Consider the following 55367-nt stretch of genomic DNA (forward strand, 5'->3'; position numbering starts at 1 on the left):
GGCCCCAGTGCTTTCCGCCATTTCACCGAGACCTAGCAATGCCGCTGTCGAACATCCAGATCCTTCACGAAGACGCCGCCGTCCTGGTGATCAACAAGCCGACCCTGCTGCTGTCGGTGCCGGGCCGCGCCGAGGACAACAAGGACTGCCTGATCACCCGCCTGCAGGAAAACGGCTACCCGGAAGCCCTGATCGTCCACCGCCTGGACTGGGAAACCTCGGGGATCATCCTGCTCGCCCGCGACGCCGACAGCCATCGTGAACTGTCACGCCAATTCCACGACCGCGAGACCGAAAAGGCCTATACCGCGCTGTGCTGGGGCCAGCCCGCGCTCGACAGCGGCAGCATCGACCTGCCCCTGCGTTACGACCCACCGACCAAGCCGCGCCACGTGGTCGACCATGAGCAGGGCAAGCATGCCCTGACCTTCTGGCGCATCGTCGAGCGCTGCGGCGATCACTGCCGGGTCGAACTGACGCCGATCACCGGGCGCTCGCACCAGCTGCGCGTGCACATGCTGTCGATCGGCCACCCGCTGCTCGGCGACCGGCTGTACGCCAACCCCGAGGCGCTGGCGGCCCATGAGCGGCTGTGCCTGCATGCCTCGATGCTGAGCTTTACCCATCCGGTGTCTGGCGAACGCCTGAAATTCGAGTGTCCGGCACCGTTCTGAGATACAGACCCGATCGCGGGGCAAGCCCGCTCCCACGCCTCGCGATAGGGCTGACACAATTTTTCGAGCATTTACGCTAAACTCGCGCCACTGCTGTCTGGAGTGACTTATGCGCGATGCCCTGAACGCCGGCCTGATCGAATTCCTCAAGGCCTCCCCGACGCCCTTCCACGCCACCGCCAGCCTCGCGCAGCGCCTCGAAGCTGCCGGCTACCATCGCCTGGACGAGCGCGACAGCTGGGCCCCCACGCCTGGCGGTCGCTACTACGTGACCCGTAACGATTCCTCGATCATCGCCATCAAGCTCGGCAAGCATTCGCCGCTGATCGGCGGTATCCGCATGGTCGGCGCCCACACCGACAGCCCATGCCTGCGGGTCAAGCCGCAGCCCGAACTGCAACGCCAGGGCTTCCTGCAACTGGGCGTCGAAGTCTATGGCGGCGCCCTGCTCGCCCCTTGGTTCGACCGCGACCTGTCGCTGGCCGGCCGGGTCACCTTCCGCCGTGACGGCAAGGTGGAAAGCCAGCTGATTGATTTCAAGCTGCCGATCGCGGTGATCCCCAACCTGGCGATCCATCTCAACCGCACCGCCAACGAAGGCTGGCAGATCAACCCGCAGACCGAGCTGCCACCGATCCTGGCACAGGTCGCCGGCGACGAGCGCATCGACTTCCGCGCCCTGCTCACCGAGCAGCTGGCCCGCGAGCATGACCTCAACGCCGACGTGGTGCTGGATTACGAGCTGAGCTTCTACGACACCCAGGACGCCGCGTTGATCGGCCTGAACGGCGACTTCATCGCCGCCGCCCGCCTGGACAACCTGCTGTCGTGCTACGCCGGCCTGCAGGCGCTGCTGAACGCCGAAGGCGACGAGACCTGCGTACTGGTGTGCAACGACCACGAGGAAGTCGGCTCCTGCTCGGCCTGCGGCGCCGACGGCCCGATGCTCGAACAGACCCTGCAACGCCTGCTGCCCGATGGCGACGACTATGTGCGCACCATCCAGCGCTCGCTGATGGTCTCGGCCGACAATGCCCACGGCGTGCACCCCAACTACGCCGACAAGCACGACGGCAACCACGGCCCCAAGCTCAACGCAGGCCCGGTGATCAAGGTCAACAACAACCAGCGCTACGCCACCAACAGCGAAACCGCCGGGTTCTTCCGCCACCTGTGCATGGCCGAGGAAGTACCGGTGCAGAGCTTTGTGGTGCGCAGCGACATGGGCTGCGGCTCGACCATCGGCCCGATCACCGCCAGCCACCTGGGCGTGCGCACGGTCGATATCGGCCTGCCGACCTTTGCCATGCACTCGATTCGCGAGCTGTGCGGCAGCCATGACCTGGCCCACCTGGTGAAGGTGCTCGGCGCCTTCTACCGCAGCCGCGAACTGCCCTGACGGCCAACCCGCTCCCACGCGACCCCGTGGGAGCGGCGGTGCGCCGATGCGACTTGCCGCGCGATCGGGTCACCGCCTGCCCCCGATCAATCCGCCTCGCTTGCAAAGCGCTATGCTTGATACATGGCCCCCAAAACAGAAGGATGCTGTCCATGTCATCGCCGTTCCTGTCCCTGTTCGTGCCGGTGTTCCTGTTCCTGATGCTGCTGACCATCGGTTTCAGCCTGCGCGAGCGCAATGTCGGCGTGCTGATGATGTGGATCGGCACCCTCGGCATTTTCGGCCTCACCTGCTGGAAGATCCTCGAGAAACTGCCGTCGTAAACCTCTACACTCGGGCAAACGTTTGACCTGAGGTAGATTTCCCGGTGCCAGCCCTCCTGCGTTGCATCACGCTGCTGTTCCTGTTGTTCGTCACGCCAGCGCACGCCGCTGGCCTGCCAGGCCTGCTCGGCTCCAGCACGCCCGCCCAGCCCGAAGCCAGCGAGCCCTTGGGCAAGTCCCTGGACGAGGTGATCAAGAACCTGGAAAACGACCAGCAACGCGCCAAGCTGCTGGCCGACCTGAAAAAGCTGCGCGATGCCACCCGGAAATCGCAACCCACTGTCGAACAGGGCGTGCTCGGCCTGATCGGCGGTGCCCTGCATGATTTCGAGAAACAGTTCAGCGGCGATGCCAGCCCGTTCAAGCGCTGGTCGCTGGAAATCGACCAGGCCCAGGACGAATTGGCCGCACTGGTGGTGCCGGTGCATCAATGGCCGGCGATCCTGTTCGGCTTCGCCGGGGTCATCCTGGTCTGGGGCCTGCTGGCCTATGCCTTCAACTGGATCGGCCACCGTGTGCGCCTGCGTTTCGGCCTGACCGAAGACCTGCCGCAGCACCCGCGGACCTGGGACCTGGTGCGCTTTGCCCTGCGCAAGCTGGGCCCATGGCTGGTGGCGCTGGTGTTCACCGTGTACCTGAGCTTCGCCCTGCCCTCCTCGCTGGGCAAGTCGATGGCCATGGTGCTGGCTTACGCGCTGGTGGTCGGCACCCTGTTCTCGGCGATCTGCGTGATTGCCTTCTCGCTGCTCGATGGCCCGCATCGCCACCGCGCCCTTCACATTCTGCGGCACCAGGCGTTCCGTCCGCTGTGGCTGATCGGCAGCTTCGCCGCGTTCGGCGAGGCGATGAGCGACCCACGCCTGACCACCGCGCTGGGCAGCCACCTGGCCCACGCCCTGGCCACCCTTGCCAATGTGATCGCCGCGCTATGCACCGGGCTGTTCATCCTGCGCTTCCGCCGCCCGATCGCCCACCTGATCCGCAACCAGCCCCTGTCCCGGCGCCTGACCCGGCGCACCCTGAGCGACACCATCGAACTGCTCGGCAGCTTCTGGTACATCCCGGCGCTGATCCTGGTGGCAATTTCGCTGTTCGCCACCTTCGTCTCCGCCGGCGACACCAGCACCGCCCTGCGCCAGTCGCTGATGTGCACGGTGCTGGTGGTGGTGTGCATGGTGCTCAATGGCCTGGTCCGTCGCCATGCCGCCAAGCCCAGGCGCGCCAACAAGCGCCAGGCGGTCTATACCGAACGCCTGCGCAACTTCGGCTATGTCCTGGTGCACCTGTTCATCTGGCTGCTGTTCATCGAACTGGGCCTGCGCGTCTGGGGCCACTCGATGATCAGCTTCGCCGAGGGTGACGGCCATGAAGTCAGCCTGCGCCTGCTGGGCCTGGCCGGCACGCTGATCGTCGCCTGGCTGGTGTGGATCCTCGCCGACACCGCCGTGCATCATGCCCTGGTGCATTCGCGGCGCGGGCTGGCCAACGCCCGTGCGCAGACCATGATGCCGCTGATCCGCAACGTGATGTTCGTGGTGATCGTCATCATTGCGGTGATCGTCGCCCTGGCCAACATGGGCATGAACGTCACCCCGCTGCTGGCCGGTGCCGGTGTCATCGGCCTGGCCATTGGTTTCGGCGCCCAGTCGCTGGTAGCCGACCTGATCACCGGCCTGTTCATCATCATCGAGGACTCGCTGGCCATCGACGACTACGTGGATGTCGGCGGCCACCTGGGCACGGTCGAGGGCCTGACCATCCGCACCGTGCGCCTGCGCGACATCGACGGCATCGTGCACACCATCCCGTTCAGCGAAATCAAGAGCATCAAGAACTACTCGCGCGAATTCGGCTACGCGATCTTCCGCGTGGCCATCCCGCACAGCATGAACATCGACCAGGCCATCACCCTGATTCGCGAGGTCGGGCAGAAACTGCGCAATGACCCGCTGATGCGCCGCAACATCTGGTCGCCGCTGGAGTTGCAGGGGGTGGAAAGCTTCGAGTCGGGATCGGCGATCCTGCGGGCGCGGTTCAAGACTGCGCCGATCAAGCAGTGGGAGGTGTCGCGGGCGTTCAACCTGGCGTTGAAGCGCCAGCTCGATGAAGCGGGGTTGGATCTGGCGACGCCACGGCTGTCGGTGCAGGTGGTGACGGCTGGGGGTGGTGCCATCCCTGAAGCCGGCGGAGCCGCCAGCTAGGGCCGCTTCGCGCCCCATCGCCGGCAAGCCGGCTCCCACAAGGATCACATGACCTTCAAGACTAACGCCAAACCTGTGGGAGCCGGCTTGCCGGCGATGGGCTGCACAGCAGCCCCCTTACCCCGCCTGAGCGCGGATGCGAATCGCATCATGGCGCCAGTACTCCAGGTCACAGTCGATCAGGTGCCCATGCTGGTCGCTGTTGACCCGGGTGATATGCAGCCCGGGGCTGCCAGCCGACACCTTCAAGGCAGCCGCCGCCTCCACCGGCAACGCCGTCGGCAGGATCTCGAAGCACACCTGCCCATAGTGAATCGCGTACTCCCGCGCATAGATCTCGGTCAGTGACCGGGCCAGGTCCAGCTCAAGGATTCCTGGGAAGTAGCGCGGGTTGAGATAGTGCTCGGCATACAGCACCGCCCGCCCGTCGATACGCCGCAACCGGCAGATCCGCACCACGCTGGACAGCGCCGGCAGCCGCAGGCGCGCGCAGATCGCCGCCGAAGCCGGCTGCAGGCGCGCCGACAGCAGCTGCGTACGCGGCTCGCGCCCCTGGTCTCGCACCATCGCATGGAAGTGGCTGCGCTCGATCAGGTCGTAGGTCAGACGCTCGGGCGCGACGAACCAGCCGCGCCGCTCTTCGCGGTAGATCAGGCCCATGGCCTCAAGCTGCACCAGGGCCTCGCGCAGCGTGATACGCGTGGTGTCGAACACCTCGCTGAGCCTGCGCTCGGCCGGCAGCTTGCCGCCGGGCGCCAGCAAGCCGTGTTCGATCTGCTCCTGCAGCGCGTGGCAGATGGCTGTTACCGCGCGCGGTGGCGTCGCTTGCATCAAAGGTTACCTATCTGGACTAGTCCAGCCCCGAAACGGGGCAGTTGGGGCGTAGTGCAAGCCTAGGCACGGCTGATGAACATCCTGTGACACAGGCGCCGCAGGGCACTTGCCAGATATGCCAGATCCGCGCCAGCCCACGCGAATCAAGGCTTTCGATCTGGTCTACGCTGTAGTTCCAGGGCCTTGGGCCTGCCACCCGCCCCCGCCCCTTACATCAAACTGTCACGCAACAGGCCTACCTTGGCGCAAGGTTTGCTGACCTAGACCAAGGGGTCGCAAGCACCGCTTCCGTTCATAACAACGAATGCAAGGCACCCACCAAAGGAGCTTCGGATGAAAAAGTTGTTCATGGCGTCACTGCTCGGTTCGGCCATCGCTTTTTGCACCTCGGCCATGGCCCAGGACCTCAAGGCCCTTGAAGACGCCGCCCGCAAGGAAGGCACGGTCAACAGCGTGGGCATGCCCGATGCCTGGGCCAACTGGAAAGGCACCTGGGAAGACCTGGCGAAAAAGTACGGCCTCAAGCACAGCGACACCGACATGAGCTCGGCCCAGGAAGTCGCCAAGTTCGATGCCGAGAAGGACAACGCCAGCGCCGATATCGGCGACGTCGGCGCGGCCTTCGGCCCGATCGCGGTCACCAAGGGCGTGACCCAGCCCTACAAGCCAAGCACCTGGGACCAGGTCCCGGCGTGGGCCAAGGACCAGGACGGCCACTGGGCGCTGGCCTACACCGGCACCATCGCCTTCATCATCAACAAGGACCTGGTGAAGAAAGAGGACCGCCCAAGCACCTGGCACGACCTGGAAAAGGGCAAGTACAAGGTCGCCATCGGTGACGTCGGCACCGCCGCCCAGGCCGCCAACGGCGTGCTTGCTGCCGCCATCGCCTACAAGGGCAGCGAAAGCAACATCGAGCCGGGCCTGCAGCTGTTCACCAAGCTGGCCCAGCAGAAGCGCCTGTCGCTGGCCAACCCGACCATCCAGACCCTGGAGAAAGGCGAAGTGGAAGTGGGCGTGGTGTGGGACTTCAACGGCCTGAGCTACCGCGAACAGATCGACCCGAAACGCTTCGAGGTGCTGATCCCCTCCGATGGCTCGGTCATCTCCGGCTACACCACCATCATCAACAAGTACGCCAAGCACCCGAACGCGGCCAAGTTGACCCGTGAATACATCTTCAGCGATGCCGGCCAGACCAACCTGGCCATCGGCCACGCCCGGCCGATCCGTGCCGAACACCTGAAGCTGCCGGCGGACGTACAGGCCAAGCTGCTGCCCAACGAGCAGTACAAGGCCGCCCAGCCAATCAAAGATGCTGCGGCCTGGGAAGCGACCTCCAAGGCCCTGCCACAGAAGTGGCAGGAGCAGGTGATCATCGAGATGGAATAAGGGGCAGATTCCCTTCTGCCTGAATCGGCCCTGTCGCCGGCAAGCCAGCTACCACAGGGTCAGCGCAAGACCTGTGGGAGCTGGCTTGCCAGCGATGAGGGCGACGCGCTACCGACTGATACCCCTGCGGAGCCACCATGCAACACAACGTCATCCTGGTCCTGCTCGACGGCCTCAACCACCAGGTCGCCCACCACGCCATGGGCCACCTGCACGCCTATGTCGAGGCCGACCGCGCCGCGCTGTACCGCGTGGAGTGCGAGCTGCCGTCGCTGTCGCGACCACTGTACGAATGCATTCTCACCGGTGTGCCGCCGATCGACAGCGGCATCGTGCATAACAACATCAACCGTCTGTCCAACCAGCGCAGCGTGTTCCACTACGCCCGCGAGGCCGGCCTGGGCACCGCGGCGGCGGCCTACCACTGGATGAGCGAGCTGTACAACCGCTCGCCGTTCGACCCGCTGCGCGACCGCCACACCCATGCCCCCAAGCTGCCGATCCAGCACGGCCTGTTCTACTACGCCGACCACTACCCCGATTCGCACCTGCTGGCCGACGCCGAATACCTGCGCCGCCGCCATGCGCCGAATTTCCTCCTGGTACACCCGATGAACATCGACGACGCCGGCCACCGCCACGGCCTGGACAGCAGCCAGTACCGCAACGCCGCGCGCAGCGCCGACATCCTGCTGGCCGACTACCTGCCGCGCTGGCTCGAGGAGGGCCACCAGGTGCTGGTCACCGCCGACCACGGCATGAACAACGACCGCTCGCACAACGGCCTGCTCGCCGAGGAGCGTGAAGTGCCGCTGTTCGTGTTCGGCGAAGCCTTCAGCCTCGACCCTGCGGCCAAGCCGCTGCAGACCGAGCTCTGCGGCACGATCTGCGAACTGCTCGGCGCCGCCCACGACAAACCGGTCTGCCGGGAGCTGCTCAAGTGAATGCAAGCCATCGCGGCCGCTACCTGGCCCTGCTCTGCCTGCTGCCGTTCGCCGTGTTCTTCATCATTTTCCAGATCGCACCGCTGGCCTGGGTCGCCATCAACAGCCTGCAAAGCGAGAGTGGCTGGGGCCTGGCCAACTTCAGCAAGATCTTCGCCTCGAAGTTCTACCTGCAGGCGTTGCAACGCAGCCTGGAGATCAGCTTCTGGTCGAGCCTGTTCGGCATCGTCATCGCCACGTTGGGCGCCTATTCGCTGCGCCAGGTCGACTCGAAACTGCGCGACTTCGTCAGCGCCTTTGCCAACATGACCAGCAACTTCGCCGGCGTGCCCCTGGCGTTCGCCTTCATCATCCTGCTCGGTTTCAATGGCGCGCTCACCCTGCTGCTCAAGCAGGTGGGGCTGCTCGGCGACTTCAGCATCTACTCCAAGACCGGCCTGATCCTGGTCTACACCTACTTCCAGATCCCCTTGGGCGTGTTGCTGCTCTACCCCGCCTTCGACGCCCTGCGCGAAGACTGGCGTGAGTCCGCCGCGCTGCTGGGCGCCAGCCACTGGCAGTTCTGGCGGCACATCGGCCTGCCCGTGCTTACCCCGGCGCTGCTCGGCACCTTCGTCATCCTGCTGGCCAACGCCCTGGGCGCCTACGCCACCGTCTACGCCCTGACCACCGGCAACTTCAACGTGCTGCCGATCCGTATCGCCGGCCTTGTGGCCGGCGACATCAGCCTCGACCCGAACCTGGCCAGCGCCCTGGCGATGGTGCTGGTGGGGCTGATGACCGTGGTCACGGTGGCCCATCAATGGCTGCTCAAGAGGAGCTACCATGCGCGCTGAAAACAAAGCCGGCGGGCTCTACCACCGCGTGGTGGTCTACCTGCTGTTCCTCATCCTGCTGCTGCCACTGGCCGGCACCCTGCTTTATTCGCTGGCCACCAGTTGGTCGGCCACCCTGCTGCCCAGCGGGCTGACCTTCAAGTGGTATGTGGCGCTGTGGAGCGAACCGCGCTTTCTCGCAGCCTTCGGCCAGTCGCTGCTGGTGTGCGTGGGCGCGCTGGTGCTGTCGGTAGTGCTGATCCTGCCGCTATTGTTCGTGGTGCACTACCACTTCCCCAAGCTCGACGCCTTGATGAACGTGCTGATCCTGCTGCCGTTCGCGGTGCCGCCCGTGGTGTCTGCGGTGGGCTTGCTGCAACTCTACGGCAGCGGACCGATGGCCATGGTCGGCACGCCGTGGATCCTGATCGGCTGCTACTTCACCATCGCCCTGCCGTTCATGTATCGAGCCATCACCAACAACCTGCAGGCCATCAACCTGCGCGACCTGATGGACGCCGCCCAACTGCTCGGCGCCAGCACCTGGCAGGCGGCGTTCCTGGTGGTACTGCCGAACCTGCGCAAAGGCCTGATGGTGGCGCTGCTGCTGTCGTTCTCGTTCCTGTTCGGCGAGTTCGTGTTCGCCAACCTGCTGGTAGGCACCCGCTACGAGACCCTGCAGGTATACCTGAACAACATGCGCAACAGCAGCGGCCACTTCAACAGCGCCCTGGTAATCTCCTACTTCGCCTTCGTGCTGGTGCTGACCTGGGTCGCCAACCGCCTGAACAAGGACAAGACCTGACATGAGCTTCGTCAGCGTACAGAAACTGCAAAAGAGCTACGCCGGCAGCCCGGTGTTCGAAAACATCGACTGCCAGATCGAACGCGGCGAGTTCGTCACCCTGCTCGGCCCCTCCGGCTGCGGCAAGTCCACCCTGCTGCGCTGCATCGCCGGGCTGACCCCGGTGGATAGCGGGCGGATCCTGCTCGACGGCCAGGACATCGTGCCGTTGAGCCCGCAGAAGCGCGGCATCGGCATGGTGTTCCAGAGCTACGCGCTGTTTCCCAACATGACCGTGGAACAGAACATCGCCTTTGGCTTGCGCATGCAGAAGGTCAAGGCCGACGAAAGCCAGGCACGGGTACGCGAGGTACTCGACCTGGTCGAGCTCGGCAGCTTCGCCACGCGCTACCCGCACCAGCTGTCCGGCGGCCAGTGCCAGCGCGTGGCCCTGGCCCGCTCGCTGGTCACCCGCCCGCGCCTGCTGCTGCTCGACGAGCCACTGTCGGCGCTGGACGCGCGTATCCGCAAGCACTTGCGCGAACAGATCCGCGCCATCCAGCGCGAGCTGGGGCTTACCACCATCTTCGTCACCCACGACCAGGAAGAAGCCCTGACCATGTCGGACCGCATCGTCCTGATGAACCAGGGACGCATCGTCCAGAGCGGCGATGCCGAAACTCTCTACACCGCGCCCGTGGACCTGTTCGCCGCCGGCTTTATCGGCAACTACAACCTGCTCGACGCCGACAGCGCCAGCCGCCTGCTGCAACGCCCGGTGGCCGCGCGCCTGGCGATCCGCCCAGAGTCGATCACCCTGAGCCTGAACGGCGAGCTGGATGGCGAGATCCGCAGCCACAGCCTGCTGGGCAACGTGATCCGCTACCGCGTCCAGGTGCGCGGCGTTGAACTGGTGGTGGACGTACTCAATCGTTGCGCCAGCGATCTGCACGCGGACGGACAACGGGTATCCTTGTCGATCGACCCCACGGCGCTACGGGAAGTGGCCTAAGGAGATTCAACGCATGGCACTGGCAATTTTCGATCTGGACGAAACCCTCATCCACGGCGACTGCGCGTCGTTGTGGAGCGAGCAGATGGCCCGGCTGGGCTGGGTCGATGGCAAGAGTTTCCTCAAGCGCGACCATGAACTGATGGAAGCCTACGGCAAAGGCCACCTGCAGATGGAGGACTACATGGCCTTCAGCCTGGAGCCGATCGCCGGGCGCACCCTGGAAGAAGTGGAGCACCTGGTCGAGCCTTGGGTAGAGGATGTGATCGAGCCGATCATCTACGGCGACGCCTGCCGCTGCATCGCCGAGCACCGCCAGCGTGGCGACCGGATTCTGATCATTTCGGCCAGCGGCACCCACCTCGTCGGCCCGATCGCGGCGCGCCTGGGGGTGGACGAATACCTCGCCATCGAGCTGGAAGCGGTCAACGGCGTATTCACCGGCAAGACCCACGGCGTGCTCACCTACCGCGAGGGCAAGATCGTCCGCCTGCTGGAGTGGCTCGACCAGGAACAGGAAAACCTCGAAGGCGCGAGCTTCTATTCCGACTCGCGCAACGACCTGCCGCTGCTGCTGAAGGTGGATCACCCCTACGTGGTGAACCCGGACCCGGTGCTGCGCGAGCACGCGCAAACCAACGGCTGGCCCATTCTGAGCTGGTCTTGAGTATGATCGGGGGCACCTGAACAGAACAACAAGGATTGCCCCATGCGTGCCCTCGCCGCCCTCAGCCGCTTCGTCGGCAACACCTTCGCCCTGTGGGTGCTGGTGTTCGCCTGCCTGGCCTTCCTTCAGCCGCAGTGGTTCATCGCTCTCAAGGTCGCCATCGTGCCGCTGCTGGGCCTGGTGATGTTCGGCATGGGCCTGACCCTCAAGCTCGACGACTTCGCCGCCGTTGCCCGCCAGCCATGGCGGGTGGCGTTGGGGGTAGTGGCGCATTTCGTGATCATGCCCGGGGTGGCCTGGCTGCTGTGCCAGCTGTTCCAGCTGCCGCCGGAAATCGCCGTGGGCGTGATCCTGGTAGGCTGCTGCCCGAGCGGCACGGCGTCGAACGTCATGGTGTGGCTGTCCAGGGGCGATCTGGCACTGGCAGTGGCGATCGCCGCGGTGACCACCCTGCTCGCCCCGCTGCTTACCCCGGCGCTGATCTGGTTCCTCGCCTCGGCGTGGCTGCCGGTCTCGTTCATGGACATGTTCTGGTCGATCCTGCAGTTGGTGATGCTGCCGATCGTGCTCGGCGTGCTCGCCCAGCGCCTGCTCGGCGCCCGCGTGCAGCTGGCGGTGCAGGTGCTGCCGCTGGTGTCGGTGGTAAGCATCGTGATGATCGTCTGCGCGGTGGTGGCGGTCAGCCAGGCGAAGATCGCCGAATCGGGGCTGCTGATCATGGCGGTGGTAGTGCTGCACAACAGCTTCGGCTTCCTGCTGGGCTACCTGACCGGCAAGCTGTGCAAGCTGCCGCTGGCCCAGCGCAAGGCGCTGGCGCTGGAGGTGGGCATGCAGAATTCCGGGTTGGGCGCGGCCCTGGCGTCGGCGCACTTTTCGCCCCTGGCCGCGGTGCCCAGTGCGCTGTTCAGCGTGTGGCACAACATCTCCGGGGCTTTGCTGTCGACGTGGTTCAGGCGAATGGAGGAGCCTGAGCCCGAGGTAGAGAACATCGTATCTGCCAGAAATTGATGTTGCCTGCCCCGGACTCATCGCCGGCAAGCCGGCTCCCACACCGACCGCATGAAGCCAGCCATGCGCTAACCCTGTGGGAGCCGGCTTGCCGGCGATGAGGCAACCACCGATCCTTGAAACTTGCCCCAGCTTCGGCAAATGGGCACTATAGTGCGCACTGTGAGGACGGCCTCACGACGCTGTGCGTGAACATACCGGGGACGGCCCCATCTTTGATAACGATGGAGAATCACCATGTCCTGGATCATCCTGTTCTTCGCCGGCCTGTTCGAAGTTGGCTGGGCTGTCGGCCTCAAGTACACCGACGGCTTCACCCGCCCCCTGCCCACCGTTCTGACGGTCGGCGCCATGGTCATCAGCCTCGGCCTGCTGGGCCTTGCCATGAAGGAGCTGCCGCTGGGCACCGCCTATGCCATCTGGACCGGCGTCGGCGCGGTCGGCACGGTGATCGCCGGGATCATCCTGTTCGGTGAATCCATGGCGCTGATCCGCCTGGCCAGTGTCGCCCTGATCATCACCGGCCTGGTCGGCCTGAAGGTCAGCGCCAGCTGACCTCCCTCCTTTTCCCTTAGCGCATGTCGCCGCGCAGCAGGCTCACCTGCTCGCGCAGCACTTCAGGCTGCGCCGCCTCCACCGGGATGGCGGCGCCGGCCACCAGGGTCACCCGCGACCACAGGCGCTTGAAGAAGCCCTTGTTCGGGTCACGGCTGAAGAAGCTACCCCACAACCCCTGCAACGCCAACGGGATCACCGGCACTGGCGTCTCCTGCAGGATGCGGTTCACTCCACCCTTGAACACATCGATCTCACCGTCCGAACTCAGCTTGCCTTCGGGGAAGATGCACACCAGCTCGCCGTCGGCCAGGTACTGGGCGATACGGGCAAAGGCACGCTCGTAGGTGGCCTCGTCCTCGCCACGCCCGGCGATGGGGATGGCACCGGCGGTGCGGAACACGAAGTTGAGCACCGGCAGGTTGTAGATCTTGTAGTACATGACAAACCGGATCGGCCGGCGGATGGCGCCGCCGATCAGCAGTGCATCGACGAACGACACGTGGTTGCACACCAGCAGCGCCGCGCCTTCGTCGGGAATGCGCTGCAGCTCGCGGTGCTCGACCCGGTACATCGAGTGGCTGAGCAGCCAGATCAGGAAGCGCATGGTGAATTCGGGCACGATGCGGAAGATGTAGGCATTGACCGCGATGTTGAGCAGCGACACCACCAGGAACAGCTGCGGGATGCTCAGCTTGGCCAGGCTCAGCAGGACGATGGTGATGATCGCCGACACCACCATGAACAATGCGTTGAGGATGTTGTTGGCGGCAATCACCCGGGCCCGCTCGCCTTCCGGGGTGCGCGCCTGGATCAGCGCATACAGCGGCACGATGTAGAAGCCGCCGAAGATGCCCAGGCCGACGATCGACAGCATGATCCACCAGGCCTGGCTCATGCCCAGCAAGGTCAGCCAGTCATGGGGCGCGGCACCGACCGGGACATCCCCCGAATGCCACCACCAGAGCAGGCCGAACAGGGTCAGGCCGAACGAGCCAAACGGCACCAGGCCGATTTCCACCTTGCGCCCGCTGAGGCGCTCGCACAGCAGCGAACCGACGGCGATGCCTACCGAAAACAGGGTCAGCACCAGGGTGACCACGGTCTCGTCGCCGTGCAGCCAGTCCTTGGCGTAGGCCGGGATCTGCGTGAGATAGATCGCGCCGACGAACCAGAACCACGAGTTGCCGACGATCGAGCGCGATACCGCCGGGGTCTGGCCCAGGCCCAGGCGCAGAGTCAGCCATGACTGCTTGAAGATGTTCCAGTCCAGCTTCATCTGCGGCGCGGCGGCCGCCGCCCGCGGGATCCAGCGGCTGGCCAGGTAGCCCAGCACCGCGGTGCCCACCACGCCCGCAGCGGCCAACGTTGCGTACTGGCTGGAAGACATCAGCACGCCGGCACCGATGGTACCCGCCAGGATCGCCAGGAAGGTGCCCATCTCCACCAGGCCGTTGCCACCCACCAGTTCCTCTTCGCGCAGGGCCTGGGGCAGGATCGAGTACTTCACCGGGCCGAACAGCGCCGAGTGGGTGCCCATGGCGAACAGCGCCACCAGCATCAGCTCGAGGTGGTGCGTGACGAAACCAGTCGCGCCAATGGCCATGATGACGATCTCGGCCAGCTTGATCGCGCGGATCAGGCGGTCCTTGGCAAACTTCTCGCCGAACTGCCCGGCCAGTGCCGAGAACAGGAAGAACGGAAGGATGAACAGCAAGGCGCAGAGGTTGACCCAGATCGAGCGGTCGCCCTCCAGGCTCAGCTTGTAGAGGATCGCCAGGATCAATGACTGCTTGAACAGATTGTCGTTGAAGGCACCCAGCGACTGGGTGATGAAGAACGGCAGGAAGCGCCGCTTGCCGAGCAGGGTGAATTGCGAGGGGTGACTCATCGTCCGTGTACCTGGTTGGGCTTTGTCATTGGAGGCACGTTCAGCGCATAAAGCCACAAATCTGCACGGGAATGGACGATGAAGGCAAGCCCGTTGCTCCTTCCATAGGTTTCGGCTGCGCCACGCCTGTGGCAGAAGCAGCGGCTGTCAGTTCAGCGCCTGTCGCTCGACACGATGGAACGGCAACCGCGAAGCTGGCAGACTGCCGCCCCTCACCAACGCGCAAAGGTGCGCCACTTGGGGTCGAACTGGACAGGGATGAAGGCCAGCCATTGATTCAATTGAATACCCACAACGCCCGGCTCAAACGCACAGTGCGGGCGGCCAGCCACACCGCACGCACGGCGACGACCAAGCAGGAACTGCTGGCCGCCGTGGACGCCATGGCCGCCTTTTACGGCAACATGCAGTTCGACAACCGGGTGCCCTGGCTGATGGCCCTGCTCTGTGGACCACTGGCCATTGCCAGCATCGCAGGCTACTTGCAGGCGTACGAGCCGCTGCTGGCGCCGCTGGCCAAGCTGCTGGGCCAGAGCGTGCCGCAGCTTGCGTCCAACCTCACGCTCGGCCTGCTCGGTGGCGCTGCGTTCAGCCTGATCGTCCTTTATCAGCGCAGGAAGCTCATCCCCAAGCTTGCCTACGACCTGGCCGAGCGCTCCAGCCTGATCACCGCCGGCCTGCAGGAAATCCCGGTGACCGACAGCCAGTTGCTCAAGGGCCTGCAAATCGAGTTTCGCGACTATGTGCGCGGCAACCACAAGCGTTTCCTGCGCCGCGCCGTGCAGGGCCACTATCAGGGTCGGCTGCACAGCTTCAACTACCGCTGGTACCACCTGCATTACGTGGACAAACAGACCCACCAGGAAACCGAGTCCGATGGCAAGGGCGGCACGACCTCGAAAACCGTGACCTCCTACCAGGAATACGATCGCTACAGCCTGGTGATCGACTTCCCTTGGGTGCAGGGAATCGCCCTGGGTGGCGGCAGCGGCGGCCGCTCATCCATGGTCGACATGGAGCACCACTTCAAGACCGCCTCAAGCGACTTCGACCGCGCCTTCAGCCTCACTGGCAGCTCGGCCATGGCCTGCGCCCGCTTCGCCAAGCCAGTGACGGTGCTGCACCTGATCGACCTGCATCGCCAGCTTGATACGCCCAACCTGGAGTTCTCGCAGCACGGGCAACTGTGCCTGAGCAGCAACGACAACCCGCTCGCTTTCAAGCTGACTTGCGAGCTGACCCGCGCGAGCGATTTCCGCTTGCTGATCGACCACGGCGTGCACCTGCCACAGCTCAGCGCTCTGCTCGACGCCGTGCACATCCTGGCCGAGCAGCACGACGACAATTTCACCGTGCCTACCCCGGCACAGCTACAGACGGAACACTGACATGGACCTTTTCGCCCTTATCCTGCTCGCCGTGCTGATCGGCGTACCGCTGATCGTCATCAGCCTGCACAACGGCATCGTCGGCAACCATAACCGGGTCAAACGCGCCTGGGCCGATGTGCTGACCTATGAGCGGCAGAAGACCAAGGTGCTCGATGCGCTGCAAGAGCAGGCCGGCCTGTACCGCGACCATGAACAAGGCGTGCTGGCCGGAATCACCCGCCTGCGCAGCGCCATTGCCGAGCTGCCTGTCGAGGCGGACGGCAAGACCCTGGCCAAGGCCGAGGACGCAACCCGTTCGCTGCTCGGCGGGCTGCGCGTGGCCTTCGAGGCCTACCCCGATCTCAAGGCCTCGGAACTGATGAACAACCTCATGCGCGAAATCGCCGAGCAGCAACAGAACGTCGGCGCGGCCATCGTGATTTTCAACGGCGAAGTGGAACGCTTCAACAACGGCATCCAGATGTTCCCAGGCTCTCTGGTCAACGGCGTGATGAACAAGCATGCGGCCGTCACCCCGTTCACCGATATCCAAGCCGCCAGCGCCTTCGACTACACACCCAACCTGTAAGGCCGATCAGCGCTGGGCAATGCACGGTGACACGAACAGCTCGCCGCGCCACGCCCCGCGCAGGGTCCGGCTGGCCACCAGCAGCCAGAGCAGCGCCAGCGCCACCACCAGCACCTGGCCGAACACCGTGAAGAAGCCCAGGCCCAGCCAGGCGGCCAGTTTCAACGTGGCCAGGCAGTACACGCCCAAGGGGAAGGTGAACCCCCACCAACCCAGGTTGAACGGCATGCCCTGGCGCATGTAGCGCAGGGTGATCAGCACCGCCGTCAGCAACCACCACAACCCGGCGCCCCACAGCACGATACCGGCCACCAGCCCCAGCCCACGGGCCACCTCGCCGAGGCCGCCCAGGCCATTGGCGGCGAACACCGCCGGCGCATCGCCACCGAGCACCAGCATGCCCAGCGCACCGGTACCGATCGGGCCCAGCGCCAGCCAGCTGGAGGCGGCCATGTTGGCCGGCGGCAGTTTGTGCAAGGCCATGCGCAGCATGAGGATGGTGAGGATGCTGAACGCCACCGGCAGCGAAACCGCCCACATCACATAGCTGGTGATGACCACCAGGAACTGTGCGTGAACATCCGCCAGGTGCGGCGCCAGCAACCCGCCACTGGCGGCGGCAACCTCCGCCGCCACCACTGGCAGCAGCCACACCGCAGTCATCTGATCGATGCTGTGCTCCTGGCGGGTAAACATCAGGTAGGGAATTGCCACGCCGCATAGCAGCGCCAGGCCCACGTCCAGCCACCAAAGCATTTCAACCCACGGCACCACGGCCTCACCCCAGCGCGCCAAGCCGAACACCAGGGCGCCGTTGAGGAGGGTGGCCAGGCCCATGGGGATGGTGCCGAAGAACATCGACACGGTGGAATGCGCGAAAATCCGCCGCGCCTCATTGAAGAACATTATCCAGCGGGCGCCATACAGGACGCAGAACAGGGTAAACAGGCCGATGGTCAGCCACCACAGTCCCTCGGCCACGCTGTCCAATCCCGGCACCTGGACCTGATGAAAGGCCAGGGCCAGCACGCCGGTGCCCATGGTCGCGGCGAACCAGTTGGGGGTGAACTGGCGAATCACTTCGCGGGGATGGGCCAACTGGCTGAACGGGCGCCAGGAAGGCGTACGGGTCTGGGTGCATGGCATAAGGTGTCTCCTGCCCTTGTGTAAGGTAGAGATATCTTATGCCTGCATAGAATATCTATATAACGGGTAATTTCTCTATCTGTTATCGATTTTAAAGATATAGCAGCCAGTCCGGCACCTGGCATATGCTTGACCGCTGACAATGACAAGGATCAGTCGATGCTCCGCGCCCTGAAAGGCTATCCCACCGCGGTTCGCCTGCTGTTGTTCACCACCTTCACCTTGACCATGGCGCGGGCGATCACACTGCCCTATCTGGTGGTGTACCTGTCAACACACCTGGGCCTGTCGGTCGGGCAGACCGGCCTGCTGGTCGGCGGCGCGATGCTCCTGGCATCCCTGCTCAGCCTCTACGGCGGACACCTGGTCGACACCCTGCGCAGCCATACGCTGATCGTCGCCTGCACCCTGGTGTTCGCCCTGGCCTTCGTCGGCATCGTGGCCAGTACCTCGGCTGCGCCGTTCTTCTGTTTCCTGGTGGTGGCCTACCTGGCCCAGACGGTGGTCGACATTGCCGCCAAGGCCGGGTTCTGCGCCCTGCTGCCAGAGAACCGACGCGGCGAAGTATTCGCCATCAAGTACACGTTCAACAACATCGCCTGGGCCGCAGGGCCGATGCTCGGGGTGATGCTGATAGAGGCGGACGACCACCTGCCGTTCGTGGTGTCGGCCTTGATCGGCCTCGGCCTGAGCCTGGCTTACTACCGCCTGGGCGAACGCAGCTTGCTGGGCCTGCGCGAGGCCGGGCAGGCGGCGAGCTTCGCCCAGGTCGGCCTGGGCATGCTGCGCGACCGGCGGCTGGTCTGCTTCACCCTAGGCGGCGTGCTCAGTGCTGTGGTGTTCGGCCAGTTCACCGCCTACCTGTCGCAGTACTTGGTGGTGACTCAGCACGATCCCGCCGAGGTGGCGCGCCTGGCCAGCTACCTGGTCACCACCAACGCCCTCGCAGTGATCGGCCTGCAGTACCTGATTGGCCGACGCATCACCCGTCAGCGCCTGATGCCTTGGCTGATGGCTGGCATGGCCATGTTCGTTGCCGGGTTGCTGGGATTCTCCGTGGCCGCTTCGGCGCTGGTCTGGTGTCTGGCCATGCTGGTGTTCACCCTGGGCGAGATCATCGTGATTCCGGCCGAATTCATGTTCATCGACCTGATCGCGCCGGAGCACCTGCGCGGGGTTTACTATGGCGCGCAGAACCTCTCCAACCTGGGCGCGGGGCTCGGCCCGATACTGGTGGGCCTGGCGCTGGGGCATGTGGTGCCGGTGACGGTGTTCTATCTGTTGATCGGGTCGGTGATGCTGGCGGCGGTGTTCTACTGGCTGGGGACACACATGGCCCGACAGGCTTAGTTGGCAATACCAGCCCGTCACGGGGCCTGCGACGTCCTGCCACTGCGACCATCGTCGGCGCTGACGAACCGCGCCCTGCGTGCCAGACTGATTGATCGGGACCGCGTTTTCTTTTTTGCTCCGGAGTTTGCATGTCGTTGTCCAGCGGGCTGATCGCCGTGGTTGCCCTGGCCTATATGGCCATCATGTTCGCCATCGCCTTCTACGGCGACCGCCGCAGCACGCCGTTGCCGCCGCGCCTGCGCGCCTGGGTGTACAGCCTGTCGCTGGCGGTGTACTGCACCAGCTGGACCTTCTTCGGCGCGGTCGGCCAGGCCGCCGAGCAGCTCTGGGCGTTCCTGCCCATCTACCTGGGCCCGGTGCTGCTGCTCATCTTCGCGCCCTGGGTGCTGCAGAAGATGGTGCTGATCAGCAAACAGCAGAACATCACCTCGATCGCCGACTTCATCGCCGCCCGCTACGGCAAGTCGCAGTCCCTCGCAGTGGTAGTGGCACTGATTTGCCTGGTCGGCGTGCTGCCGTACATCGCCCTGCAGCTCAAGGGCATCGTGCTGGGGGTGAACCTGCTGATCGGCGCCAATGCCGACGCCACCGGCAGCCGGGTGCAGGACACCGCGCTGGTGGTGTCGCTGGTGCTGGCGCTGTTCGCCATCGTCTTTGGCACCCGCAGCCTGGACGTCACCGAGCACCACCGCGGCATGGTCCTGGCGATCGCCTTCGAATCACTGGTCAAGCTGCTGGCCTTTCTCGCCGTGGGCGCCTTCGTGGTGTTCAACCTGTACGACGGCTTCGACGACCTGTTCACCCAGGCCCGGCAGTCCGTGCACCTGAACGACTACTGGGAAGAAACCATCAACTGGCCGTCGATGGTGGTGCAGACCGCCGTGGCGATGATGGCGATCATCTGCCTGCCCCGGCAGTTCCACGTCACCGTGGTGGAGAACATCGAGCCCCAGGACATGCGCCTGGCGCGCTGGGTGTTCCCGCTGTACCTGGCCCTGGCCGCGCTGTTCGTGGTGCCCATCGCCCTGGCTGGGCAGATGCTGCTGCCGGGCACGGTGATCTCCGACTCCTTCGTGATCAGCCTGCCGCTGGCCGAGGCCCACCCAAGCCTGGCCCTGCTGGCGTTCATCGGCGGCGCCTCGGCGGCCACCGGCATGGTCATCGTCGAGGCCGTGGCGCTGTCGACCATGGTCTCCAACGACATGCTGCTGCCCTGGTTGCTGCGCCGCAACAACGCCGAGCGGCCGTTCGAGGTGTTCCGCCACTGGATGCTCTCGGTGCGCCGGGTGACCATCGTGGTGATCCTGCTGCTGGCCTATGTCAGCTACCGCCTGCTCGGCTCCACTGCCAGCCTGGCGACCATCGGCCAGATCGCCTTCGCCGCGGTCACCCAGCTGACCCCGGCCATGCTCGGCGCGCTGTACTGGAAGCAGGCCAACCGCCGCGGCGTGTTCGCGGGCCTGGCCGCCGGCATCTTCCTGTGGTTCTACACCTTGGTGTTGCCGATCGCCGCCCACAGCCTGGGCTGGTCGCTGCAACTGTTCCCGGGCCTGGCCTGGCTGCACGGCAACCCGCTCAACTTGCCAATCACCCCGCTGACCCAGGGCGTGGTGCTGTCGCTGGCGGGCAACTTCACCCTGTTCGCCTGGGTCTCGATCTTGTCGCGCACGCGGGTTTCCGAGCACTGGCAGGCCGGGCGCTTCATCGGCCAGCAGACCAGCGCCCGCCCCTCCAGCAAACCTTTGCTGGCGGTACAGATCGACGACCTGCTCAAGCTCGCCGCACGTTTTGTCGGCGAGGAACGTGCCCGGCAGAGCTTCATCCGCTTCGCCTACCGCCAGGGCAAGGGCTTCAACCCCAACCAGAACGCCGATGGCGACTGGATCGAACACACCGAACGGCTGCTGGCCGGTGTGCTCGGCACCTCTTCGACCCGGGCGGTGGTCAAGGCCGCCATCGAAGGCCGCGACATGCAGCTCGAGGACGTGGTGCGCATCGCCGACGAAGCCAGCGAAGTGCTGCAGTTCAACCGTGCGCTGCTGCAGGGGGCCATCGAGAACATCAACCAGGGCATCAGCGTGGTCGACCAGAACCTGCACCTGGTGGCCTGGAACCGCCGCTACCTCGAACTGTTCAACTACCCCGACGGGCTGATCAGCGTCGGCCGGCCGATCGCCGACATCATCCGCTACAACGCCGAACGCGGCCTGTGCGGCCCGGGCGAGGCCCAGGTGCATGTGGCGCGGCGCCTGCACTGGATGCGCCAGGGCCGCGCCCACTCTTCCGAACGGCTGTTCCCCAATGGCCGGGTGATCGAACTGATCGGCAACCCGATGCCCGGGGGCGGCTTCGTCATGAGTTTCACCGACATCACCCCGTTCCGCGAAGCCGAGCAGGCCCTGCGCGATTCCAACGAGGGGCTGGAGCAGCGGGTCGCCGAGCGTACCCACGAACTGTCGCAGCTGAACCAGGCGTTGACCGAGGCCAAGAGCCGCGCCGAGGCGGTCAGCCAGTCCAAGACTCGCTTCCTTGCCGCCGTCAGCCACGACCTGATGCAACCGCTCAACGCCGCCCGGCTGTTCTCCGCCGCCCTGTCGCAACAAGCCGAGGGCATGAACGACGAAGCCCGGCAACTGGTGCGGCACATGGACAGTTCGCTGCGCTCGGCCGAAGAGCTGATCAGCGACCTGCTCGACATTTCGCGCCTGGAGAACGGCAAGGTCACCCCCGACATCAAGCCCTTCGCCCTCAACGAACTGTTCGATACCCTCGGTACCGAGTTCAAGGTACTGGCCGCCGAAAAAGGCCTGGAGTTCCGCCTGCGCGGCAGCCGCCTGCGGGTCGACAGCGACATGAAGCTGCTGCGCCGGGTGCTGCAGAACTTCCTCACCAACGCCCTGCGCTACGGCAAAGGCCCGATCCTGCTCGGCGCCCGACGCAAAGGTGAAAGCCTGTGGCTGGAAGTATGGGACCGCGGCCCTGGCATCGCCGACGACAAGCTGGCGGTGATCTTCCAGGAGTTCAAACGCCTGGACAGCCACCAGACCCGCGCCGAAAAAGGCCTGGGCCTGGGCCTGGCGATCGCCGACGGCCTGTGCCGGGTACTCGCGCACCCACTGGAGGTGCGTTCCTGGCCGGGCAAGGGCAGCGTGTTCCGCGTCAACGTGCCCATCGCCCGAAGCCCCGCGCCCGCGACGCCCGCCCCCGTGGAACAGGCCGGCCAGCCGCTGGCCGGTCTGCAGGTGCTGTGCGTGGACAACGAGGACAGCATCCTCATCGGCATGAACAGCCTGCTCAGCCGCTGGGGCTGCCAGGTGTGGACCGCGCGCAACCAGGCCGAATGCGAGGCCCTGCTCGGCAAGGGCCTGCGCCCGCACCTGGCGTTGGTGGACTACCACCTGGATGACGGTGAGACCGGCACCGGGCTGATGGGTTGGCTACGGGCGCGCCTGGGCGAGCCGGTGCCCGGCGTGGTGATCAGCGCCGACGGGCGCAACGAGACCATCGCCCTGGTCCATGCCGCGGGCCTGGACTACCTGGCCAAGCCGGTCAAGCCGGCAGCCCTGCGCGCCCTGCTCAATCGGCATCTGAGCCTGGTTCAGTAAGGACCTCGTCGCTCAGGGCGCGCTCGACCAGCTCGGCCGGCAGGCTCTTGCTGGCCCGGGCGCCGAGCAGCTTGAGCTGCTCGCTGCGGCTGACCAGGTTGCCGCGCCCCTCGCACAGCTTGTTGCGTGCCGCGGCATAGGCCTTGTCGACCTGGGCCAGGCGGGCGCCGAGCTCGTCCAGGTCCTGGATGAACAGCACGAACTTGTCGTACAGCCAGCCGGCGCGCTCGGCGATCTCGCGGGCGTTCTGCCCCTGGCGTTCCTGTTTCCACAGGCTGTCGATCACCCGCAGGGTGGCCAGCAAGGTGGTCGGGCTGACGATCACGATCTGCCGGTCGAAAGCCTCCTGGAACAGGTTGGGCTCAGCCTGCAGCGCCGCCGAGAAGGCCGCCTCGATGGGCACGAACAACAGCACGAAGTCGAGGCTGTGCAGGCCCTCCAGGCGGTTGTAGTCCTTGCTCGACAAACCCTTGACGTGATTGCGCAGCGACTGCACATGCTGCTTGAGCGCGGCCTCGTCGTTGTTGCCGACGAACTGCTGGTAGGCCGTGAGGCTGACCTTGGCATCGACCACCACCTGTTTGTCGCCCGGCAACATGATCAGCACGTCAGGCTGGAACCGCTCGCCATCGGCGCTCTTGAGGCTGACCTGGGTCTGGTACTCGCGCCCCTTCTCCAGGCCGGCGTGCTCCAGCACCCGCTCCAGGATCAGTTCGCCCCAGTTGCCCTGGGTCTTCTGGCCCTTGAGTGCCTGGGTGAGGTTGGTGGCTTCGTCGGACAGGCGCAGGTTGAGCTGTTGCAGGCGCTCGAGCTCCTTGCCCAGCGAGAACCGCTCACGGGCTTCCTGCTGGTAGCTTTCCTCGACACGCTTCTCGAAGGCCTGGATACGCTCCTTGAGCGGGTCAAGCAATTGGCCCAGGTGCTGCTGGCTGGTCTGGGCGAAGCGTTGTTCGCGCTCGTCGAAGATCTTGGTGGCCAGGTCGGCGAACTGGGCGCGCAGGGTGTCACGGGCTTCCTGCAGGTCTTCCAGGCGTTGCTGGTGGCTTTCCTGCTGCTCGCGCAACTCGGCCTCCAGCCGTGCGGCCTGCGCCTCCAGGCGGCGCAGCTCGGCCTCACGGGTGGCGCGCTCGAGGTGCCAGGCGTGGGCGGCATCGCGGCTGTTGTCGCGGTCGATCTGCAGCAACTCCAGCTCACGCCCCTGGGCGGCTAGCTGGGTCTGCTTGACGGTGTTGGCCTCGCTGAGGTCGCTGATCTCGTCACGGCTGGCCTCCAACTGCGCCTGCAGGCCGGCCTGGGCCAACTGCGCGGCGGCAAGGCGCTCTGCAAGCAACGCTTGCTCGGCCTTGCGCGCACCCTGGCCGCGCTGTATCTGCATGACCCAGCCCAGGCAAGGCACGGCACCTGCCACCAAGCCCAGCAGAATGCTGGTCAGATCCACTGTCATGCCTACCCCGATCGAACACTGATTGATGCTGCGCAGCTTATCAGGCTGCTGACGCGGTTGCCTGTGCAGCCCTGTCGCGGGCAAGCCCGCGCCTGTTCAGGCGGGGAACCACTGACGCAACAGCCGCCGCGCCTCCTGCGAACCCTGCCCCGCTGCCAGCTCCAACCAGTAACGGGCCTGTTCAGGCTCCTGGGCCTGGCACAACCGGCCAAACTCCAGCTGTGCCCGACGGTCGCCGGCACGGGCCGCCTGACGCAACAGCTCATGACCGATACGCCGGTCGCGGGCATTGCCGCAGTCCCGGCAGAGCATCTGCCCCAGGCGGCTTTGCGCCACCACCACGCCCTGGCGCGCCGGTTGCTTGAGCATGCGCCCGGCCAGGTGCTTGACACTGGGCTTGTCGCCCAGGTGCGGGCTGTCGAGTAGCCACAGGGCCACTTTCAGGGAAAAGCGCTTGGGGGACGGCAGCGATGGAGAGGCATCAGGACTGGCGAAGTGTTTACCGCGAAGCTTCATGACCAACAGCAAGGGTGACTCGAGAGGCGCGCCACTCTACTCGATTTTTCGCAAACTGGCCCGGGCGACTTTCGGCTGATCGACATTTTTTTCGATGATTTTTTCTTGACGTTTTCACGGTGAAAATGCCCGTGCCAGACCGCGCCACCAATTGTCGGACAATCGACAAAACAGCTGGCACGCCCGTCCTAGAGCAAGCGCCCGGGACAATCCACAGAACCTGTGGATAAGTCGGTGGACAACCCCTGAAGGCAGCCCGCAAACCCCTGTGAAATGGGGCTTTCAGTCAAACTGTCGATTTTTTCACCAGCAAAAATTAGTGTTTTTTTTCATTGACTTAAGCCCTTAGTCAAGTCATTGGCGAGCCTTCCACAGGATGTTGCTAGAGCGTTACAAGTCTCCGGGCGAGTGTGTACAAGTGCACCAACAAACGGCACGACTGCGCCCGAAAAGGGTACATCCAGACAATTGCCGGGGTATTTCCCCCTCTTCACAGCAGGTGCAATAGGCGACATAATGGTCGGCTTACCGCAGGAAATAAAAACTTGCCAACCCTTGAATGTTCGCGTAGGGTTGCGCCCTGTTAGTACCCAGCTGAAGTCATTCTGGCCACTTAGTCCCTACAGCCCGACGCTCAAGACGAGCAGGCGCTGCCCCATCGGGACCGGCCCATTCGATGATTCACTCGGCAAACCCTGCCCAGCACGAATCACGTTTTCAGATTGATCAGGATCTTCCCCGATGCCCAGAACCCTGGTGTCGGTGTGCTGCCTGCCTTCTGTCGTACCTACCAGTCAGCCCAGCGCCACTTATTGCATGCGCCCCTCTGGCTGCCCTGTTCCAGTCAGGTTCTGCGTCTCCTTAATAAAGACGTCACTGGAACGTTTCTATTGTGCACGGATCAAACACCGTGTCTTACGCAGGAACATCCAACAATATGAGTAACCATCAACAAATCCAGGCTGCCTTTGGCACCCTTTCCCAGGCCTTCGCTCCACTCAAGTGCCTTATCGTTGCCCCACGCAAGGGCAGCTTCAGCTTCACCCTGGTCGACCAATACGGTGTCGCCTGCCACAGCGAGCGCCTCTATCCGGAACAATACAACCGGGCCGAGCCGCTGCAGGCTGTCATCGAGCGTGCGCGCCAGTCGTTGACGGCATGAATGAATGACGGGTAATTCACGTCATGAATACACCCTGCACGCGCCAGCCTGAAGGTAATTGGCTTAATCGCCAGCGGGCATATGCTCCGCGCCTTCTGGCTGCAATCGATTTAAAAACAGCCCTTTACACCACAGTTATCACACTACACTTCAACTCGAGCGGCATCTGCCGCTTCCGGCGGGCCTGACCACTCACCAGCTGCCAAGCTCCAGCGCCCGTCGGCCCTTTTCGTAAGAGGCCATCATGGGCATCGCTGCGAACGAGTTGAGTCGATACGTGATCCGACCGACCCTGATCTACCTGGGCCGCCACTGCGACAGCGCAGAAGCTTTGTTACTGGGCGTTGCTGCAAGCCAGTCGGGGCTGGGGGCTGCCCTGCATGACCGACGCGGCCATGGGCTTTACCGGATCGGTGAGAATCGTCACCGTTGTTTATGGGACGAATACCTCGCACGCGACCCCGAACTGGCCAGCCTGGTCCGTGGCCTGGCCAGCCAGCACGCCTTCCTCGGTGGCCCGCACCTCGAACTCACCGTCAACCTGCGCTATGCCACCGCCATCGCCTGGATGCTGATAGAAGAGCAGGCCACGCCGCTGCCGGCCGCCGACGATCTATTGGGCCTGGCGCGGATCTGGCGGCAGACCTTCCACCCCCAGGGGCGCCTGCGGGATTTCACCCACGCCTGGCACCAGTGCATCGAGCCGATGCTTACCCACGCCTCCTGAACAGCCACGTCCTACAACCGGAATAAACGGAATTTTGGTCGGATTGTCCTACAAAACCGCTCTATCTCCTGCGTTCTAGCCTATAGCGCAGCGCGGCATTTGTTGGTAGCGTTTCGCCCCGGAGATCCCAAGGAGTTTCTAATAATGAAAAAAGTTATGCTCAAAACCTCTCTCGGCGTTGCCGTTGCCCTCGCTTCCAGCCAATTGCTCGCCAGCGGCTTTGCGCTGAACGAACAGAGCATCAGCGGCATGGGGACAGGTTTTGCGGGTCGTTCTTCTTCTGCCGAAGATGCCAGCACCGTGTATGGCAACCCGGCGGGCATGTCCCGCCTGAAGCGCGATCAAATGACCGTTGGCGGTGCCGCGGTCATCGCCAAGTCCGATATTTCCGGACGCGGCAGCAACAAAGGGGGGGAAATGGACGGCGACATGGTGCCTTTGGTCGGCGTGCCGATGGGTTACTACGTCAAGTCCATCGATGACCATTGGAGCGTCGGTTTCGGCGTCTACGTGCCATTCGGCCTGGTCACCGACTACGGCAGCGACGATGCCGCGCGCTACTGGGGCAAGAAAAGCCATGTTCAGGTCGTGACCTTCCAGCCGACCGTGAGCTATGCGTTCAACGACAAGGTCTCGATCGGTTTCGGCCCGACCATCAACCGCATCGAGGGTGAACTGGGCTCGAACCTGGCCAGTATCTCGCCGCTGCGTCCGGCCGATGGCGAAGTTAAGATCAAGGGCGACGACACCGCGGTTGGCTACAACATCGGTATCCTGGTGCAAGCCACCGACCGCACCCGCGTCGGCCTGACCTACCACTCGATGGTCGACTACAAGCTCGAAGGCAAGACCAAGGTCAGCTACCCGCTGCTGGGCCTGGACGGCAACAAGTTCGATGCCACCTTGAAGATCAAGACCCCCGAGTCGGTGGACTTCTCGGTAACCCACGAGCTGGATGACCAGTGGACCTTGTACGCAGGCAGCACCTGGACCCGTTGGAGCCGCCTGGAGAACATCACGGTCAACAACGAAGTGCCGGCAGGCCCTGCCGGGCAGTTCGCGACCATTACTGAAGAGCAGAACTGGCACGACACCTGGGCCCACGCCATTGGCGCATCCTACAAGGTGAACAAGGAATGGGTCCTGCGTACCGGCTTCTCGGTTGACCAGTCGCCGACCAACAACACCAACCGTTCGCCGCGCATCCCCACTGGCGATCGCAAGATCTTCAGCATCGGTGCCGGTTGGAGCCCGTCCGACGACATGACCATCGACGTGGCCTACTCCTACCTGTGGGAAGAGGACACCAAGGTCAACAACCAGCCGCACAGCCTGACCGAAGCTGGCCTCAAAGGCAGCTACCAGGCCAAGTACGAAAACAGCGCCCACGGCATTGGTGCTTCGCTGACCTACCGCTTCTGAGTATTACCCGCTGCATGAAATAACCGCCCTCGTGGCGGTTTTTTCATGCCTGCACGGGCCATTGCTCGCCCAGGCACTGTTGCAGGTATTCCATGAACACACGCACCTTGGTCGTCAACGCAAAGCGATCAGCCAGGCACAAGTAGACATCCATCGGTTCGGTTCGGGCGTAGGCGTGGCCGCCACCACTGTTTTCGAACAACGGCACCAGCCGGCCGGCATCCAGGTGCGGGCGCACAACGAATTCCGCCAGGCGGGTAATACCGCCGTCATTCAGGGCCATCTGGGTCAGCGCATCGATGTCGTCACTGATCAACACCCTGCCGAACCGGGCTTCGAAACGCAGCCCATCGCGCATGAAGCCCCAGGGCAGCAAACGCCCGTCCACCGGGTAGCGAAACACCAGGCAACTGTGGTCTTGCAAGCTTTCCGGCGTGGGGGGCCGACCAGCGCTGGCCAGGTAGCCAGGCGACGCGCAGCAGACAAATGGAATACGGGCGATATGCCGGGCCAGCAGGTGGTCTTCCAACTGCGGAGTGATGCGCAGGCTGACATCCACATCTTCGCGAGCGTGATTGACCTTGCGATCAGCCATCACCAACTCTATCGAAAGCAGCGGGTAGCGGGCGCTGAATGCCGGGATCAACGGCGCCAGCACATGCCGGCCGAAGGCTGAGGTCGAGGCGATGCACAATCGTCCCTGGGGCTCGCTGTCCGGCGTGGTGACCGCCTGCTCGGCCAGAGCAAGCTCGCGCTCAATATGCCGCACACGCTCGTAGTACAGGCTGCCAGGCGGTGTCAGGGCCATGTTGCGGGTAGTACGGGTCAACAGACGTACCTGCAGGTGTGTCTCGAGCCGCGCCAGGTTCTGGCTCACGGCCGCTGGAGTAAGTCCCAGGCTGCGGGCTCCACCGGCGATGCTGCCAGCCTCGACGACCTTGATGAAGCTGCGGATGGCATTGAGTAGGTCCATGAGATGCCTGGCTGATTCGTAAGTTTCTCTTTATAAAAAACTTACCGATCAACGTCTACAGCACCTCGCACAGCCGTTGCTAACCTGCGCCTCCACCCCATCATTCAGGAAGTACCATGACTGAACTCGCTACCCCGCGCCGCCGACGCAAGCTGCACCGAGGCACAACGCCCTATGTTTTTGCTTTTTACATGTCGGCCATCATGGCACTGCTGATGTGCTTTGTGATTACCGCAGCCAACGGCGGGATTGATGTCGATTACTTGCACAATGTGCTGAAGGCTTACCAACTGGCGATGCCAGTGGCGTTTTTCTGTGTGCTGATGGTTCGGCCAATAGTCCTCCGGCTGGTGTCACTGACTGTACACCCTGAATAACGCTAGGCCAGACACCCCGCGCCTATTCCTGAGCGCCTTCAAGGCTGCGAAGCAATCGCCTTGTCGATCGCCGCTCTGAACGCCGGATCATCCGGCTTGGTCAGGCTGGAGAAGTTACCGATCACCTTGCCCTTGCGATCCACCACATACTTGTAGAAATTCCACTTCGGCGCACTGCTCTGCCGGGCCAGTTCGACAAACATCGGGATAGCATCCTTGCCACGAACAGCCTGGGTCTTGGTCATGGTGAAGGTCACGCCGTAGTTGGCATAGCAGACCTTGGCGGTCTTCTCGCTGTCGGCGTCTTCCTGCTTGAAGTCGTTGGACGGCACGCCGAGCATTTCCAGGCCCTGCTCGCGGTAATCCTTGTAGGTCGCCTCCAGGCCTTCAAACTGCGGGGCGAAGCCGCAATAGCTGGCGGTGTTGATCACCACCAGCGGCTTGCCGGCGAAGCGCTGGCACAGGTCGATCTGCTCCTTGCCGCGCAGCTCGGGCAGGCTGCCCTGAAGCAGCGCCGGGCAGTCCGCCGCCCAGCTCGAAGTGGCGGCGGCCAGGGCCAGCAGGGGTAGGGTCAGCCAGCGGGCATGCATGATATCGGTCTCCTGCACATGATTCCTTGACTGTGCAGGGTAGCGCTTAACACAGGCTCATGCCCAACTGCATCAGTGCCAGGCCACCCTTGTGCCAGCCCCACCACACCAGCGCCAATACCAGCACTGCGACAACCAGCAGCAGGCCGCGGCCGAGCAGGCGGTTCATGCCGCCTGGGCCTGCAAGCGGGCGACCGGGCGTTCGCGCACCGGCCAGTTGAGCGCTGCGGCCAGCAGGCTGAGCAGAATCGAGATCTGCCACACCAGGTCATAGCTGCCGGTCTGGTCATACACCACGCCGCCCAACCAGCCGCCAAGGAACGCACCCAGCTGGTGGAACAGGAACACGATGCCGCCGAGCATCGACAGGTTGCGCACGCCGAACAGCGTGGCCACGGTGCCATTGGTCAGCGGTACCGTGGACAGCCACAGCAGGCCCATGGCGATGCCGAACAGGTAGGCGCTGTACTGGGTCACCGGCGCCCAGAGGAAGAGCACGATGACCACGGCGCGCAGCAGGTACAGGCCGGTCAGCAGGCGCGGCTTGGACATGCGCCCACCCAACCAGCCCGCGGTGTAGGTGCCGACGATGTTGAACAGGCCTACCAGCGCCAGCACGGTGGTGCCGGTAGTCGCCGGCAGGTGCTGGTCGACCAGGTAGGCCGGCAGGTGCACGCCGATGAACACCACCTGGAAACCACAGACGAAGAAGCCCAGCGCCAGCAACCAGAAACCGGAATGCGCGCACGCTTCACGCAATGCCTGGCCGAGGGTCTGCTCGGCGCCATGGCTGGGCAGCGGGCGGTCGCGCAGCATGCCCACGAATGGCACGATCAAGGCCACCAGCAGGCCCAGCACCAGCAAGGCTGTCGACCAGCCCAGCCACTGGATCAGGCCCAGGGTGCCGGGAAGCATGGCGAACTGACCGAAAGAGCCGGCGGCGCTGGCGATGCCCATGGCCATGCTGCGCTTCTCTGCCGGCACGGCGCGGCCGACCACGCCGAGGATCACCGAGAACGAAGTGCCGGACAGGCCGATACCGATCAGCAGGCCGGCACTGAGCGACAGCGACCAGGCCGAATCGGCAAAGGCCATCATCGCCAGGCCGACTGCGTAGAGAATGCCGCCGATGATCACCACCTTGGCCGCACCCAGGCGATCGGCCAGGGCCCCGGTGAACGGCTGGGCCAGGCCCCAGATCAGGTTCTGCAGGGCAATGGCGAAGGCGAATACCTCGCGGCCCCAGCCGAAATCGGCGCTCATCGGCGCCAGGAACAGGCCGAAACCATGCCGCACCCCCAGCGACAGCGCGAGGATCAGCGCCGCCCCCAGAAGTACCCAACCGCTGCTCCGCCAAAGGGAAGTCATTGTCGTTGTCTCCAGCCCATCGCAAGGTTTATGCGGGTATATACCCGCTTTTAATCGTCGTGTATCAGGCGAGTTGCTCCAGCAAGCGCACCAACTCGTCGCGCTGCCCCTCACCCAGCCGCTTCACCAGTTGCGCCTGGGCCTGCTGCCAGGCCGGGTAGGCGGCATCCAGGCATGCCCTGCCCGCCTCACTCAACAGCACCACACGGTTGCGCTGGTCTTCTCCGTCGGCCAGCCGCACCAAGCCCTCGGCCTCGAGCACCTTGAGGTTGCGACCCAAGGTGCTGCGCTCCAGGCCCATGGCCTCGGCCAGGCAGGTGATACTGGGGCGGTCGAGGCGCTGGACATGACGCAGCAGGGAAAACTGGGCGACATTGATGCCGAAGCCGACAAGGGCCTCGTCGTAATGCCGGCTCACCCCACGGGCGGCACGACGTAGATGGGTACAGATGCATTCACTGGTCAGCATGGATACGTGTATATACCCGCATCAACGACGTTGCAAGACATTTCAAGGGGTGATTCCGGGCTGCAGCCGCCGACGGATCGGCTCGAACTCCGCCGCGGCCTTGCGCACCAGTGGATCAGGCGCTCCCGTATCGATCGCCTGCCAGTACCGCCACGGCACCTTGGCCGAACCCAGTTCGTAGTCCATGCCGTCCCAGCTGTCTTCGCGAAAGCTATAGAACGCCCAATGCAACTGCTGGCGCTCAAGCACCGTGAGGACGTCCTCCAGGTACTGCCGACAACCGGGCAGGCGGCGCATGCAACCGAACTCGCCAACCACCAGGCGCGAACGCGGCAGCTTGATGGCATCGGCCCAATCGACCGGTTGTTGCAGGTAGCGCGCGACTTGCCCGGCGTCCCACTGCTGCGTCTTCCCGGCGAACGGTACCGGCCCCGGGTAGGCGTATGGCTCGCGCCGCGCCAGGTTCGGCGCACTGGTGGCGGCATAGGGCTCGTACATATGCACGCTGTACAGCACGCGCTCGTCCTCAAGCGCCGCGGGCCAGTAGCCGAAGGCGTCGGCAGCAGCGTACCAGCCGGCATCGACCATCACCGGCGTCTTGCCGTCGACCTCGCGGATCGCCGCCAACAGTTGCCGATAGAGCGCAGGCAGGTCACGCGTCCCGCCCTGCTCGCTGGCGTACCACTGCTTCATCCGGGCAAGATCGGCATGCTCGGCCAGGTCACCCTGCTTCTCAGGCGCAGGCTCGTTGACGAGGTTGTAGGCGGCGATGGCCGGGTGATCCTTGAGCGCCAGGGCAACATCACGCCAGAAACGCGCGGACTGGGTCCAGAAACGCTTGTCGTGCCACAGCCGGTCGTCGAAACGGCCCTGGTTGTTCTGCGCCCAGCGCATGCCAGGCAGCGACAGTGGCGTAATGACCACCTTGAGCCCAGCGGCGTGGGCGCGGTCTAGCACTTCGACCAGCTGCCGCAGATCGCAGGCAGCCAAGCCTTGGTAATCGTCGGCATTGCCCAACAGGAAATCGCGCTTGGCCGGCTGCCATTTGTCGTACGACAGGCGTACCCAGCTGGCACCGTAGCTTTTCAAGGCATCGAAGTAGGCCTGGTCCGGGGGCAGGCGATTGAAGCTGTTGCCGCCATGGCGAGGTGTATCCCAGAAGTCGATCAGGTCGGCGGCGTTGGCGGGCATGCCGGCAAGCACAAGCAGGCCGGCGAGGATCCAGTGGTGCATGCGAGGCATTCCTGGTGGTTGGCGAGCGAACGAGGATAGAACAAGTGCTTGGTATGGTTTTCCGTTTTCCCCGCAGGATTTTTCAGACGCGACCTACTGCAACGCCAGGCCAAGCACCACCACCAGTTCCAGCAACTCGAGCAGTGCCCCGGCGGTATCCCCGGTGGTCCCTCCCAGGCGCTTGCACATCACCCGTCGCAACCAGGCGAACGCCACTGCCGTCAGCAGCAACACCCATAGCACCGACCAGCCGCCCAAGGTGACGCAGAGTGCCGCGCTGCCCAGCAACACCCACGCGGCGCCGCGCCGCGGCAGATGCTCGGCCAGTGCCGACCCGAGCCCACCGGGGCGCACATAGGGCGTACCGAGGAACAACCCCAGCAGCGCCGCGCGCCCCACCACCGGCGCCAGCACCAGCAGGCCACCAGCCCCCCGCTCGACCAGTACCCACAGGGCACAGAACTTGAGCAACAACACCAGTACCAGGGTGACCACGGCGATCGGCCCGCTGCGCGGGTCCTTCATGATCTGCAAGGTGCGCTCGCGGTCGCCGAACCCACCCAACCAGGCATCGGCGCTGTCGGCCAGGCCGTCCAGGTGCAGCGCGCCACTGAGCAACACCCACAACGCCAGCAGCAAGGCCGCGTGCAGAGGGGCCGCCACGCCATGCAGCAGATGGCTGGCCAGCCACAGCAGCACACCGAACAGCAGCCCCACCACGGGATAGAACAGCAGCGAACGCCCCATTTCCTGTGGCGCCGGCATGCCCGGCAGGCGCACCGGCAGGCTGCTGAGAAACTGCAGGGCAATCCAGAACGGCAGCATCTCAGCGCACCTCGTGCAACTGGCCGTCCTCAGCCACGGCCAGGCGCACCAGCGCGCCATGTCCGACCTCGACCTGCAACAGTTGCTCGCGCGGCAGCCCGCGCGCGCGCGCCAGCAGCAAGCGCATCACCCCGCCATGGGTCACCACCAACACCCGTTTGCCGGCATGCTCGCGATGCAGCCGCTCGACCGCAGCCAGCACCCGTTCGGCAAAGGCCAGCACCGGCTCGCCCGCAGGCGGAGTGAACGCATACGGATCACGCCAGAACAGCCCCAGGGCATCAGCATCGGCCTGCATGATCTGGGCGGCGCTCTGCCCTTCCCAGCCGCCGAAATGCAGCTCACGCACACCGGTCTCACGCTGCACCGGCAAGTTGACCCGTGCCCCCAGCTCTTCGGCAAACGACGCGCAACGCTGCAACGGTGAGCTGACCAGCACGTCCCAGGGGCCGGCATCGGCGACAGCATGACGCATCTGTGCCCAACCACTTTCGGTCAGGGCATCGTCGAGGCTGCCGCGCAGGCCGCCGCCGAGCTCGGTCTCGCCATGACGCAGCAGCTCGAGAATCATACCGGGCGATCCGCCACCGCGGCCTCGGCAAAGGTCGCCATCTGCCCGTGCAGGGCGCAAGCCAGGCGAATCAGCGGCACCGCCAGCGCCGCGCCGCTGCCCTCGCCCAGGCGCAGGCCCAGGGCCAGCAGCGGCTCGGCCTCCAGCGCAGCCAGCAGGGCCTTGTGGCCTGGCTCGGCGCCCTGGTGGGCAAACAGCAGCCACGGGCGGCATTGCGGGTTGAGGCGCACCGCCACCAAGGCGGCGACACTGCAGATGAAGCCGTCGACCAGCACCGCCACGCCATGCTGGGCGCAGGCCATGTAGGCACCTGCCAGCGCGGCGATTTCAAAGCCGCCGACACAGGCCAATGCCCGCAGCGGTTGGTCAGCACGCAGGCCGTGCAGCACCAGGGCGCGCTCGATCACCTCGGCCTTGTGGCGCACGCCGGCGCTGTCCAGGCCGGTGCCCGGGCCGCTCAGCTCACGCGCCGGGCAGCCCAGCAAGGTACTGGCCAGGGCGGCCGCGGCAGTGGTGTTGCCAATGCCCATTTCACCGCCGATGAACAGCTGGGCGCCGTTGTCGAGCGCGCGCAAGGCACTGTCGCGGCCGGCCTGCAACGCCGCCGCCAGCTGCGCGTCGGTCATCGCCGGCTGGCGGGCGAAGTTGGCGGTACCGGCGCCCAGGCGCAGGTGGTGCACGCCTGGCAGGTGCAGGTCCGCGTCGATAGTGCCGAGGTCGACCACCTGCAGCTCGGCGTCCAGCTCGCGCGCCAGTACGCTGATCGCCGCGCCACCGCCGACGAAGTTGCGCAGCATTTGCCCGGTCACCGCCTGCGGATAGGCGGAGATGCCCTCCTCCACCACGCCATGGTCGCCGGCGAAGATCGTGATGGCGACCCGCTCCAGGCTGGGACGCTCGCGCCCTTGCAGGCCGGCCAGGCGTACCGCCAGGCCTTCGAGCTGGCCGAGGGAGCCGGCCGGTTTGGTCAGCTGTTGCTGACGGGCGCGGGCCTGGTCCATGGCGGCGCTGTCGAGGGGTTGGCAGGCGTCACGCCACCACATCGGGGTCATAAGGCTGGTCCTTTGAGCATGAGAGGGAGGCCGGCGACAGTCAGCACCACGCGCTGGCAGCGTTCGGCCACGGCCTGGTGCAACGTGCCTGCCAGGTCGACATAACGGCGGGTCAGTTCGCCCATGGGCACCACGCCCAGGCCGGTTTCGTTGCTGACCAGGATGATCGTGCCCGGCAGTTGCGCCAGGCTGGCGAGCAGCGCGTCGCGCTCCTGCGCCAGGCGCTGGTCATCCTCGAGCATCAGCAGGTTGGTCAGCCACAGCGTCAGGCAGTCCACCAGCAGGCAGCGCCCTTGGGCGGCTTCGGCGTGCAGCACGGCGGCCAGCGCCACGGGCTCCTCCACCAGCCCCCAATGGGACGGACGCCGTTCGCGGTGCAAGCGCACGCGTTCATTCATCTCGCCGTCCAGCGGCTGGCTGGTGGCGATATAGGTCACCGGCAGGCCGCTGGCTTCGGCCAGTTGCTCGGCCAGGCGGCTCTTGCCCGAACGGGCGCCGCCGAGGATCAGGCTGTGCATTTCAGGCGACTCCACACAGTTCGCGCAGACGCGCGGTGTCCAGGTGCTGCTCGACCAGATCGGCCAGGCGCTCGATATCGCGCTCGCGCAGGGCCTCGTAGTCGATGGTCTGCGCATCGGCCAGCCCGGCCCAGCGCAGCAGCGCGGCGCACGACTGGCTACCCTCGAACAGGCCATGCAGGTAGGTGGCGAGGATCTGCCCGTCGGCGCTGATGGCGCCATCGGCACGGCCATCGGCCAGTTGCACTGCGGGGCGCTCCAGCGCCAACCCGCTGGTGACGCCGGCATGGATCTCATACCCCGCCACCGGGGCCTGCTCGAGATCGAGCGTGCCCGCCACATTACGCAACTGCTTCTCGGATTCCAGCACGGTGCTGTACGCCAGCAGGCCCAGGCCATCACTGGAGCCGGCCGGCCCCTCAAGACCCAGGGGATCATGCACCTGCTCGCCGAGCATCTGCAGGCCACCGCAGATGCCGATGAGCTTACCGCCATAACGCAGGTGCCGAGCGATGGCCATGTCCCAGCCGCGCTCGCGCAATTGCGCCAGGTCGCCGCGTACGCTCTTGGAGCCGGGCAGGATGATCAGGTCGGCAGGCGGAATCGGCTGGCCCGGGCCGATGAACTGCAGATCCACCTGAGGGTGCAGGCGCAGCGGGTCGAAGTCGGTGTGGTTGCTGATGCGCGGCAACACCGGGACGATCACCTTCAGCAAGCGCTCACCCTTTTCGCCCTGGCGCGTATCGATGCCATCCTCGGCCTCCAGGTGCAGGTCGGTGACGTAGGGCAGCACGCCCAGCACCGGCTTGCCGGTGCGCTGCTCCAGCCAGTCCAGGCCAGGTTGCAACAAGGCGATGTCACCACGGAAACGGTTGATGACGAAGCCCTTGACCCGCGCCTGCTCGCTCGCCGACAGCAACTCCAGGGTGCCGACCAGGTGGGCGAACACGCCGCCCCGGTTGATATCGGCCACCAGGATCACCGGGCAGTCGACCGCCTCGGCAAAGCCCATGTTGGCGATATCGCCGGCCCGCAGGTTGATCTCCGCCGGGGAACCAGCACCTTCGACCATCACCACCGGATAGGCTTCGCTCAGGCGCTCGTGGGAGGCCAACACCGCCTGCATGGCGATGGTCTTGTAGTCGTGATAGGCCACGGCGTTCATGCTGGTCACCGCCCGGCCATGGACGATCACCTGGGCGCCGGTGTCGCTGTTGGGCTTGAGCAGCACCGGGTTCATGTCGGTGTGCGGCGCCAGCCGGCAGGCCTGGGCCTGCACCGCCTGGGCGCGACCGATCTCGCCGCCGTCGGCGGTCACGGCGCTGTTGAGCGCCATGTTCTGTGGCTTGAACGGCACCACGGCGATGCCCTGGCGCAGCAGCCAGCGGCACAGGGCGGTGACCAGCGTGCTCTTGCCGGCATCGGAGGTGGTGCCTTGCACCATGAGGGTGGTCATGCCGATTCCTTGTGGTAGTCCGCCAGGGCCTGGGCCAGGCGTTGTTCGTCAGCCGCCGTGGCGGGCAGGCCGAAGCGCAGCGCGCACGGTCGCTCGAACAGCCGCACCAGGATGCCCCGGCGGGCGAGGTAGTCGTGCAGGTGCGTGGCGCGTTCGTCACGCACGTACTGGAACAGGTCGCAACCGCCGCTGGGTGGCAAGCCTGCGCCTTCGAGCAACCTGGCCAGGCGCTGGCTGGCCAGGGCGCACCGGGCAATCTGCGCCAGGTGCGTCGCCTCGTCGGCGAAGCACGCCTGCCCCAGTACGCGGGTCGGGCCACTGACGGTCCAGGGCCCGAGCGCCTCGGCCAGTTGCCGCAACACATCCGCCTCGGCGACGACGAAGCCCAGCCGCACGCCGGCCAAGCCGAAGAACTTGCCGAACGAGCGCAGCACGATCAGCCCGGGTTGTCCGGCCTGATCGACCACACTGTGTGCGGGCGTGTTGTCCATGAAGGCTTCGTCCACCAACAACCAGCCACCCCGCGCAGCCAGACGCGCATGCCAGGCCAGCAGGCGTTCGCGGGGCACACGGCGACCGGTGGGGTTGTTGGGATTGACCAGCACCAGGACATCCAGGCTGTCGAGTACGTCCTCGACCTGGGCCTCATCCAGCTCGACCAGCGCATGCCCCGCCCGCTCCCAGGCATGCGGATGTTCGGCATAGCATGGCGTCAGCACCCCGACCCGACCGATCGGGCGCAGGTACGGCAAGGCCTGGATCGCCGCCTGGGAGCCAGCTACCGCCAGCAGCGGTTGCGCGCCATAGTAGCGCCGTGCAGCCGCCTCCAGGCCGTCCTCGGTCTCGGGCAGTCGAGCCCAGGCGTCCACGGGAATCGGCGGTATCGGGTAGGGCCAGGGTGCGATACCACTGGACAGGTCGAGCCACTGGTGCCGAGGGATCGCGTACTGTTTCACCGCCCGTAGCAGGCGGCCACCGTGCTCAAGCATTCAGGTAGGCTCCCACGCAGATCAATAGCACCCACAGCCACACGCCGCGCTGCACCAGGCTCCAGCCACGCTCGATGGCGTCGGCGTCGGCCATCGGCCCCTCGCCCAGGCGCGGGCGTTCGTGCAGCTCGCCGTGATACACCGCCGGGCCACCCAGCTCCACCCCCAGGGCTCCGGCCCCCGCCGCCATCACCGGGCCGGCGTTGGGGCTGTCCCACAGCGGCGCCTGCTTGCGCCAGCAGGCCAGGGCCAACCGAGTCTTGCCCAGCAGCGCATAGGTCAGCGCCACCAGCCTGGCGGGAATATAATTCAGCCCATCGTCGATGCGCGCCGCGCACCAGCCGAAGCGCTCGAAACGGTCGTTGCGATAGCCCCACATGGCATCCAGGGTATTGCTCAGGCGATACAGCACCACCCCAGGCGCCCCGGCCACGACGAACCAGAACAGCGCGGCGAATACCGCATCGCTGCCGTTCTCCAGCACCGACTCGGTGGCCGCCCGGGCCACGGCAGGTTCGTCCAGTTCGCGGGTCTCGCGGCTGACCAGGTAACCGACGCGCCGCCGCGCCTCCTCCAGGTCGCCCTGACGCAGTGCCTGGGCCACCGGCAGCACATGCTCGCCAAGGCTGCGCAGGCCCAGGGCGCAGTACAACGCCAGCACGTCCACCAGCCAGCCGATAGCGGGCAGCCAGGAAAGGATCAGCGCCAGCAAGGTCAGCGGCACCACCGCCAGGAACCAGGCCGTGACACCGTGGCTGCGCCAGCCCCGGCCACCGGCGTTGAAGCGCTGCTCCAGGCGCGCGGCAAGGTTGCCGAAGCCCACCAGCGGATGGCGCCGCCGCGGCTCACCCAGCAGTGCATCCAGGGCCACGCCGGCCACGGTCAGCAAGGCCACGCTCATGGGCATTCTCCCCAATGGTTCTCGTACAGCATGTCACTCAACGGCCGTTGCTCGGCCCAGTCTTCGAGCACCAGCATCGGCGCCGGGTAGAATTCGGTCACCGGCCCCAGGCACAGCACCGCCATGGGCTTTGCGCCTGCGGGCATACCGAGCAGCTCGGCCAGGGCCCGGGGTTCGAACAGCGACACCCAGCCCATGCCCAGCCCTTCGGCCCGCGCCGCCAGCCACAGGTTCTGGATGGCGCAGGCCAGCGAAGCCAGGTCCATCTCCGGCAGGGTGCGGCGGCCGAAAACATGCGCCTCGCGCTTGTCCATCAGCGCTGCCACCAGCACCTCGGCGCAGTCGTTGATGCCTTCGACCTTGAGCTTCATGAACTCATCGGAGCGCTCGCCCAGGGCTTCGGCGGTGCGCACCCGCTCCTCCTCCACCAAAGCCTGGATACGTTCGCGCAAATCACGCTGGCTGATACGAATGAAGCGCCAGGGCTGCATCAGGCCCACGCTGGGGGCCTGGTGAGCGGCGGCCAGCAGACGCCCCAGCAACTCGGGCGCCACCTCGCCGCCGGCAAAATGGCGCATGTCGCGGCGCTCGCCGATGGCCCGGTAGATCGCCGCGCGCTCAACGGCGCTATACGCGTGTTCGCTCATGGTCGCAACAGCGCCGCCGCCGCATCGGGGTTGGACGGAAAATAGAAGTGTACGTAGGAAGCGGTCAGCCGCCCCAGGCGGTAGACCGCCTCGTTGCCGCGTCCGCCATTGGGGCTCAGGCCACGGGCAATCGGTTCCAGCTCGGTGCTGGTCAGCGAATGGTGATAGGTGTGGCCGCGCAGGGTGCCTTCGGGCAACTCGACGGCCTGCAGGGCCAGGGCCGCCAGGCGCTTCTGCATGGTTGCCTCGCCCGGCAGCAGGCCTGCCAGCGATGCACGCACACCGGCCACATCGGTCAGTGCGTCGAGCAGGTAGAGCATGCCGCCACATTCGGCCAGCAGCGGCTTGCCCTCGGCGTGGTGGCCACGGATCGCCCCCAGCATGGGAGCGTTGGCGGCCAGGGCCTGATGGTGCAACTCCGGGTAGCCGCCTGGCAGGTACAGGCTGTCTACATCAGGCAACTCCCGATCATGCAACGGCGAGAAGAATTCGAGCTGCGCGCCGAGGCTGCGCAGCAGGTCCAGGTTAGCGCCATAGGTGAAGGCGAAGGCTTCGTCGTGGGCCACCCCGATGCGCACCCCGGCAAGCGGCGTGGTTACGCCCAGCGGCTCAGGCCGGGCAAAACCGACCGGTGGCGGCAATGCGGCATCGCAGCTGGCACCGAGCGCTTCGGCGGCGGCATCCAGGCGCGCGTCCAGGTCGTTGAGTTCACTGGCCTGGACCAGGCCCAGGTGGCGGCTGGGCAGCTCGATGCCACGCTCGCGGGACAACCCGCCGTACCAGCGCAGGCCTTCGGTGAGACTGCCTTCGAGCAACTGCGCATGGCGCAGGCTGCCAACCCGGTTGGCCAGCACTCCGGCGAACGGCAGGTCGGGCTGGTAGCGCGCCAGGCCCAGGGCCAGGGCGCCGAAGGTCTGGGCCATGGCCGTGCCATCGATCACCGCCAGCACCGGCACGCCGAAATGGCGGGCCAGGTCGGCGCTCGACGGCGTGCCGTCGAACAGCCCCATCACGCCTTCGATCAGAATCAGGTCGGCCTCGCCCGCCGCTTCCCACAGCAGGCGACGACTCTCCTCGGCACCGATCATCCACAAGTCCAGCTGGTAGACCGGCGCACCGCTGGCGCGCTCGAGGATCATCGGGTCGAGAAAGTCAGGCCCGCACTTGAACACCCGCACCTTGCGCCCGAGGTTGCGGTGCAGGCGGGCCAGAGCGGCGGTCACCGTGGTCTTGCCCTGGCCCGAGGCCGGGGCAGCGATCAGCACGGCGGGGCATTGGCGTGAGTCACTCACAGCTCGACGCCCTTCTGTGCGCGGATACCGGCCTGGAAGGCGTGCTTGAGCATGCCCATCTCGGTGACGGTGTCGGCCAGTTCGATCATTTCGGGCTTGGCCGCGCGGCCGGTGACGATCACGTGCTGCATCGGTGGGCGGGCCTGGATGTCCGAGAGCACCTGGTCGAGGTCGAGGTAGCCATGCTTGAGGGCGATGTTCAGCTCATCGAGCACCACGAACTGGATCGACGGATCCTGCAGCAACTGGCGCGATACCGCCCAGGCCGCTTCGGCAGCGGCGATGTCGCGCTGGCGGTCCTGGGTCTCCCAGGTAAAGCCCTCGCCCATCACGTGATAGCGCACCTGCTCAGGGAAGCGACGGAAGAACAGCTCTTCGCCGGTGCTGTTGCGGCCCTTGATGAACTGCACCACGCCGCACTGCATGCCATGGCCCAGGGCGCGGGCGAGCATGCCGAAAGCCGAGCTGCTCTTGCCCTTGCCATTGCCGGTCAGTACCAGCAGCAGGCCGCATTCGTTGGGGGAATTGGCGATGCGCTCGTCGATGATCGCCTTCTTGCGCAGCATGCGCGCCAGGTGACGTTCGTCGCGTTCGGTGGATTCGCTCATCAGGGGTCTCCGCAGGCTGTCGCCGGTTGGCGACAGGGAAAAGGCGGGCAGACGGAGAACGCGCAGGGGCCGTGGCCCCAGGCCACATCGCACTGCACATCACCCTCCGTGATGCCGTTGGCAGTGACAGGCCGGTCTCCGGGCTCGTGAGCGGGCCATGCCCGGACGACGCGCCTTCCCGGATACCTGTACCCAGTGGCCATGCGCCGTCTTCGACTCACCTACCGTTGCGGGGGCAGCGCCGGATTCGCGCCTGCTGGCGCCCACCGGCTTCCCAGTTTCACCCTGCCGAACCTCGGTTCGCCGGGCACCTGAAACACGCCGCGAAGGTTAGAGGGTTGCACCGGGAGCGTCAATCGAACGAGGACCGATCCGGCCTGGATCAATGGCCGATTCGCCAGCTTGTGCCACACTCAAAGCAGTGATATCACATAGCCACTATTTCGACTGACCTCGATCACAAATACAAGGAGCGCAGCATGCAAGGCCTGATCATCAATAACCCGCGCCTGGAATTCCTGCGCCCGGCCCTGGAACGCTGGGTCGACTGCATCGACCGCTTCAACCAGTTCCAGGGCGACAACGAAGCCCCTTACTGGCACGGTGCAGCCGCCAATGCCGGGCTGCTCGCGGCTGCGTCCTGGCAGGCCGAGCTGGTGGCGCTGCAGCAGTACACGAGCAAGAAACAGCGCGACGAAGGCGAACGCGAAGCCCGTGGCGACCTGGCCATCAGCAGCGCCGAGGAATCGATCCACTTGCACTGCAGCCAGCGCTGGCCGCGCCTCGCCCGCCTCGACCTGGCGCCGGCGCTGCAGGAAAGCGCCATCCAGGCCAAGGCGATCGCCTATGCCAGCCAGCTCAAGGCCGGGGCGTTGTTCGTCACCCCGTGGAAGGCCGGCCAGCACGCCAGCCCCGAGGAGCTGCAAGACCTGGTCGATGACCTGCAGAAACACACCGCCTGTGCAATCGCCTGGTACTTTCCTTATGCCTATCGCAAGCTGCACAACGAGCTGGGGCAGTACTTTCCGGGGGTGGCCTTGCTGCTCAAGCAGGCCTGAGGCGCGCTTCAGTCCTCGAAGCCATATCCGAATTGACCAGCACATCACCAACCAGCAACCGATTCCTGGATCATTGGAATCGGACGAGGTCATCGGCACCGCAAAAAGCGGGCGTTAGATAGGTCTAGCCTGGCCCGGCGGCGACCATGGCGTCAGGGATTTTGCGCCAGATGCCCCGGCGGCAGTACTCGCTTGGCCTGGAGGTAGGCCTTGGCCCAGTAGCTGTTCGACAAGTAGTCGAGGCGCACGGTGCCACCGGTGGACGGTGCATGCACGAAGCGCCCCTCACCCACATAGATCCCGGCATGGCTGACCTGCGAGCCGCCACTGGTGGCAAAGAACACCAGGTCGCCGGACTGCAGCGCATCGAGATCCACGTTCGGCGCACGCATGACGATCATGTCGCGGGTGGTGCGCGGCAGGCTGATGCCGGCGGCGTCACGGTACACGTAGCCAATCAGGCCGCTGCAATCAAAGCCCGAGTCCGGGGTATTGCCACCCCAGCGATAGGGCGTGCCCACCAGGCCGATGGCGCGGAACAGCACATCGTCCGCCGCGGGCGACGAGGGCGATGGGTTGAACACCATTGGGGCCTTGGCCATCGGTGCCGGAGCGGGTGCACGGCTGGAGCAGGCCGCGAGCAGGGCCACGAGGGAGAAGAATGCGAAGCGCGCCAACATCGCCATGATGTAAACGTCCTGTCGGGAAGCCCCCGGCCATGGCCGAAGGTAAAAAGAGTTGAGAATTTAGATTAGACGCTTTCTGTAAATGCGCACGGCGGCGAGCTTTTCAGCTACGCCGCCGTGGCAGGGTACAGCATTTTGATATCAATTCAATTGCGCGAGATCGTGGTCGGCGCCATGGCGAGCGCGCGTTTGGCCTCGATGAAGGTCTTGCTCCAGTAGCGATCGCCCAGGCTGTCGATGCGCACGCCACCGCTGCGGCGGCTGCTGGAATGGATGAACTGGTTGTCACCCAGGTAGATGCCGGCGTGGCTGACGCGACCACGACCGTTGGTGCTGAAGAACAGCAGGTCGCCGGGCTTGAGCTTGTTGCGCGCAACTTTCGGTGCGTCGACGTTGATCATCTCGCGGGTCGAACGCGGCAGGTTCATGCCGGCCTCTTCGCGGAACAGGTAGCCGATGAAACCGCTGCAGTCGAAGCCGGACTTCTCGGAGGTGCCACCGAAGCGGTAGCGGGTACCGATCAGCGCCATGCCGCGTTCGAGAATACTGTCGGCCAGCACGGGCAACTGGTACGGCTTGCTGTTGCTGGAAAATGCCTCGAGGTCATCTTCGCTGGCCAGCTCTTCCTCGGTGAATATGGAAGAAGCGGAAGCCTTGGCCTTGACCGATTGCTCGGTGGCCATGCGTTGATCCTGCGAAGGCGCGACCGGGCCGGTGGAGGCACAGCCGTAAAGAAGGGTGACAAGTGCAAGTGGCACGAGGGGTGCGAAGCGCTTCAGCATGGGCACGACCGTGTCTGTAGTCCTTTAGAAGGGGGAAACTATGCCTTCTATCGGACCCATTTGCAAATTTTATCGAAAAACATGTGACTTTTCCGATTCGACGCTCTGGCACCGTGTTTTCAGCGCTACCAGCCGAGGATTTCCTTGAGGAAGGGAATGGTCAGCTTGCGCTGGGCCTGCAAGGAAGCCTGGTCGAGACGTTCGAGCAGGTCGAACAGCGCGCTCATGCTGCGCGTGCCACGGGTGAGGATGAAGTGGCCGACTTCGTCGGTCAGGTGCAGGCCGCGGCGCGAAGCGCGCAGTTGCAGGGCGCGCAGCTTGTCCTCGTCGGACATCCCGCGCATCTGGAAGATCAGCGCCAGGGTCAGCCGCGACTTGAGGTCGGCCAGCTTGATCGGCAGCTCCCGCGGCGAGCTGGAGGCTGCCAGCAGCAGGCGCCGGCCACTGTCGCGCAAGCGGTTGAACAGGTGGAACATGGCCTCTTCCCAGTCGGCCTTGCCCGCGATCACGTGCAGGTCATCGATGCATACCAGCTCGTATTGCTCGAGATGGTCGAGCAGTTCGACGCCACGCTCGAGCAATTGCGCCAGGGGCAGGTACACGGCGGGCTCGCCCAGTTGCTGGAAACGGTGGGTGGCGGCCTGCAACAGATGGGTACGGCCCACGCCCTGCTTGCCCCACAGGTAGATGAGGCTTTCGGTCCAGCCGGCGTCGGCTTCGCAGAGCCGCTCGACATAGCCCAGTGCCGCGGCATTGGCGCCGGGGTAGTAGTTGATGAAGGTGGCGTCGTCGCGCAGACGCACACCCAGGGGCAACTGGATCGGTTTCATGCTCGCGGGCGGTCGCGGGGACCACAGGGGGCCTTTGATGAACAGTGTGCAAAGTCTATACCCGCAACGCGGACGGCACAATCCGGCAGGGGAATAGCACAAGTAAAATCAAGCAGTTGCGTTTAATGTAAGCACATCGCGGGGCAAGCCCGCCCCCCGCCGGGTGCTCAAGACTCCGGGCATGGGAGCGGGCTTGCCCCGCGATCGCTCACAGATCCGGGTCTACTTCCCCGGCGTACATGTCCGATTCCTTGTACAGGTCATGGACATGGCGCAGCAACACCATGATCACCGCCGCCACCGGCAGCGCCAGCAGCACCCCGGTAAAGCCGAACAACTCGCCGCCAGCCAGGATCGCGAAGATCACCGCCACCGGATGCAGGCCGATGCGGTCGCCCACCAGCAGCGGCGTCAGCACCATGCCCTCCAGCGCCTGCCCGACCATGAACACCGCGACGATACCGAGCATGGGGTAGAGGTCGCCGCCGAACTGGAACAACCCGGCGACCAGCGCCGCGCCGATGCCGATGATGAAGCCCATGTATGGCACGATCGCCGCCAGCCCCGCCAGCATGCCGATCAGCAGGCCCAGCTCCAGGCCCACCAGCATCAGCCCCGAGGAATAGATGACGCCCAACGCCAGCATCACCAGCAGTTGCCCGCGCACGAACGCCCCCAGCACCTCGTGGCACTCGCCGGCCAGCCCCACCACCTGCGGCTCGCGCTGGCGCGGCAGCAGGCTGCGCAGCTTGGCCATCATCAGGTCCCAGTCACGCAGCAGGTAGAAGCCCACCACCGGGATCAGCACCAGGTTGGCCAGCCAGCCGATCAGCGCCAGGCTCGAGGCGGTGGCCTGGGACAGCAGCACGCCGACGATGTCGGTGGTCTGGCCCATGTGCTCGCCGATCGCGGCCTTGATCTTGTCGAACTTCCAGAAGCCGTCGGCCAAGCCCAGGCGGCTCTGCACCCAAGGCAGCGCCACGTGCTGCAGCCAGTCGAGCATCTGCGGCGCCAGCTCGTACAGGCGCAGCAACTGCTTGGCCAGCATCGGCACCAGCACCAGCAACAAGGCCAGGAAGATCAGGGTGAACAGGCTGAACACCACCACCACGCCCCAGGTGCGCGACAGCCCGAGCCGCTCCAGGCGATCGACCAGCGGGTCGGCCAGGTAGGCCAGCAGGATGCCCACCAGGAACGGTGAGAGGATGTTGTGCAGGAAGTACAGCAGCACGGCGATCACCAAGGCCGCGCCCACCCAGACCCAACGACGCATGTCAGTCATTTGCGCCACTCCTTACCAGCGAAAGCGCAAGCCGTCGAACGGCGTTGCGGCAGTGGTGGGCGGCGTTGTGCCGGTATCGCCCTGCGCGCTCGGCGCAGGCGTGGCGGCTGCAGGCTCGGCAGGCAGCTCCTGCAGCTTGGCCAGGCCCAGCTGGGCGCGCAATTGCTCGCGATTGCCGCTGACCCGGTAGGTCAAGGTGCCGCCTTCGGCCATCTGCAAACGGGCGCCATAAGGCTCCAGTACCCGGCTCAGTTCGGCGTAACGCTGCAGGTTCATCCCCTGCACCTGTACCTGCAGGTCGCTGCTGGCGCCTGGCCGTGTGACATAACGCGGCGCCAGGCGGTTGCTCACCGCCAGCAGCACCGCATCGGCCAGGGCCGCCTGATCGCTGCCCTCGGCATTGCCCTGTTCACGCTGGTCGCCCAGCCACAACTGCCACTTGCCCTGCCACTTGCCGTCGGCCTCATGGGCGTGCACCGCCAGCAAGGCATCGGCGCCATAGCGCTCGGACGCCTCGCGCAGCGGCGCGGGGTCGTTACCCTCGAGCAGCTTGGCATTGGCCACCAGTTGCTCCTGCAGATCGGCCAATGGCAGGCGCAGGGGCAGGCCGCGATGCTGGGCTGCACGGCGCAATGGCTCGGCGGCGCCCTGGCCATCGCCGACCAGGCTGCTGCCCTCGACACTGTCGTTCAGCCACCAGCCCAGGACCGACGGCCGGTTGCTGCCCCACAATGCCAGCCCGGCCTGGCGCAGGGCGCGCTCGGTGCTGCCGGGGTCGAACTCGACCAGCACCGACTCCGGTGGGCCTGCCTCGGTGCCGACCTGGTTGATGATCTGTTGCGGGTCCTTGCGCAGCGCGGCCAGCGCCGGGTTCTGCGCGGCCTTGGGGTCGCCGGTCAGGCGCAGCACCAGGGTATCGAGCGCCTTGCCGGTCGCCTGGGCGCGGGCCTCGCTGCCCTGCCCTTCGACGGGCTCGCGAACCTGATACAGGCCCGAGACGGTTTCGGCCTGCGCGAGGGTGCCGGCCACAGCGAGGCAGGCGCCAGCGAGGAAATTGAGAAGACGCATTGAGGATTCCTGTCCAGATGACCTTGGGGCGACGCGCCCTTGCCTGTGGGCTGTGACCGCGCCACGCCGGAAAATGCTCCGCCGAGCCGCGCCTTTGCGCACGTCGCCATGCCTATACCTTATACAGGCGCCGACGCGGCAACCAGTCGCACAGGGTGAAACAGCGTTTTTTGCCCAGATTTCCCGCCTGCCCGTCGGCCTGAGGATGGCCGCCTTGGGGCAACCCTGATAAAATCGCGCGCCTTCGCAGACCAGTGACGTACAGGCAGCCACCGTTTCTGAAAGTGGCCTTGGCCGTCCCGGTCGTTTTTCTGAATCCCTCCCTCCTAAAGGCCTGGATCAATGAGCAAGCAACCCTCCCTGAGCTACAAAGACGCCGGTGTAGACATCGACGCCGGCGAAGCACTGGTCGAACGCATCAAGGGCGTCGCCAAGCGCACCGCACGCCCTGAAGTCATGGGTGGCCTGGGCGGCTTCGGCGCCCTCTGCGAGATCCCGGCCGGCTACAAGCAGCCGGTGCTGGTCTCCGGCACCGACGGCGTCGGCACCAAGCTGCGCCTGGCGCTGAACCTGAACAAGCACGACAGCATCGGCCAGGACCTGGTCGCCATGTGCGTCAACGACCTGGTGGTGTGCGGCGCCGAGCCGCTGTTCTTCCTCGACTACTACGCCACCGGCAAGCTCAACGTCGACGTGGCCGCCACCGTGGTCACCGGCATCGGCGCCGGTTGCGAACTGGCCGGCTGCTCGCTGGTCGGTGGTGAAACCGCCGAGATGCCAGGCATGTACGAAGGTGAAGACTACGACCTGGCCGGTTTCTGCGTCGGCGTGGTGGAAAAGGCCGAGATCATCGACGGCTCGAAAGTGGTCACCGGCGACGCCCTGATCGCCCTGCCGTCCTCCGGCCCGCACTCCAACGGCTACTCGCTGATCCGCAAGATCCTCGAAGTGTCCGGCACCGACATCGACAACACCCAGCTCGACGGCAAGCCGCTGGCCGACCTGCTGATGGCGCCGACCCGCATCTACGTCAAGCCCCTGCTGCAGCTGATCAAACAGACCGGCGCGGTCAAGGCCATGGCTCACATCACCGGCGGCGGCCTGCTGGACAACATCCCGCGCGTGCTGCCAAAAGGCGCCCAGGCAGTGGTCGACGTGGCCAGCTGGCAGCGCCCGGTGGTGTTCGACTTCCTGCAGGAAAAAGGCAACGTCGACGAACATGAAATGCACCGCGTGCTGAACTGCGGCGTGGGCATGGTCATCTGCGTCGCCCAGGACCAGGTCGACAACGCCCTGAACGTGCTGCGCGCCGCCGGCGAGCAGCCGTGGGTCATCGGCCAGATCGCCGAGGCCGCCGAAGGCGCCGCCCAGGTCGAGCTCAAGAACCTCAAGGCACACTGATGCCGGGCAAGACCTGCAACGTCGTGGTACTGCTGTCGGGCTCCGGCAGCAACCTGCAAGCGCTGATCGACAGCAACAGCGCCAGCAACGGCCCAGTACGCATCCGCGCGGTGATTTCCAACCGTGCCGATGCCTACGGCCTGGAACGCGCCAAGGCAGCCGGCATCGACACCGCGCTGCTGGAGCACCAGGGCTTCGACGGCCGCGAAGCCTTCGATGCGGCGCTGATGGCGCTGATCGACGGCTTCGCGCCTGACCTTGTGGTGCTGGCTGGCTTCATGCGCATCTTGAGTGGCGGCTTCGTGCGCCACTATCAAGGCCGGCTGCTCAACATACATCCGTCACTGTTGCCCAAGTACAAAGGCTTGCACACTCACCAGCGCGCCCTGGAAGCCGGTGATGCGGAGCACGGCTGCAGCGTGCACTTCGTCACCGAGGAACTCGATGGCGGGCCTCTGGTCGTACAGGCTGTGGTGCCGGTGGCAGCGGATGACAGCGCGCAGACGCTTGCCCAGCGCGTGCACCTGCAGGAACACCAGATCTACCCGCTGGCGGTGCGCTGGTTCGCCGAAGGACGCTTGCGTCTGGGCGAGCACGGTGCATTACTGGATGGCCAGCCGCTGGCGGCCAGCGGTCACTTGATTCGATCCTAGGAGAATTTATGCGTCGCGCCCTGCTCTTGGCTCTCGCCGTGCTCGCCCTGCCCCTCCAGGCAGCTGATCTGAAGCCTTTCGCAGCCAGCTATACGGCTGACTGGAAGCAGCTGCCCATGAGCGGCACTGCCGAGCGCAGCCTGGTGAAGAACGCCAACGGTACTTGGGACCTTAATTTCAAGGCCTCCATGATGATCGCCAGCCTGACCGAGCAAAGCACCCTCAAGCTCGACAACGACACCTTGCTGCCGCAGAAGTACCACTTCGAACGCGGCGGCCTGGGCAAGGCGAAGAAAGTCGACCTCACCTTCGACTGGACCGGCAAGAAGGTGACTGGCAGCGACCGTGGCGACGCGATCAGCCTGCCGCTCAACCGTGGCGTGCTGGACAAGTCGTCCTATCAACTGGCACTGCAGCATGACGTGGCCGCCGGCAAGAAGAGCATGACCTACCAGGTGGTCGACGGTGATGAGATCGACACCTACGACTTCCGCGTGCTGGGCACCGAGAAAGTGGCCACCAAGACTGGCCAGGTCGACGCGGTTAAGGTCGAGCGCGTGCGCGACCCTAGCCAGAGCAAGCGCATCACCGAGCTGTGGTTCGCCAAGGACTGGGACTACCTGCTGGTGCAACTGCGCCAGGTCGAGACCGATGGCAAGGAATACGTGATCGTGCTGCAGGATGGCACGGTGGACGGCAAGGCGGTCAAAGGCAACTGATAGCGCTGCCTGCAATACCCGAAGCCCCGCCTTGTGCGGGGCAAGCCCGCTCCCACGTATTTGTGCTCGATTCGTGGGAGCGGGCTTGCCCCGCGATTGGCCCATTCATGAAACTTGTTTCATCGCTGTTTTATTTACTTAGCCTGCTAACAAACTCTATAAAGAGGGTGTGCGACACGCTGTCGCAGCCAACTGAAGCAGTGGAGTTTAACGATGACAGTCCAAGTAACCGAACGCGACGAATCGAAAATGTCCCACGAAGGCCTGGCCGCTGGTGTGCGGATCTGGGATGTGCATCAACAGGGCCAACTGGTCGGTATGTTCCATGATGAGCACCAAGCCCAGCAGTACCGCATGGAGCTGGAATACCTAGAGAACCAGCGACCGTCGCAATAACACCCCCTTCAAACGAAAAACCCCGCCTAGGCGGGGTTTTTCATGCTTACCACATCAGATCGTCAGGGATCTTGTAGGCTGCGTACGGGTCGTCCTCGTCCGCCTCCTCGACATGGGTGTTGAGCAGCAGGATGCGATTGGGGTCGCGCTCCTGGATCTTCACCGCCGCCTCGCGTGGAATCACTTCGTAGCCACCGCCATGGGCGACGACGGCCAGTGCGCCGTTGCTCAGTTTGCTGCGCATCAGCGCGTTGACGGCGATGCGCTTGACCTTCTTGTCATCGACGAAGTTGTAGTAGTCCTCGGTATTCAGCTTGGGCAGGCGGGTCGCCTCGATCAATTGCTTGATCTGCGCGGCACGGGCCTTCTGCTCGGCTTTTTCCTGGACCTGGCGGTTCAGCTCCTGGTCTTTTCGGGCTTTCTCGGCCAGGGCTTCCTTGGCCAGGCGCTGCTGGCTGTCGTCCACCTCGGCCTGGCCCTTGTGCTCCAGGCGTTTCTGTTTTTTCTCGGCCTTGTTGGTCTGAGAAACCTGTTTCTGGTTGACCAGACCGGCTTTGAGCAATTGGTCGCGAAGGGAAAGGCTCATGGAAGTTCACTCACTTATGCATCAGCTCAGCCGCAGCTGGGCAGGTTCTTTTCCTGACGCTTGGCCTCGCCCCACAGGGCGTCCAGCTCGTCGAGGGTACGATCTTGGATGTTCAGGCCCTGCTCGCGCAATGCCTGTTCGATGAATCGGAAGCGCCGCTCGAATTTGCGATTGGCGCGGCGCAAGGCGTTTTCCGGGTCGTGGCGCAGATGGCGGGCCAGGTTGACGGTGGCGAACAGCAGGTCGCCCAGCTCATCTTCAAGCGCATCGCTGTCGCCATCGGCCATGGCCTGCAGCACTTCGTCGAGCTCCTCGCGCACCTTGTCCAGCACCGGCAGCGCGTCCGGCCAGTCGAAGCCGACCGTGGCGGCGCGCTTCTGTAGCTTGGCCGCCCGTGACAGCGCAGGCAAGGCCGCCGGCACATCGTCGAGCAGCGAGAGCTGTTCAGGCTCGCTCTTCTCGGCGCGCTCCTCGGCCTTGATCTCTTCCCAGCGCGACTTGACCTGGGCCTCGTCCAGCATGGGGGTGTCCAGCGGCGCATAGAGCTCGCCGGTGGGGAATACATGGGGGTGGCGGCGGATCAGCTTGCGGGTGATCGCATCGACCACGCCGTCGAACTCGAAACGCCCTTCTTCCCGTGCCAGCTGGCTGTAGTAGACCACCTGGAACAGCAGGTCGCCCAGCTCGCCCTGCAGGTGCTCGAAGTCGCCGCGGTCGATGGTGTCGGCCACTTCATAGGCCTCTTCGATCGTGTGCGGGACGATGCTGGCGTAGTCCTGCTTGAGGTCCCAGGGGCAACCGTATTGCGGGTCGCGCAGGCGGGCCATCAGGTGCAGCAGGTCGTCGAGGGTGTAGGTCATGAATATCTTTTCCTCAGCGAGGGCCTTGCCCTCGATCGCCGACAAGCCGGCTCCCACAGGGTTATGCCGTACCTGTGGGAGCTGGCTTGCCAGCGATGGGCCGCACAGCGGCCCCGTTCTGTCTCAAGGGGTACGGTTACGCCGCGTCTCGATGATGTTGGGCAACTGCGAGATCCTGCCAAGCAGGCGCCCGAGGGCGTCCAGCCCAGGGATCTCGATGGTCAGCGACATCAAGGCGGTGTTGTCTTCCTTGTTCGAGCGGGTGTTGACCGCCAGCACGTTGATCTTCTCGTTGAGCAGCACCTGCGAAACGTCGCGCAGCAAACCCGGGCGGTCGTAGGCACGGATGATGATGTCGACCGGGTAGGTCTGCACCGGGATCGGCCCCCAGCTGACCTGGATCATGCGCTCCGGCTCCTTGCCCGCCAACTGCAGCACCGAAGCGCAGTCCTGGCGGTGAATGCTCACGCCACGACCCTGGGTGATGTAGCCGACGATGGCATCGCCCGGCAGCGGCTGGCAGCAGCCGGCCATCTGCGTGAGCAGGTTGCCGACGCCCTGGATCTGGATGTCGTTGCGCTTGCCCGAACGGATGCCCCGCGCCTGGCGCGGGATCAGCTCGACCGGCTCCAGGCGCTCGGGTTCGAGCAACTGCTGGGCGGCGTTGACCATATGCGCCAGGCGCAGGTCGCCGGCACCGAGGGCGGCGAACATGTCCTCGGCGGTCTTGACGTTGGCCTTCTCGGCCAGGCGCTCGAAGTCCACCTGCGGCAGGCCCAGACGCGACAGCTCGCGCTCGAGCAGGGTCTTGCCGGCGGCGACGTTCTGGTCGCGGGCCTGCAGCTTGAACCAATGGACGATCTTGGCCCGGGCCCGTGAGGTGGTCACGTAGCCCAGGTTGGAGTTCAGCCAGTCGCGGCTCGGGCTGCCGTGCTTGCTGGTGATGATCTCCACCTGCTCGCCGGTCTGCAGGCTGTAGTTCAGCGGCACGATGCGCCCGTTGATCTTGGCGCCACGGCAGTTGTGGCCGATCTCGGTGTGCACCCGGTAGGCGAAGTCCAGCGGCGTGGAACCCTTGGGCAGGTCGATCGCGTGGCCGTCGGGGGTGAACACGTAGACGCGGTCCGGCTCGATATCGACGCGCAGCTGTTCGGCCAGGCCGCCGATATCGCCCAGTTCCTCGTGCCACTCCAGCACCTGGCGCAACCAGGAGATCTTCTCTTCGTAGTGGTTCGAGCTGGGCTTGACGTCGGTACCCTTGTAGCGCCAGTGGGCGCAGACACCCAGCTCGGCTTCCTCGTGCATGCCATGGGTGCGGATCTGCACCTCGAGCACCTTGCCCTCGGGGCCGATCACCGCGGTGTGCAGGGAGCGATAGCCGTTTTCCTTGGGGTTGGCGATGTAATCGTCGAACTCTTTCGGAATGTGCCGCCACAGGGTGTGGACGATGCCCAGCGCGGTGTAGCAGTCACGCACTTCCGGCACCAGCACGCGTACCGCACGCACGTCGTAGATCTGGCTGAACTCCAGGCCCTTGCGCTGCATCTTGCGCCAGATCGAATAGATGTGTTTCGCCCGGCCACTGATATCGGCGTTGACACCGGTGGCCAGCAGCTCGTTCTGCAACTGGTTCATCACATCGCTGATGAACCGCTCGCGGTCCAGCCGGCGCTCGTGCAGCAACTTGGCGATCTGCTTGTACTGGTCGGGCTCGAGGTAGCGGAACGACAGGTCCTCGAGTTCCCACTTGATATGGCCGATACCCAGGCGGTGCGCCAGCGGCGCATAGATGTCGAACACCTCGCGGGCCACGCGCAGGCGTTTCTCGTCATCGGCGGACTTCACCGCCCGGATGGCGCAGGTGCGTTCGGCCAGCTTGATCAGCGCCACGCGCACGTCGTCGACCATCGCCACGAGCATCTTGCGCAGGTTCTCGACCTGCGCCTGGGAGCCGAGCACCAGCGACTGGCGCGGGCTGAGGCTGGCACTGATGGCGGCCATGCGCAGCACGCCGTCGATCAGCTTGGACACCACCGGCCCGAAGCGCTGGCCGACCTCGGCCAAAGTCACCTTGCCTTCGCGCACCGAACGGTAGATGACCGCCGCCACCAGGGAATCCTGGTCGAGCTTGAGGTCGGCGAGGATTTCGGCGATCTCGAGCCCCGCCTGGAAACTGGACGTGCCATCGGCCCAGGAATGCTTGGCCGGGTTGCCTTTCTTCTCGACCTCGTGGGCAAACTCGCAGGCCTCTTTCAACCCCGGGCGATCGAGTTGCGAATCGACGCTCACCACATGATCGAGCCATGCTTCGAGATTGATACTGCCGTCGTTGTTGACCGGCTGGTGCACTCTCACCTGTACCATCTTTGCTTTACCTTTCCATACAGCGCACCACGCGGGTGCACTGGCTATCACCTGTGCGCCCCTCACTCCCTGAAGGCCGCACCAAGAGGGCCAGCCCGGCTAGCCCACTTCGAATAACGCCATGGCCTCGACATGCGCCGTCTGAGGAAACATGTCGAGAATCCCGGCCCTTTTTAACCGGTACCCCTGCCCGACCAGCACTTGCGCGTCACGCGCCAGCGTGGCCGGATTGCACGATACGTAGACCAGCCGTTTCGCACCCAGCCGGGCGATGCCCTGCACCACCTCGAAAGCCCCGTCGCGCGGTGGATCCAAGAGTACCGCAGAAAAGCCCTCGGCAGCCCATCCGGCGCCCGCCAAAGGCTGCGATAAATCGGCCTGAAAAAACCGTGCGTTATGCACATTGTTGGCGTGGGCGTTGGCCTCGGCACGGCTGACCATCGCCTGCACGCCTTCCACCGCCACCACCTCGCGCGCCTGACGCGCCAGGGGCAAGGCAAAGTTGCCCAGGCCGCAGAACAGGTCCAGCACCCGCTCATGCGCCTGGGGCGCCAGCCAGGCCAAAGCCTGCTGGATCATCAAGGTATTGACCTGGGCATTGACCTGGACGAAGTCGCCCGGTCGCCAGGCCAGCTCCAAGCCCCAGGGTTCCAGGGCAAAGCCCAGTTGCGCCGTGGCCTCCACCGGTGCCGGCTCGCCCTCGCCTTGTAGCCACAACTGGGCGCCGGCTTCGCGGCAGAATGCCTCGAGCCGCGCCAGGTCTTCACTTGGCAATGGCGCCACATGCCGTACCAATACCGCCTCGGCGGTACCGCTGAACAGCTCCACATGCCCCAGCGCCTGCGGCTTGCTCAAGCTGCGCAACACGGTCGGCAGGTGGCGCATGATCGCCTGCAAGGGCTGTACCAGCACCGCGCAGTCGTCGATGGCAACGATGTCCTGGCTGGCCTCGGCGCGGAAACCGACCTCCAGCTGACGCG

At 65.1% G+C, this 55367-nt stretch carries 55 protein-coding genes and 1 riboswitch (1 of these 56 running past the window's edge); of the genes, 25 read left to right on the forward strand and 30 right to left on the reverse strand.

All coding sequences use genetic code 11. The features are described 5' to 3' along the window. The first annotated feature begins 38 nt into the window (after nt 1–38). From ACQ4OD_RS12670 to ACQ4OD_RS12685, 4 genes are all read left to right on the forward strand, one after another. Nucleotides 39–674, forward strand: coding sequence for an RluA family pseudouridine synthase (locus tag ACQ4OD_RS12670; RefSeq protein ID WP_046854572.1), 636 nt, complete (start codon nt 39–41; stop codon nt 672–674). 109 nt (nt 675–783) lie between these two features. Then, nucleotides 784–2073, forward strand: coding sequence for a M18 family aminopeptidase (locus tag ACQ4OD_RS12675; RefSeq protein ID WP_198754020.1), 1290 nt, complete (start codon nt 784–786; stop codon nt 2071–2073). A 152-nt stretch (nt 2074–2225) separates the two neighbouring features. Then, the gene (locus ACQ4OD_RS12680; protein ID WP_167388396.1) at nt 2226–2396 is read left to right on the forward strand and encodes a hypothetical protein; all 171 of its coding nucleotides are present in this window, start codon (nt 2226–2228) and stop codon (nt 2394–2396) included. 44 nt (nt 2397–2440) lie between these two features. Then, complete coding sequence (locus ACQ4OD_RS12685) at nt 2441–4597, forward strand: mechanosensitive ion channel domain-containing protein (RefSeq protein WP_430944385.1); 2157 nt, start codon at nt 2441–2443, stop codon at nt 4595–4597. A 117-nt stretch (nt 4598–4714) separates the two neighbouring features. Here ACQ4OD_RS12685 and ACQ4OD_RS12690 read toward each other — a convergent pair whose 3' ends face one another. Beyond that, on the reverse strand, nt 4715–5428 hold the full coding sequence (locus tag ACQ4OD_RS12690; protein WP_102683661.1) for a UTRA domain-containing protein: 714 nt from the start codon (nt 5426–5428) through the stop codon (nt 4715–4717). A gap of 336 nt (nt 5429–5764) precedes the next feature. Here ACQ4OD_RS12690 and ACQ4OD_RS12695 point away from each other — a divergent pair, with 336 nt between their 5' ends. The 8 genes from ACQ4OD_RS12695 (at nt 5765) to sugE (ending at nt 12608) form a co-directional block, all read left to right on the forward strand. Then, nucleotides 5765–6823 (forward strand): ABC transporter substrate-binding protein, encoded by a 1059-nt coding sequence (locus ACQ4OD_RS12695; RefSeq protein WP_198754019.1) that lies wholly within the window; start codon nt 5765–5767, stop codon nt 6821–6823. Nucleotides 6824–6960: 137 nt separating this feature from the next. Further along, nucleotides 6961–7767: an alkaline phosphatase family protein gene (locus ACQ4OD_RS12700; RefSeq protein ID WP_139673496.1), complete on the forward strand. Its 807-nt coding sequence runs from the start codon at nt 6961–6963 to the stop codon at nt 7765–7767. Then, nucleotides 7764–8603: an ABC transporter permease gene (locus ACQ4OD_RS12705; RefSeq protein WP_430944386.1), complete on the forward strand. Its 840-nt coding sequence runs from the start codon at nt 7764–7766 to the stop codon at nt 8601–8603. The genes ACQ4OD_RS12700 and ACQ4OD_RS12705 overlap by 4 nt, the downstream gene beginning before the upstream one ends. After that, on the forward strand, nt 8593–9387 hold the full coding sequence (locus tag ACQ4OD_RS12710) for an ABC transporter permease (protein WP_102683658.1): 795 nt from the start codon (nt 8593–8595) through the stop codon (nt 9385–9387). The genes ACQ4OD_RS12705 and ACQ4OD_RS12710 overlap by 11 nt, the downstream gene beginning before the upstream one ends. A gap of 1 nt (nt 9388) precedes the next feature. Next, entirely contained in the window at nt 9389–10378 is a 990-nt protein-coding gene (locus tag ACQ4OD_RS12715; protein WP_139673499.1) for an ABC transporter ATP-binding protein, read from the forward strand. A gap of 13 nt (nt 10379–10391) precedes the next feature. Next, nucleotides 10392–11045, forward strand: coding sequence for an HAD family hydrolase (locus tag ACQ4OD_RS12720; protein ID WP_139673503.1), 654 nt, complete (start codon nt 10392–10394; stop codon nt 11043–11045). 42 nt (nt 11046–11087) lie between these two features. After that, nucleotides 11088–12053: a bile acid:sodium symporter family protein gene (locus ACQ4OD_RS12725; RefSeq protein WP_102683655.1), complete on the forward strand. Its 966-nt coding sequence runs from the start codon at nt 11088–11090 to the stop codon at nt 12051–12053. 237 nt (nt 12054–12290) lie between these two features. Beyond that, complete coding sequence (gene sugE, locus ACQ4OD_RS12730) at nt 12291–12608, forward strand: quaternary ammonium compound efflux SMR transporter SugE (protein WP_023631604.1); 318 nt, start codon at nt 12291–12293, stop codon at nt 12606–12608. Nucleotides 12609–12624: 16 nt separating this feature from the next. Here the strand turns inward: sugE and ACQ4OD_RS12735 are convergent, their stop codons facing one another. Next, complete coding sequence (locus tag ACQ4OD_RS12735; protein WP_102683654.1) at nt 12625–14499, reverse strand: MFS transporter; 1875 nt, start codon at nt 14497–14499, stop codon at nt 12625–12627. Between the two features lie 272 nt (nt 14500–14771). Here ACQ4OD_RS12735 and ACQ4OD_RS12740 point away from each other — a divergent pair, with 272 nt between their 5' ends. Further along, nucleotides 14772–15887, forward strand: coding sequence for a hypothetical protein (locus tag ACQ4OD_RS12740; RefSeq protein WP_258701403.1), 1116 nt, complete (start codon nt 14772–14774; stop codon nt 15885–15887). 1 nt (nt 15888) lies between these two features. After that, nucleotides 15889–16458 carry a LemA family protein gene (locus ACQ4OD_RS12745; protein WP_139673513.1) on the forward strand — a complete coding sequence of 190 codons (570 nt, stop codon included), beginning with the start codon at nt 15889–15891 and terminating at the stop codon, nt 16456–16458. 6 nt (nt 16459–16464) lie between these two features. Here ACQ4OD_RS12745 and ACQ4OD_RS12750 read toward each other — a convergent pair whose 3' ends face one another. Next, the gene (locus tag ACQ4OD_RS12750) at nt 16465–17604 is read right to left on the reverse strand and encodes a TDT family transporter (protein ID WP_102683651.1); all 1140 of its coding nucleotides are present in this window, start codon (nt 17602–17604) and stop codon (nt 16465–16467) included. A gap of 159 nt (nt 17605–17763) precedes the next feature. On the opposite strand from ACQ4OD_RS12750, the gene ACQ4OD_RS12755 reads away from it, so the two are divergent. Further along, entirely contained in the window at nt 17764–18954 is a 1191-nt protein-coding gene (locus tag ACQ4OD_RS12755) for an MFS transporter (RefSeq protein ID WP_258600092.1), read from the forward strand. A 131-nt stretch (nt 18955–19085) separates the two neighbouring features. After that, the gene (locus ACQ4OD_RS12760; protein ID WP_102683649.1) at nt 19086–22562 is read left to right on the forward strand and encodes a hybrid sensor histidine kinase/response regulator; all 3477 of its coding nucleotides are present in this window, start codon (nt 19086–19088) and stop codon (nt 22560–22562) included. Here the strand turns inward: ACQ4OD_RS12760 and rmuC are convergent. Together rmuC and ACQ4OD_RS12770 are read right to left on the reverse strand one after the other, a co-directional pair. Continuing rightward, entirely contained in the window at nt 22534–23892 is a 1359-nt protein-coding gene (rmuC, locus tag ACQ4OD_RS12765; protein ID WP_177486065.1) for a DNA recombination protein RmuC, read from the reverse strand. The genes ACQ4OD_RS12760 and rmuC overlap by 29 nt on opposite strands. 210 nt (nt 23893–24102) lie before the next feature. Then, nucleotides 24103–24522 carry a tetratricopeptide repeat protein gene (locus ACQ4OD_RS12770; protein WP_277505392.1) on the reverse strand — a complete coding sequence of 140 codons (420 nt, stop codon included), beginning with the start codon at nt 24520–24522 and terminating at the stop codon, nt 24103–24105. A gap of 937 nt (nt 24523–25459) precedes the next feature. On the opposite strand from ACQ4OD_RS12770, the gene ACQ4OD_RS12775 reads away from it, so the two are divergent. The 3 genes from ACQ4OD_RS12775 (at nt 25460) to ACQ4OD_RS12785 (ending at nt 27833) form a co-directional block, all read left to right on the forward strand. Further along, nucleotides 25460–25684 carry a hypothetical protein gene (locus ACQ4OD_RS12775; RefSeq protein ID WP_102683648.1) on the forward strand — a complete coding sequence of 75 codons (225 nt, stop codon included), beginning with the start codon at nt 25460–25462 and terminating at the stop codon, nt 25682–25684. Between the two features lie 244 nt (nt 25685–25928). After that, complete coding sequence (locus ACQ4OD_RS12780; RefSeq protein ID WP_102683647.1) at nt 25929–26411, forward strand: hypothetical protein; 483 nt, start codon at nt 25929–25931, stop codon at nt 26409–26411. Nucleotides 26412–26555: 144 nt separating this feature from the next. Then, nucleotides 26556–27833 (forward strand): OmpP1/FadL family transporter, encoded by a 1278-nt coding sequence (locus tag ACQ4OD_RS12785; protein WP_102683646.1) that lies wholly within the window; start codon nt 26556–26558, stop codon nt 27831–27833. Nucleotides 27834–27876: 43 nt separating this feature from the next. Here the strand turns inward: ACQ4OD_RS12785 and ACQ4OD_RS12790 are convergent, their stop codons facing one another. Next, a complete protein-coding gene (locus ACQ4OD_RS12790; RefSeq protein ID WP_430944387.1) occupies nt 27877–28806 on the reverse strand; it encodes a LysR family transcriptional regulator in 930 nt (309 codons plus the stop codon). Nucleotides 28807–28922: 116 nt separating this feature from the next. On the opposite strand from ACQ4OD_RS12790, the gene ACQ4OD_RS12795 reads away from it, so the two are divergent. Further along, on the forward strand, nt 28923–29183 hold the full coding sequence (locus tag ACQ4OD_RS12795) for a DUF2798 domain-containing protein (RefSeq protein ID WP_023632423.1): 261 nt from the start codon (nt 28923–28925) through the stop codon (nt 29181–29183). 38 nt (nt 29184–29221) lie between these two features. Here ACQ4OD_RS12795 and ACQ4OD_RS12800 read toward each other — a convergent pair whose 3' ends face one another. The 15 genes from ACQ4OD_RS12800 to cobO all read right to left on the reverse strand — a co-directional run bounded on the left by ACQ4OD_RS12800 (nt 29222) and on the right by cobO (nt 41702). Further along, on the reverse strand, nt 29222–29773 hold the full coding sequence (locus tag ACQ4OD_RS12800) for a glutathione peroxidase (protein ID WP_023632422.1): 552 nt from the start codon (nt 29771–29773) through the stop codon (nt 29222–29224). Nucleotides 29774–29819: 46 nt separating this feature from the next. Further along, on the reverse strand, nt 29820–29942 hold the full coding sequence (locus ACQ4OD_RS12805; protein ID WP_256659337.1) for a hypothetical protein: 123 nt from the start codon (nt 29940–29942) through the stop codon (nt 29820–29822). Next, nucleotides 29939–31141, reverse strand: coding sequence for an MFS transporter (locus ACQ4OD_RS12810; protein ID WP_198754008.1), 1203 nt, complete (start codon nt 31139–31141; stop codon nt 29939–29941). The genes ACQ4OD_RS12805 and ACQ4OD_RS12810 overlap by 4 nt, the downstream gene beginning before the upstream one ends. Before the next feature lie 64 nt (nt 31142–31205). Further along, a complete protein-coding gene (locus ACQ4OD_RS12815; RefSeq protein ID WP_102683641.1) occupies nt 31206–31610 on the reverse strand; it encodes a MarR family winged helix-turn-helix transcriptional regulator in 405 nt (134 codons plus the stop codon). 42 nt (nt 31611–31652) lie between these two features. Further along, nucleotides 31653–32843, reverse strand: coding sequence for a glycoside hydrolase family 5 protein (locus tag ACQ4OD_RS12820; RefSeq protein WP_430944388.1), 1191 nt, complete (start codon nt 32841–32843; stop codon nt 31653–31655). Between the two features lie 93 nt (nt 32844–32936). After that, nucleotides 32937–33668: an adenosylcobinamide-GDP ribazoletransferase gene (locus ACQ4OD_RS12825; RefSeq protein ID WP_430944389.1), complete on the reverse strand. Its 732-nt coding sequence runs from the start codon at nt 33666–33668 to the stop codon at nt 32937–32939. 1 nt (nt 33669) lies between these two features. Further along, nucleotides 33670–34239, reverse strand: coding sequence for an alpha-ribazole phosphatase family protein (gene cobC, locus ACQ4OD_RS12830; protein WP_198754004.1), 570 nt, complete (start codon nt 34237–34239; stop codon nt 33670–33672). Further along, entirely contained in the window at nt 34236–35291 is a 1056-nt protein-coding gene (gene cobT, locus ACQ4OD_RS12835) for a nicotinate-nucleotide--dimethylbenzimidazole phosphoribosyltransferase (RefSeq protein WP_430944390.1), read from the reverse strand. The genes cobC and cobT overlap by 4 nt, the downstream gene beginning before the upstream one ends. Continuing rightward, complete coding sequence (cobU, locus tag ACQ4OD_RS12840; protein ID WP_198754002.1) at nt 35288–35809, reverse strand: bifunctional adenosylcobinamide kinase/adenosylcobinamide-phosphate guanylyltransferase; 522 nt, start codon at nt 35807–35809, stop codon at nt 35288–35290. The genes cobT and cobU overlap by 4 nt, the downstream gene beginning before the upstream one ends. A gap of 1 nt (nt 35810) precedes the next feature. Beyond that, nucleotides 35811–37265 (reverse strand): cobyric acid synthase, encoded by a 1455-nt coding sequence (locus ACQ4OD_RS12845; RefSeq protein WP_198754001.1) that lies wholly within the window; start codon nt 37263–37265, stop codon nt 35811–35813. Next, nucleotides 37262–38254 carry a threonine-phosphate decarboxylase CobD gene (cobD, locus tag ACQ4OD_RS12850; RefSeq protein ID WP_430944391.1) on the reverse strand — a complete coding sequence of 331 codons (993 nt, stop codon included), beginning with the start codon at nt 38252–38254 and terminating at the stop codon, nt 37262–37264. Before cobD ends, ACQ4OD_RS12845 begins: the two co-directional genes overlap by 4 nt. Next, the gene (gene cbiB, locus ACQ4OD_RS12855) at nt 38247–39155 is read right to left on the reverse strand and encodes an adenosylcobinamide-phosphate synthase CbiB (RefSeq protein ID WP_102683633.1); all 909 of its coding nucleotides are present in this window, start codon (nt 39153–39155) and stop codon (nt 38247–38249) included. Before cbiB ends, cobD begins: the two co-directional genes overlap by 8 nt. Then, entirely contained in the window at nt 39152–39802 is a 651-nt protein-coding gene (gene bluB / locus ACQ4OD_RS12860; RefSeq protein WP_198753999.1) for a 5,6-dimethylbenzimidazole synthase, read from the reverse strand. Before bluB ends, cbiB begins: the two co-directional genes overlap by 4 nt. Continuing rightward, entirely contained in the window at nt 39799–41094 is a 1296-nt protein-coding gene (locus tag ACQ4OD_RS12865) for a cobyrinate a,c-diamide synthase (protein WP_102683631.1), read from the reverse strand. Before ACQ4OD_RS12865 ends, bluB begins: the two co-directional genes overlap by 4 nt. Next, the gene (gene cobO / locus ACQ4OD_RS12870) at nt 41091–41702 is read right to left on the reverse strand and encodes a cob(I)yrinic acid a,c-diamide adenosyltransferase (RefSeq protein WP_046854540.1); all 612 of its coding nucleotides are present in this window, start codon (nt 41700–41702) and stop codon (nt 41091–41093) included. The genes ACQ4OD_RS12865 and cobO overlap by 4 nt, the downstream gene beginning before the upstream one ends. Nucleotides 41703–41814: 112 nt before the next feature. Further along, a riboswitch (cobalamin riboswitch) is annotated at nt 41815–42032 on the reverse strand. A 149-nt stretch (nt 42033–42181) separates the two neighbouring features. Here cobO and ACQ4OD_RS12875 point away from each other — a divergent pair. Beyond that, nucleotides 42182–42760, forward strand: a complete 579-nt coding sequence (locus ACQ4OD_RS12875; RefSeq protein WP_430944392.1) for a hypothetical protein — start codon at nt 42182–42184, stop codon at nt 42758–42760. 152 nt (nt 42761–42912) lie between these two features. Here the strand turns inward: ACQ4OD_RS12875 and ACQ4OD_RS12880 are convergent, their stop codons facing one another. From ACQ4OD_RS12880 to ACQ4OD_RS12900, 5 genes are all read right to left on the reverse strand, one after another. Then, nucleotides 42913–43446, reverse strand: a complete 534-nt coding sequence (locus tag ACQ4OD_RS12880; protein WP_102683628.1) for a C40 family peptidase — start codon at nt 43444–43446, stop codon at nt 42913–42915. Nucleotides 43447–43592: 146 nt separating this feature from the next. After that, nucleotides 43593–44228 (reverse strand): C40 family peptidase, encoded by a 636-nt coding sequence (locus tag ACQ4OD_RS12885; protein ID WP_198753998.1) that lies wholly within the window; start codon nt 44226–44228, stop codon nt 43593–43595. Nucleotides 44229–44353: 125 nt separating this feature from the next. Beyond that, nucleotides 44354–45058, reverse strand: a complete 705-nt coding sequence (gene hda / locus ACQ4OD_RS12890; RefSeq protein WP_430944393.1) for a DnaA regulatory inactivator Hda — start codon at nt 45056–45058, stop codon at nt 44354–44356. Between the two features lie 208 nt (nt 45059–45266). Continuing rightward, entirely contained in the window at nt 45267–46340 is a 1074-nt protein-coding gene (locus tag ACQ4OD_RS12895) for an AI-2E family transporter (RefSeq protein WP_102683627.1), read from the reverse strand. Between the two features lie 12 nt (nt 46341–46352). Next, nucleotides 46353–47408, reverse strand: coding sequence for a DUF2066 domain-containing protein (locus ACQ4OD_RS12900; protein ID WP_110701159.1), 1056 nt, complete (start codon nt 47406–47408; stop codon nt 46353–46355). A gap of 342 nt (nt 47409–47750) precedes the next feature. Between ACQ4OD_RS12900 and purM the strand changes: the two genes are divergently transcribed. From purM to ACQ4OD_RS12920, 4 genes are all read left to right on the forward strand, one after another. Next, a complete protein-coding gene (gene purM, locus ACQ4OD_RS12905; protein ID WP_038706623.1) occupies nt 47751–48809 on the forward strand; it encodes a phosphoribosylformylglycinamidine cyclo-ligase in 1059 nt (352 codons plus the stop codon). Next, nucleotides 48809–49462 (forward strand): phosphoribosylglycinamide formyltransferase, encoded by a 654-nt coding sequence (gene purN / locus ACQ4OD_RS12910; protein WP_139673556.1) that lies wholly within the window; start codon nt 48809–48811, stop codon nt 49460–49462. The genes purM and purN overlap by 1 nt, the downstream gene beginning before the upstream one ends. Nucleotides 49463–49470: 8 nt before the next feature. Continuing rightward, nucleotides 49471–50181, forward strand: coding sequence for a DUF3108 domain-containing protein (locus ACQ4OD_RS12915; protein WP_023630171.1), 711 nt, complete (start codon nt 49471–49473; stop codon nt 50179–50181). A gap of 213 nt (nt 50182–50394) precedes the next feature. Then, nucleotides 50395–50577, forward strand: coding sequence for a hypothetical protein (locus ACQ4OD_RS12920; RefSeq protein ID WP_023630170.1), 183 nt, complete (start codon nt 50395–50397; stop codon nt 50575–50577). 46 nt (nt 50578–50623) lie between these two features. Here ACQ4OD_RS12920 and ACQ4OD_RS12925 read toward each other — a convergent pair whose 3' ends face one another. The 4 genes from ACQ4OD_RS12925 to rlmD form a co-directional block, all read right to left on the reverse strand. Then, nucleotides 50624–51163 carry a DUF2058 domain-containing protein gene (locus tag ACQ4OD_RS12925; protein WP_110701163.1) on the reverse strand — a complete coding sequence of 180 codons (540 nt, stop codon included), beginning with the start codon at nt 51161–51163 and terminating at the stop codon, nt 50624–50626. Nucleotides 51164–51189: 26 nt separating this feature from the next. Continuing rightward, nucleotides 51190–52023: a nucleoside triphosphate pyrophosphohydrolase gene (gene mazG / locus ACQ4OD_RS12930; protein ID WP_198753996.1), complete on the reverse strand. Its 834-nt coding sequence runs from the start codon at nt 52021–52023 to the stop codon at nt 51190–51192. 123 nt (nt 52024–52146) lie between these two features. Next, nucleotides 52147–54387 carry a GTP diphosphokinase gene (gene relA / locus ACQ4OD_RS12935; protein WP_046854530.1) on the reverse strand — a complete coding sequence of 747 codons (2241 nt, stop codon included), beginning with the start codon at nt 54385–54387 and terminating at the stop codon, nt 52147–52149. A gap of 99 nt (nt 54388–54486) precedes the next feature. Then, nucleotides 54487–55367, reverse strand: the 3' portion of a protein-coding gene (gene rlmD, locus ACQ4OD_RS12940) for a 23S rRNA (uracil(1939)-C(5))-methyltransferase RlmD (RefSeq protein ID WP_198753995.1). Its footprint extends 478 nt past the window's final position; only the last 881 of its 1359 coding nucleotides appear in the window; the start codon falls outside the window, past its right edge; its stop codon occupies nt 54487–54489.

Source organism: Pseudomonas sp. WC1, assembly GCF_050586565.1.
Lineage (GTDB): Bacteria > Pseudomonadota > Gammaproteobacteria > Pseudomonadales > Pseudomonadaceae > Aquipseudomonas.

Bases quoted from the DNA above. Each gene is read 5' to 3' on its own strand.
- ACQ4OD_RS12670 (WP_046854572.1), top strand. From the start codon at position 39: ATGCCGCTGTCGAACATCCAGATCCTTCACGAAGACGCCGCCGTCCTG.
- ACQ4OD_RS12750 (WP_102683651.1), bottom strand. From the start codon at position 17,604: ATGCCATGCACCCAGACCCGTACGCCTTCCTGGCGCCCGTTCAGCCAG.
- ACQ4OD_RS12880 (WP_102683628.1), bottom strand. From the start codon at position 43,446: ATGGCGATGTTGGCGCGCTTCGCATTCTTCTCCCTCGTGGCCCTGCTC.
- ACQ4OD_RS12800 (WP_023632422.1), bottom strand. From the start codon at position 29,773: ATGCATGCCCGCTGGCTGACCCTACCCCTGCTGGCCCTGGCCGCCGCC.
- ACQ4OD_RS12700 (WP_139673496.1), top strand. From the start codon at position 6,961: ATGCAACACAACGTCATCCTGGTCCTGCTCGACGGCCTCAACCACCAG.
- ACQ4OD_RS12760 (WP_102683649.1), top strand. From the start codon at position 19,086: ATGTCGTTGTCCAGCGGGCTGATCGCCGTGGTTGCCCTGGCCTATATG.
- ACQ4OD_RS12695 (WP_198754019.1), top strand. From the start codon at position 5,765: ATGAAAAAGTTGTTCATGGCGTCACTGCTCGGTTCGGCCATCGCTTTT.
- cobO (WP_046854540.1), bottom strand. From the start codon at position 41,702: ATGAGCGAATCCACCGAACGCGACGAACGTCACCTGGCGCGCATGCTG.
- ACQ4OD_RS12820 (WP_430944388.1), bottom strand. From the start codon at position 32,843: ATGCACCACTGGATCCTCGCCGGCCTGCTTGTGCTTGCCGGCATGCCC.
- ACQ4OD_RS12895 (WP_102683627.1), bottom strand. From the start codon at position 46,340: ATGACTGACATGCGTCGTTGGGTCTGGGTGGGCGCGGCCTTGGTGATC.
- ACQ4OD_RS12675 (WP_198754020.1), top strand. From the start codon at position 784: ATGCGCGATGCCCTGAACGCCGGCCTGATCGAATTCCTCAAGGCCTCC.
- ACQ4OD_RS12885 (WP_198753998.1), bottom strand. From the start codon at position 44,228: ATGCTGAAGCGCTTCGCACCCCTCGTGCCACTTGCACTTGTCACCCTT.
- ACQ4OD_RS12715 (WP_139673499.1), top strand. From the start codon at position 9,389: ATGAGCTTCGTCAGCGTACAGAAACTGCAAAAGAGCTACGCCGGCAGC.
- purN (WP_139673556.1), top strand. From the start codon at position 48,809: ATGCCGGGCAAGACCTGCAACGTCGTGGTACTGCTGTCGGGCTCCGGC.
- purM (WP_038706623.1), top strand. From the start codon at position 47,751: ATGAGCAAGCAACCCTCCCTGAGCTACAAAGACGCCGGTGTAGACATC.
- ACQ4OD_RS12805 (WP_256659337.1), bottom strand. From the start codon at position 29,942: ATGAACCGCCTGCTCGGCCGCGGCCTGCTGCTGGTTGTCGCAGTGCTG.
- cobU (WP_198754002.1), bottom strand. From the start codon at position 35,809: ATGCACAGCCTGATCCTCGGCGGCGCCCGTTCGGGCAAGAGCCGCCTG.
- mazG (WP_198753996.1), bottom strand. From the start codon at position 52,023: ATGACCTACACCCTCGACGACCTGCTGCACCTGATGGCCCGCCTGCGC.
- hda (WP_430944393.1), bottom strand. From the start codon at position 45,058: ATGAAACCGATCCAGTTGCCCCTGGGTGTGCGTCTGCGCGACGACGCC.
- ACQ4OD_RS12920 (WP_023630170.1), top strand. From the start codon at position 50,395: ATGACAGTCCAAGTAACCGAACGCGACGAATCGAAAATGTCCCACGAA.
- ACQ4OD_RS12815 (WP_102683641.1), bottom strand. From the start codon at position 31,610: ATGCTGACCAGTGAATGCATCTGTACCCATCTACGTCGTGCCGCCCGT.
- relA (WP_046854530.1), bottom strand. From the start codon at position 54,387: ATGGTACAGGTGAGAGTGCACCAGCCGGTCAACAACGACGGCAGTATC.
- ACQ4OD_RS12725 (WP_102683655.1), top strand. From the start codon at position 11,088: ATGCGTGCCCTCGCCGCCCTCAGCCGCTTCGTCGGCAACACCTTCGCC.
- ACQ4OD_RS12680 (WP_167388396.1), top strand. From the start codon at position 2,226: ATGTCATCGCCGTTCCTGTCCCTGTTCGTGCCGGTGTTCCTGTTCCTG.
- ACQ4OD_RS12900 (WP_110701159.1), bottom strand. From the start codon at position 47,408: ATGCGTCTTCTCAATTTCCTCGCTGGCGCCTGCCTCGCTGTGGCCGGC.
- ACQ4OD_RS12845 (WP_198754001.1), bottom strand. From the start codon at position 37,265: ATGACCACCCTCATGGTGCAAGGCACCACCTCCGATGCCGGCAAGAGC.
- ACQ4OD_RS12795 (WP_023632423.1), top strand. From the start codon at position 28,923: ATGACTGAACTCGCTACCCCGCGCCGCCGACGCAAGCTGCACCGAGGC.
- cobD (WP_430944391.1), bottom strand. From the start codon at position 38,254: ATGCTTGAGCACGGTGGCCGCCTGCTACGGGCGGTGAAACAGTACGCG.
- ACQ4OD_RS12775 (WP_102683648.1), top strand. From the start codon at position 25,460: ATGAGTAACCATCAACAAATCCAGGCTGCCTTTGGCACCCTTTCCCAG.
- ACQ4OD_RS12735 (WP_102683654.1), bottom strand. From the start codon at position 14,499: ATGAGTCACCCCTCGCAATTCACCCTGCTCGGCAAGCGGCGCTTCCTG.
- cobC (WP_198754004.1), bottom strand. From the start codon at position 34,239: ATGATTCTCGAGCTGCTGCGTCATGGCGAGACCGAGCTCGGCGGCGGC.
- sugE (WP_023631604.1), top strand. From the start codon at position 12,291: ATGTCCTGGATCATCCTGTTCTTCGCCGGCCTGTTCGAAGTTGGCTGG.
- ACQ4OD_RS12925 (WP_110701163.1), bottom strand. From the start codon at position 51,163: ATGAGCCTTTCCCTTCGCGACCAATTGCTCAAAGCCGGTCTGGTCAAC.
- bluB (WP_198753999.1), bottom strand. From the start codon at position 39,802: ATGAGCGAACACGCGTATAGCGCCGTTGAGCGCGCGGCGATCTACCGG.
- ACQ4OD_RS12745 (WP_139673513.1), top strand. From the start codon at position 15,889: ATGGACCTTTTCGCCCTTATCCTGCTCGCCGTGCTGATCGGCGTACCG.
- ACQ4OD_RS12690 (WP_102683661.1), bottom strand. From the start codon at position 5,428: ATGCAAGCGACGCCACCGCGCGCGGTAACAGCCATCTGCCACGCGCTG.
- ACQ4OD_RS12790 (WP_430944387.1), bottom strand. From the start codon at position 28,806: ATGGACCTACTCAATGCCATCCGCAGCTTCATCAAGGTCGTCGAGGCT.
- ACQ4OD_RS12875 (WP_430944392.1), top strand. From the start codon at position 42,182: ATGCAAGGCCTGATCATCAATAACCCGCGCCTGGAATTCCTGCGCCCG.
- ACQ4OD_RS12770 (WP_277505392.1), bottom strand. From the start codon at position 24,522: ATGAAGCTTCGCGGTAAACACTTCGCCAGTCCTGATGCCTCTCCATCG.
- ACQ4OD_RS12810 (WP_198754008.1), bottom strand. From the start codon at position 31,141: ATGACTTCCCTTTGGCGGAGCAGCGGTTGGGTACTTCTGGGGGCGGCG.
- ACQ4OD_RS12780 (WP_102683647.1), top strand. From the start codon at position 25,929: ATGGGCATCGCTGCGAACGAGTTGAGTCGATACGTGATCCGACCGACC.
- ACQ4OD_RS12825 (WP_430944389.1), bottom strand. From the start codon at position 33,668: ATGCTGCCGTTCTGGATTGCCCTGCAGTTTCTCAGCAGCCTGCCGGTG.
- ACQ4OD_RS12785 (WP_102683646.1), top strand. From the start codon at position 26,556: ATGAAAAAAGTTATGCTCAAAACCTCTCTCGGCGTTGCCGTTGCCCTC.
- cobT (WP_430944390.1), bottom strand. From the start codon at position 35,291: ATGACCCCGATGTGGTGGCGTGACGCCTGCCAACCCCTCGACAGCGCC.
- ACQ4OD_RS12720 (WP_139673503.1), top strand. From the start codon at position 10,392: ATGGCACTGGCAATTTTCGATCTGGACGAAACCCTCATCCACGGCGAC.
- ACQ4OD_RS12915 (WP_023630171.1), top strand. From the start codon at position 49,471: ATGCGTCGCGCCCTGCTCTTGGCTCTCGCCGTGCTCGCCCTGCCCCTC.
- ACQ4OD_RS12710 (WP_102683658.1), top strand. From the start codon at position 8,593: ATGCGCGCTGAAAACAAAGCCGGCGGGCTCTACCACCGCGTGGTGGTC.
- cbiB (WP_102683633.1), bottom strand. From the start codon at position 39,155: ATGAGCGTGGCCTTGCTGACCGTGGCCGGCGTGGCCCTGGATGCACTG.
- ACQ4OD_RS12755 (WP_258600092.1), top strand. From the start codon at position 17,764: ATGCTCCGCGCCCTGAAAGGCTATCCCACCGCGGTTCGCCTGCTGTTG.